Annotated in this window: 45 protein-coding genes, 1 tRNA gene and 1 pseudogene (1 of these 47 running past the window's edge); 36 read left to right on the forward strand and 11 right to left on the reverse strand. The window is 72.9% G+C overall.

The features are described 5' to 3' along the window. Together AC07AL_RS07405 and AC07AL_RS07410 are read left to right on the forward strand one after the other, a co-directional pair. Positions 1-752 (forward strand): annotated as a pseudogene (locus AC07AL_RS07405) (hypothetical protein); the annotation flags it as partial. Between the two features lie 234 nt (positions 753-986). Continuing rightward, positions 987-1,898 (forward strand): tetratricopeptide repeat protein, encoded by a 912-nt coding sequence (locus tag AC07AL_RS07410; protein WP_478317198.1) that lies wholly within the window; start codon positions 987-989, stop codon positions 1,896-1,898. Between the two features lie 89 nt (positions 1,899-1,987). Here AC07AL_RS07410 and AC07AL_RS07415 read toward each other — a convergent pair whose 3' ends face one another. Further along, positions 1,988-3,358, reverse strand: coding sequence for a DUF1015 domain-containing protein (locus AC07AL_RS07415; RefSeq protein WP_363633569.1), 1,371 nt, complete (start codon positions 3,356-3,358; stop codon positions 1,988-1,990). 92 nt (positions 3,359-3,450) lie between these two features. Here AC07AL_RS07415 and AC07AL_RS07420 point away from each other — a divergent pair, with 92 nt between their 5' ends. Beyond that, entirely contained in the window at positions 3,451-4,050 is a 600-nt protein-coding gene (locus AC07AL_RS07420; RefSeq protein ID WP_363589375.1) for a tetratricopeptide repeat protein, read from the forward strand. Positions 4,051-4,151: 101 nt separating this feature from the next. Then, a complete protein-coding gene (locus AC07AL_RS07425) occupies positions 4,152-5,189 on the forward strand; it encodes an HAD-IIA family hydrolase (RefSeq protein WP_363589373.1) in 1,038 nt (345 codons plus the stop codon). Positions 5,190-5,284: 95 nt separating this feature from the next. On the opposite strand, the gene AC07AL_RS07430 is transcribed toward AC07AL_RS07425, so the two are convergent. Next, positions 5,285-5,632 carry a sterol-binding protein gene (locus tag AC07AL_RS07430; RefSeq protein WP_478317149.1) on the reverse strand — a complete coding sequence of 116 codons (348 nt, stop codon included), beginning with the start codon at positions 5,630-5,632 and terminating at the stop codon, positions 5,285-5,287. A 177-nt stretch (positions 5,633-5,809) separates the two neighbouring features. Between AC07AL_RS07430 and AC07AL_RS07435 the strand changes: the two genes are divergently transcribed. The 4 genes from AC07AL_RS07435 to AC07AL_RS07450 all read left to right on the forward strand — a co-directional run bounded on the left by AC07AL_RS07435 (position 5,810) and on the right by AC07AL_RS07450 (position 8,635). Further along, the gene (locus AC07AL_RS07435) at positions 5,810-6,607 is read left to right on the forward strand and encodes a histone H1-like repetitive region-containing protein (protein ID WP_478317150.1); all 798 of its coding nucleotides are present in this window, start codon (positions 5,810-5,812) and stop codon (positions 6,605-6,607) included. Next, on the forward strand, positions 6,591-6,779 hold the full coding sequence (locus tag AC07AL_RS07440; protein WP_363589367.1) for a hypothetical protein: 189 nt from the start codon (positions 6,591-6,593) through the stop codon (positions 6,777-6,779). The genes AC07AL_RS07435 and AC07AL_RS07440 overlap by 17 nt, the downstream gene beginning before the upstream one ends. Then, positions 6,776-7,633 carry a TlyA family RNA methyltransferase gene (locus tag AC07AL_RS07445; RefSeq protein ID WP_363589365.1) on the forward strand — a complete coding sequence of 286 codons (858 nt, stop codon included), beginning with the start codon at positions 6,776-6,778 and terminating at the stop codon, positions 7,631-7,633. The genes AC07AL_RS07440 and AC07AL_RS07445 overlap by 4 nt, the downstream gene beginning before the upstream one ends. 93 nt (positions 7,634-7,726) lie before the next feature. After that, entirely contained in the window at positions 7,727-8,635 is a 909-nt protein-coding gene (locus AC07AL_RS07450) for an NAD kinase (protein WP_063349647.1), read from the forward strand. Between the two features lie 19 nt (positions 8,636-8,654). Here the strand turns inward: AC07AL_RS07450 and yczR are convergent, their stop codons facing one another. Beyond that, positions 8,655-10,154 (reverse strand): MocR-like transcription factor YczR, encoded by a 1,500-nt coding sequence (gene yczR / locus AC07AL_RS07455; protein WP_363589363.1) that lies wholly within the window; start codon positions 10,152-10,154, stop codon positions 8,655-8,657. Between the two features lie 132 nt (positions 10,155-10,286). On the opposite strand from yczR, the gene yczE reads away from it, so the two are divergent. The 3 genes from yczE to AC07AL_RS07470 all read left to right on the forward strand — a co-directional run bounded on the left by yczE (position 10,287) and on the right by AC07AL_RS07470 (position 14,254). Next, on the forward strand, positions 10,287-10,982 hold the full coding sequence (gene yczE, locus AC07AL_RS07460; RefSeq protein WP_400812510.1) for a membrane protein YczE: 696 nt from the start codon (positions 10,287-10,289) through the stop codon (positions 10,980-10,982). Positions 10,983-11,070: 88 nt separating this feature from the next. After that, complete coding sequence (gene recN / locus AC07AL_RS07465; protein ID WP_363589379.1) at positions 11,071-12,804, forward strand: DNA repair protein RecN; 1,734 nt, start codon at positions 11,071-11,073, stop codon at positions 12,802-12,804. Between the two features lie 271 nt (positions 12,805-13,075). Next, positions 13,076-14,254, forward strand: coding sequence for a glycosyltransferase family 4 protein (locus AC07AL_RS07470; protein WP_363589361.1), 1,179 nt, complete (start codon positions 13,076-13,078; stop codon positions 14,252-14,254). 27 nt (positions 14,255-14,281) lie between these two features. Here AC07AL_RS07470 and AC07AL_RS07475 read toward each other — a convergent pair whose 3' ends face one another. Next, positions 14,282-16,288 carry a glycoside hydrolase family 15 protein gene (locus AC07AL_RS07475; RefSeq protein ID WP_400844681.1) on the reverse strand — a complete coding sequence of 669 codons (2,007 nt, stop codon included), beginning with the start codon at positions 16,286-16,288 and terminating at the stop codon, positions 14,282-14,284. 720 nt (positions 16,289-17,008) lie between these two features. Between AC07AL_RS07475 and AC07AL_RS07480 the strand changes: the two genes are divergently transcribed. The 10 genes from AC07AL_RS07480 to AC07AL_RS07525 all read left to right on the forward strand — a co-directional run bounded on the left by AC07AL_RS07480 (position 17,009) and on the right by AC07AL_RS07525 (position 30,110). Next, positions 17,009-18,688 carry a CTP synthase gene (locus AC07AL_RS07480; RefSeq protein ID WP_363586993.1) on the forward strand — a complete coding sequence of 560 codons (1,680 nt, stop codon included), beginning with the start codon at positions 17,009-17,011 and terminating at the stop codon, positions 18,686-18,688. A gap of 93 nt (positions 18,689-18,781) precedes the next feature. Further along, a complete protein-coding gene (locus AC07AL_RS07485) occupies positions 18,782-19,429 on the forward strand; it encodes an NUDIX hydrolase (RefSeq protein WP_363586994.1) in 648 nt (215 codons plus the stop codon). 175 nt (positions 19,430-19,604) lie between these two features. Then, positions 19,605-21,803: a tetratricopeptide repeat protein gene (locus tag AC07AL_RS07490; RefSeq protein WP_363586995.1), complete on the forward strand. Its 2,199-nt coding sequence runs from the start codon at positions 19,605-19,607 to the stop codon at positions 21,801-21,803. 261 nt (positions 21,804-22,064) lie between these two features. Beyond that, positions 22,065-23,180, forward strand: coding sequence for an alanine dehydrogenase (ald, locus tag AC07AL_RS07495; RefSeq protein ID WP_363624116.1), 1,116 nt, complete (start codon positions 22,065-22,067; stop codon positions 23,178-23,180). A 513-nt stretch (positions 23,181-23,693) separates the two neighbouring features. Then, positions 23,694-24,761, forward strand: a complete 1,068-nt coding sequence (locus tag AC07AL_RS07500) for a ParA family protein (RefSeq protein ID WP_030245868.1) — start codon at positions 23,694-23,696, stop codon at positions 24,759-24,761. Next, positions 24,758-25,345, forward strand: coding sequence for a hypothetical protein (locus AC07AL_RS07505; RefSeq protein ID WP_363586997.1), 588 nt, complete (start codon positions 24,758-24,760; stop codon positions 25,343-25,345). The genes AC07AL_RS07500 and AC07AL_RS07505 overlap by 4 nt, the downstream gene beginning before the upstream one ends. A 233-nt stretch (positions 25,346-25,578) precedes the next feature. After that, positions 25,579-26,445: a segregation and condensation protein A gene (locus AC07AL_RS07510; protein WP_363586998.1), complete on the forward strand. Its 867-nt coding sequence runs from the start codon at positions 25,579-25,581 to the stop codon at positions 26,443-26,445. A gap of 272 nt (positions 26,446-26,717) precedes the next feature. Further along, on the forward strand, positions 26,718-27,389 hold the full coding sequence (scpB, locus tag AC07AL_RS07515) for an SMC-Scp complex subunit ScpB (protein WP_400811587.1): 672 nt from the start codon (positions 26,718-26,720) through the stop codon (positions 27,387-27,389). Positions 27,390-27,452: 63 nt separating this feature from the next. After that, positions 27,453-28,811, forward strand: coding sequence for a pseudouridine synthase (locus AC07AL_RS07520; RefSeq protein ID WP_400984524.1), 1,359 nt, complete (start codon positions 27,453-27,455; stop codon positions 28,809-28,811). 315 nt (positions 28,812-29,126) lie between these two features. Beyond that, positions 29,127-30,110, forward strand: a complete 984-nt coding sequence (locus AC07AL_RS07525) for a helix-turn-helix domain-containing protein (RefSeq protein ID WP_159398525.1) — start codon at positions 29,127-29,129, stop codon at positions 30,108-30,110. Positions 30,111-30,157: 47 nt separating this feature from the next. Here AC07AL_RS07525 and AC07AL_RS07530 read toward each other — a convergent pair whose 3' ends face one another. From AC07AL_RS07530 to AC07AL_RS07540, 3 genes are all read right to left on the reverse strand, one after another. Beyond that, positions 30,158-30,520, reverse strand: a complete 363-nt coding sequence (locus AC07AL_RS07530) for a DUF952 domain-containing protein (protein ID WP_350883713.1) — start codon at positions 30,518-30,520, stop codon at positions 30,158-30,160. A gap of 79 nt (positions 30,521-30,599) precedes the next feature. Continuing rightward, positions 30,600-32,147 (reverse strand): mucoidy inhibitor MuiA family protein, encoded by a 1,548-nt coding sequence (locus tag AC07AL_RS07535; protein ID WP_478317151.1) that lies wholly within the window; start codon positions 32,145-32,147, stop codon positions 30,600-30,602. 3 nt (positions 32,148-32,150) lie between these two features. Next, positions 32,151-34,517, reverse strand: a complete 2,367-nt coding sequence (locus AC07AL_RS07540) for a DUF4139 domain-containing protein (protein WP_478317152.1) — start codon at positions 34,515-34,517, stop codon at positions 32,151-32,153. Between the two features lie 397 nt (positions 34,518-34,914). Between AC07AL_RS07540 and AC07AL_RS07545 the strand changes: the two genes are divergently transcribed. The 4 genes from AC07AL_RS07545 to der all read left to right on the forward strand — a co-directional run bounded on the left by AC07AL_RS07545 (position 34,915) and on the right by der (position 39,781). Further along, positions 34,915-36,000 (forward strand): prephenate dehydrogenase, encoded by a 1,086-nt coding sequence (locus tag AC07AL_RS07545; protein WP_363587002.1) that lies wholly within the window; start codon positions 34,915-34,917, stop codon positions 35,998-36,000. Between the two features lie 79 nt (positions 36,001-36,079). Beyond that, positions 36,080-37,174 carry a DUF4419 domain-containing protein gene (locus AC07AL_RS07550; RefSeq protein WP_478317153.1) on the forward strand — a complete coding sequence of 365 codons (1,095 nt, stop codon included), beginning with the start codon at positions 36,080-36,082 and terminating at the stop codon, positions 37,172-37,174. Between the two features lie 189 nt (positions 37,175-37,363). Beyond that, entirely contained in the window at positions 37,364-38,077 is a 714-nt protein-coding gene (cmk, locus tag AC07AL_RS07555) for a (d)CMP kinase (RefSeq protein ID WP_363629139.1), read from the forward strand. A 249-nt stretch (positions 38,078-38,326) separates the two neighbouring features. Then, entirely contained in the window at positions 38,327-39,781 is a 1,455-nt protein-coding gene (gene der, locus AC07AL_RS07560) for a ribosome biogenesis GTPase Der (RefSeq protein WP_363587005.1), read from the forward strand. Between the two features lie 149 nt (positions 39,782-39,930). Here der and AC07AL_RS07565 read toward each other — a convergent pair whose 3' ends face one another. Together AC07AL_RS07565 and AC07AL_RS07570 are read right to left on the reverse strand one after the other, a co-directional pair. Beyond that, positions 39,931-40,686: a hypothetical protein gene (locus AC07AL_RS07565; protein ID WP_478317154.1), complete on the reverse strand. Its 756-nt coding sequence runs from the start codon at positions 40,684-40,686 to the stop codon at positions 39,931-39,933. Positions 40,687-40,915: 229 nt separating this feature from the next. Beyond that, entirely contained in the window at positions 40,916-41,749 is an 834-nt protein-coding gene (locus tag AC07AL_RS07570; protein ID WP_363587031.1) for a hypothetical protein, read from the reverse strand. 605 nt (positions 41,750-42,354) lie between these two features. Between AC07AL_RS07570 and AC07AL_RS07575 the strand changes: the two genes are divergently transcribed. The 7 genes from AC07AL_RS07575 to AC07AL_RS07605 all read left to right on the forward strand — a co-directional run bounded on the left by AC07AL_RS07575 (position 42,355) and on the right by AC07AL_RS07605 (position 48,641). Then, positions 42,355-43,164, forward strand: coding sequence for a transglycosylase family protein (locus AC07AL_RS07575; protein ID WP_478317155.1), 810 nt, complete (start codon positions 42,355-42,357; stop codon positions 43,162-43,164). Positions 43,165-43,488: 324 nt separating this feature from the next. After that, positions 43,489-43,965, forward strand: a complete 477-nt coding sequence (locus tag AC07AL_RS07580) for a transglycosylase family protein (protein ID WP_478317156.1) — start codon at positions 43,489-43,491, stop codon at positions 43,963-43,965. Positions 43,966-44,071: 106 nt separating this feature from the next. After that, positions 44,072-44,770, forward strand: a complete 699-nt coding sequence (locus AC07AL_RS07585; protein ID WP_363629158.1) for an alpha-ketoglutarate-dependent dioxygenase AlkB family protein — start codon at positions 44,072-44,074, stop codon at positions 44,768-44,770. 235 nt (positions 44,771-45,005) lie between these two features. Beyond that, positions 45,006-45,872: an acyl-CoA thioesterase gene (locus AC07AL_RS07590; RefSeq protein ID WP_363587009.1), complete on the forward strand. Its 867-nt coding sequence runs from the start codon at positions 45,006-45,008 to the stop codon at positions 45,870-45,872. A gap of 275 nt (positions 45,873-46,147) precedes the next feature. Next, positions 46,148-46,939, forward strand: coding sequence for a DUF1684 domain-containing protein (locus AC07AL_RS07595; protein ID WP_478317157.1), 792 nt, complete (start codon positions 46,148-46,150; stop codon positions 46,937-46,939). 62 nt (positions 46,940-47,001) lie between these two features. Beyond that, positions 47,002-48,411 carry an MFS transporter gene (locus AC07AL_RS07600; RefSeq protein WP_478317158.1) on the forward strand — a complete coding sequence of 470 codons (1,410 nt, stop codon included), beginning with the start codon at positions 47,002-47,004 and terminating at the stop codon, positions 48,409-48,411. A gap of 156 nt (positions 48,412-48,567) precedes the next feature. Next, positions 48,568-48,641: transfer RNA gene (locus AC07AL_RS07605), tRNA-Pro, on the forward strand. A 393-nt stretch (positions 48,642-49,034) separates the two neighbouring features. Here AC07AL_RS07605 and AC07AL_RS07610 read toward each other — a convergent pair. Continuing rightward, a complete protein-coding gene (locus AC07AL_RS07610; RefSeq protein WP_478317159.1) occupies positions 49,035-50,306 on the reverse strand; it encodes a tyrosine-type recombinase/integrase in 1,272 nt (423 codons plus the stop codon). A 59-nt stretch (positions 50,307-50,365) separates the two neighbouring features. Here AC07AL_RS07610 and AC07AL_RS07615 point away from each other — a divergent pair, with 59 nt between their 5' ends. Next, on the forward strand, positions 50,366-51,505 hold the full coding sequence (locus tag AC07AL_RS07615; protein WP_478317160.1) for a Fic family protein: 1,140 nt from the start codon (positions 50,366-50,368) through the stop codon (positions 51,503-51,505). A gap of 309 nt (positions 51,506-51,814) precedes the next feature. Here AC07AL_RS07615 and AC07AL_RS07620 read toward each other — a convergent pair whose 3' ends face one another. After that, positions 51,815-52,237: a hypothetical protein gene (locus AC07AL_RS07620; protein ID WP_478317161.1), complete on the reverse strand. Its 423-nt coding sequence runs from the start codon at positions 52,235-52,237 to the stop codon at positions 51,815-51,817. A 153-nt stretch (positions 52,238-52,390) separates the two neighbouring features. Here AC07AL_RS07620 and AC07AL_RS07625 point away from each other — a divergent pair, with 153 nt between their 5' ends. The 3 genes from AC07AL_RS07625 to mads5 all read left to right on the forward strand — a co-directional run. Further along, positions 52,391-54,511, forward strand: a complete 2,121-nt coding sequence (locus AC07AL_RS07625) for an AIPR family protein (protein ID WP_478317162.1) — start codon at positions 52,391-52,393, stop codon at positions 54,509-54,511. A gap of 158 nt (positions 54,512-54,669) precedes the next feature. Further along, positions 54,670-56,895: a methylation-associated defense system DNA methyltransferase MAD2 gene (mads2, locus tag AC07AL_RS07630; RefSeq protein ID WP_478317163.1), complete on the forward strand. Its 2,226-nt coding sequence runs from the start codon at positions 54,670-54,672 to the stop codon at positions 56,893-56,895. Beyond that, positions 56,892-57,671, forward strand: partial view of a methylation-associated defense system restriction endonuclease subunit S MAD5 gene (mads5, locus tag AC07AL_RS07635; RefSeq protein ID WP_478317164.1) — the 5' portion only. The gene runs 645 nt beyond the window's last position; 780 of the gene's 1,425 nt are visible here — the first part of the coding sequence; its start codon is at positions 56,892-56,894; the stop codon falls past the right edge of the window. The genes mads2 and mads5 overlap by 4 nt, the downstream gene beginning before the upstream one ends.

The following is a 57,671-nucleotide window of genomic DNA, read 5'->3' on the forward strand; positions in this document are numbered from 1 at the left end:
TCCGTCGTGACGACCGCCCCTCCGGCGGTGGCTTCAACCGTGACCGTGGGGACCGCCCGTCGGGTGGTTTCAACCGCGATGACCGTGGTGGCGACCGTGGTGGCTTCCGTCGTGACGACCGCCCCTCGGGCGGTGGCGGCTTCAACCGTGACCGTGGCGATCGCCCGTCGGGTGGTTTCAACCGCGATGACCGTGGTGGCGACCGTGGCGGCTTCCGTCGCGACGACCGCCCCTCCGGTGGCGGCTTCAACCGTGACGACCGTCCGCGTCGTGACGACCGTCCGTCCGGTGGTGGCTTCAACCGTGACCGCGACGACCGTGGTGGCTTCCGTCGTGACGACCGCCCCTCGGGCGGTGGTTTCAACCGTGACCGTGGCGATCGCCCGTCGGGTGGTTTCAACCGCGATGACCGTGGTGGCGACCGTGGTGGCTTCCGTCGTGACGACCGCCCCTCCGGTGGCGGCTTCAACCGTGACCGTGGGGACCGCCCGTCGGGTGGTTTCAACCGCGATGACCGTGGTGGCGACCGTGGTGGCTTCCGTCGCGACGACCGCCCCTCCGGTGGCGGCTTCAACCGCGACCGCGGCGACCGCCCGTCCGGTGGTGGCGGTTTCCGTCGCGATGACCGTCCGGGCGGTTTCAACCGTGACCGTGACGACCGTCCGCGTCGTGACGACCGTCCGTCCGGTGGTGGCTTCAACCGTGACCGCGACGACCGCGGTGGCTTCCGTCGTGACGACCGCCCCTCCGGCGGTGGCTTCAACCGTGACCGTGGGGACCGCCCGTCGGGTGGTTTCAACCGCGATGACCGTGGTGGCGACCGTGGCGGCTTCCGCCGTGACGACCGCCCGTCCGGTGGCGGTTTCAACCGCGACCGCGGCGACCGTCGGGACGACCGCGGCGGCTACCGCGGCAACCGCGACGACCGCCGTGACGACCGGGGCGGCTACGACGACCGTCGTGGCAACTACGAGCCCGTCAAGCGCCTGCCGATCCCGGAGGACGTCACCGGCTTCGAGCTGGACGGGGACGTGCGCCAGGAGCTCAAGAGCCTTCCCAAGACGCTCGCGGACGATGTCGCCCGCAACCTGGTGATGGTGGCCCGCCTGCTCGACACCGAGCCGGAGGAGGCCTACCAGTTCTCCCGCGTCGCGCTCCGTCTGGCCTCCCGCGTGGCCGCCGTCCGTGAGGCGGCCGGTTTCGCCTCGTACATGACGCAGCGGTACTCCGAGGCGCTGACCGAGTTCCGTGCCGCCCGTCGGATGACCGGCCGCGCGGACCTGTGGCCCGTGATGGCCGACTGCGAGCGCGGTCTGGGCCGTCCGGAGCGGGCACTGGCGATGGCCGGTGAGCCCGAGGTGAAGCAGCTGGACAAGGCCGGCCAGGTCGAGATGCGCCTGGTGTCCGCCGGCGCCCGCTCCGACATGGAGCAGTTCGACGCGGCCGTGGTGACCCTGCAGAGCCCGGAGCTGGCCTCCAGCGCCGTGCACCCGTGGACCGCGCGTCTTCGGTACGCCTACGGCGAGGCGCTGATCGCGGCCGGCCGTGGCGACGAGGCCCGTGACTGGTTCGCGAAGGCGGCCGAGGCCGACACCGACGGCACGACCAACGCGGCGGAGCGCCTGGCCGAGATCGACGGCGTGGAGTTCGTGGACGCGCTCGACCCGGAGATGGCCGAGGAGGAGTCCGAGCAGGCCGACGCCCCGGCGAAGAAGCGCGGCGGCGAGGCCTCCGACGACCGCGTCATCTTCGAGGACGAGGAGGACGTCGAGGAGTACTACGACGAGGACGACCTCGAGATCGACGAGGAGTTCGACGGCGTGGTGCCCGCGCGCGCCGCCGAGGCCAAGGACGAGGCCAAGGCTGACGCCGAGGCCAAGGGCGACGCCCGCAGCTGAGCGGCTCCGACCGACGAGTGAGGCCCTGCCTGCTTCCCCTGGAATTCCAGGGGAAGCAGGCAGGGCCTCTTCGCGTTTCGGCGGGGAACCTAGCCCAGTTCGAGGTTGCGCAGCACCAGTCCGGTGGCCGGCTTCGGCCCGAAGGAGGTGGACTTGCGCGGCATGGTGACGCCCTGTTCGGCGAGCCTGCGGACCACGCTCTCCCGGACCGGGTGCAGCAGGACGGCGGTGCCGCCGGTGCGCGCGGCCTCCTGCTCGGCGGCTGCGGCGGTGTGCAGGTAGCCGATGTCGTCCGGGCCGTCGGGGACGTGCCAGGTGCGGTCGAGCAGGGTGGCGTGCAGGACCGTGGCGTCCAGGTGGCGCCACTCCTCGGGCCGGTCGTGCGGCACGGTGGCGTCGAGCAGTGCCTCCTCGGGCTCGCCGAGCAGCCAGTACACGCCGTCCCCGCCGGTCAGTATGAAGCCGTTGCCGCCGTGCCGTTTCTGTTCGGCGAGCGCCTGGAGGGCGGCGGTCAGCGGGCCGGGGACCTCCTTGACCTTCCACTGGTCGCCGAGCCTCTCCAGTGCCTCGGCCACGGGCAGCCGGTACAGCACCCGGTGGATGGCCCGGACCCGCAGCGGGTAGCGGGCGGTGTCCACCAGGAGCACCAGGCCGCGGTCCCACGGGCTGCGCGGCAGGTGGCGGTGCTCGCGCTGGAGGCGGAGGTACATCTCCCAGCGGTGGTGGCCGTCGGCGATCAGGGCCCGGCAGGTGGCGAGGTCGCGGCTGATCTCGGCGATCTCGGCGGGGTCGGCGACGGCCCAGAGGCGGTGGTGGGTGCCGTCGCTGGTGGCCGTGGAGAGCAGCGGCTCGCCCTGGACGGTCCGTTCGATGACGCCGGAGGCGCCGCCGCCGCCGCGGTAGGTGAGCAGCAGCGGTTCGAGGTTGGCCCGGGTGGTGCGCATCAGGCCGACCCGGTCGGCGACCGGCCGCGGCATCACGTCCTCGTGGGGGAGGACCACGCCGGCCTCGCGACCGCTCACCGCGAGGGCCCCGATCAGCCCGCGCTGGAGCAGTTCGGGGGAGTCGCCGGTGGCGGGCACGCGCTGCTCGTAGACGTAGAGCGCGGGCGCCGCGTCGGCGGCGAGGATCCCCTCGCGCTGCCAGGCGGCCAGGAGCCGGGCGGCGTGCCGGTACTTGGTGTCGCGGTCGGGCCGATCGCCGGCGTCCTCGGGCTCGGGCCTGGGCAGGATCAGCCGGACCACGTTGTGCGGGTCGGCGGTCTCCAGGTCGAGCCGGCGGCCGGGGTCGACGACGTCGTACGGCGGTGACATGACCGCGGCCAGGGCACCGACCCGATCGGGGACGTAGCGCAGGCCTCGGAAGGGTGACAGGGACAGGCCTGCGGTGGCGACGTGCCCGGGATTGCCGGGGCTGCCCTCGGGAGTCTCGACTCCGTCTTCTGCACTGGGTGTGCTCATTCTGGGCATCGTAACCGGGTACGCGTTGTTGAGAGATCGGAATACCCGTGCTGACCTGTGGGACGGGTGTGCGACCGAGGGCGAGGTACCGCATGGACGACGGGCAGGAACGGCTGGACGGCAGCGGCCCGGCCGAGCAGGGCGGGCCGGCCGGCGTCGGCGGCGGGGGCGCTCCGGCGCACGGCGGCGTGCCGGCGCAGGGGCGTTCCGGCGAGCCGACCGGGGACGTGTACGACTGGTTCCGGCGCGGCGGCAGGCTGCTGGCCCAGGGCAACCCGGCGGCCGCCGAGCAGCTGCTGGTCCGGGCGGCGGCGGCCGAGCCGCAGTCGCGCAGCATCCGGGAGACGCTGGCGCGAGCCCAGTTCGACACCGGTTCGTACGCGGCGGCGCTGGAGAACTTCCGGGCCGTCGCGCTGGCCGATCCGTCGGACGACTACGCTCAGTTCGGGTGGGGCGTCGCGGCGGCCCGGCTGGGCGACTTCGAGACGTCCGCCGAGCACCTGGCGCTGGCCGTGGCCATGCGGCCGGGCACCGAGCACTACCAGGCGGCGCTGCGGCAGACCAGGGCGACCCTGGCGGCCCGCGCCGGGGCGTTCGGCCCGCTGCTGCCCGGGGCACCCGGGTACCTGGCGCCCCCGCCGGGCCCGGACGGGGCGCCGACGGGCGACGCCGGTGCGGACGACGAGGTCTGACCGGCTCGGGGCCCACCCGCTCAAGGGCCCACCGGCTCAAGGGCCACCCGCTCGGGGGCACCCGAGGAAGTGAACGACGCAGTGAATGAGGTAGCGCAGCCATGACCGAGACGGCCACCACCGTGCGACGGACCGCCCCCGGCGGCAGCGAGCAGCCGCTGACCGAGGCGTACGACACGGCGCTGCTGGACCTGGACGGCGTGGTCTACGCGGGCCCGCACGCGATCGAGCACGCCGTGGACGCGCTGGCCGCCGCCCGGACGGCCGGGATGCGGCTCGCGTACGTGACCAACAACGCCTCCCGCCCGCCGCGGGTGGTGGCCGAGCACCTGACCGGGCTGGGCGTGCCGGCCGAGCCGGCCGACGTGATCAACTCGGCGCAGGCGGCCGCCCGGGTGGTCGCCGAGAAGGTGCCGGCCGGGGCGAAGGTGCTGGTCGTGGGTGGCCCGGGGCTGGAGGAGGCTCTGGCCGAGCGCGGGCTGGTCGCCGTCCGCTCGCTGGCCGAGGAGCCGCTCGCGGTGGTCCAGGGCTACGACCCGTCGGTCGGCTGGGCGCAGCTGGCGGAGGCCGCGTACGCGGTGCAGCAGGGGCTGCCGTGGGTGGCCTCCAACACCGACCTGACCATCCCGACCGCGCGCGGCATCGCGCCCGGCAACGGGACGCTGGTGGCGGCGGTGCGGGCGGCCGCCGGGGTGGACCCGGTGGTGGCGGGCAAGCCGCAGCCGCCGATGCACCGGGAGACCGTGCTGCGGACCGGTGCGCGGCGGCCACTGGTGGTCGGCGACCGGCTGGACACCGACATCGAGGGCGCGTTCAACGGCGGGGTGGACAGCCTGCTGGTCTTCACCGGGGTGACCACCCCGGCGCAGCTGCTGGCGGCCCCGGCCGAGCACCGGCCGACCTACCTGTCGGCGGACCTGCGCGGGCTGCTGGAGCCGCACCCGGCGGTCACGACCGGGGCGGACGGCTTCGGTTGCGGCGGCTGGGTCGCGTCGGCCGCCGGCGGCGTGCTGCGGCTGGACGGCGGCGGGGACCGCTGGGACGGTCTGCGGGCGCTGTGCGCGGCGGCGTGGACGGCGCTGGACGCGGACGGCGCACCGGCCGACGGGCGCAAGGCCCTGGCCGAGCTGGGGTTCTGAGCCGCCGCGCGGCGCTCAACGCGAGGGCGGTCGGGCCCGGAGCACTCGGGTCCGGAGCGCTCGGGTCCAAGAGGGAAGGACCACGGCGGCCGGGTTCAGAGCAGGGTGCGCAGCCGCAGCAGATCGCGGAAGCTCGCCTCCAGCCGGATCCGGCCGCCCGCCCAGGCGGACGCGAAGTTGAGCCCGCCGAAGACCACGGCGACCAGGTCGTCGCTGTTCATGGTGAGCCGGATCGCCGCCTTCTCGGCCGGGGCGCCGGGGGCCGAGGCGAGGTCGTGGATCCGGCCGTCGCGCAGTTGGCCGGTGAAGGTCAGGTCGAGGTCGGTGATCCGGCAGCTGAGCGAGCGGTCGAGAGCGGCCGCCCTGCGGACGTCACCGGTGGACTTCGCCATGTTCCGGCTGAGCTGTTCCAGCGCCTCGCGGCACTCCTCGGCGTTGGCCATGGCGGTGGTTCCCCTCCCTGGGTTCCCTGGTGGTTGCGGCAGGTGACGGCGATGGTCCCTGCCGGGCCACGGTACCGCAGGCGGGTTTTGGCGGTAGCGTCGTCCGTGGGGTGCCCGGATCGGCCCGGGCACCGACGGCGACGGAGCGATGCGCGCAGGCGCTAAGGAGGCACCCGGATGCTGCCGAGGACGGTGCGGGGAGTGGTGGAGGTCGCCGCCGGGCTGGCGGAGGAGGTCGGCAAGCGGGTCGTCGGGACGGCGGCCGTGATCCTGGAGCGGACCGGGGTCGACGTCACCGAGGTCGAGCGCCGGCTCGGCGGGCAGTTCCCGCCGTCGGCGAAGACGCTGCAGACGCTGGCGGAGGAGGCGGTCACCGCCGGGCGGGCCGGGGTGGACCTGGCCGTCGGGGTGGCGCGCGGCGAGGTGGAGAAGGCCTTCGAGAAGGTCGGCGACCAGGTGATGAAGGTCGGCGTGGTGCTCGCCTATCTGGAGAGCAAGCTGCGCGAGGTCGAGGAGGAGGCCGAGCCCGCGGTGCGGTCGGCCGGGTTCGACGAGGCGGCGGAGCCGGCGCCGGCGCCCCGGGCGGACGACCTGTTCGGGCGCGGCTGGGAGCGGGCGGACGAGCAGCCGGCGGCCCCGGCGGCGGGGGAGCCGGTAGTGGCCGAACGGGTGGAGGTGGACGAGCCGGTCGAGGTCGACCCGCCCGTCCCGCCGGTACGGCCGTCGCTACCGGGGAAGGCCGCCGCGAAGCGGACCCCGGCGAAGAAGGCGGCGGCCAAGAAGCCGGTGGCCAAGAAGACGGCCGCCAAGAAGACGACCGTGCGCAAGACGGCCGTCAAGAAGACCGCCACCGCGCAGCAGACCGCCGCCGAGCCGCCCGCGCAGCCCAAGGCGCCCGCGAAGCGTACGGCGACGAAGAAGACCACCGTCCGCAAGGCCACCAGCACGAAGAAGCCCGATGACCGGACCAGCTGAAGCCGTCGAACCGCTCGGCGTGGAACCGACCCCGACCGGCCACCCCGTCGTGGACGCCGGGCTGGCCCGGCTGGAGGCCCTGGACGGGGTCCCGGCCGAGGCACACGTCGAGGTGTACGAAGATGTTCACCAGCGGCTGGCCGACACGCTGGCCGCGCTCGACCAGGAATGACCCTGGAACGACCCGCAGGACCCGTAGGAGCTGAAACACCAGTGGCAGTGGCACGACGCCGACTCGACGCGGAGCTGGTCCGCCGCAAGCTGGCCCGGTCGCGTGAGCACGCGTCCGAGCTGATCGCGGCCGGCCGGGTGACCGTCGGAGGCACCACCGCGACCAAGCCGGCCACCCAGGTGGAGACCTCGGCCGCGGTCGTGGTGGCCGAGGACGACAACGACCCCGACTACGTCTCGCGCGGCGGGCACAAGCTGGCCGGGGCGTTCGCCGCCTTCGTCCCGCAGGGCCTGGTGGTCGAGGGCCGCCGGGCGCTGGACGCGGGCGCCTCCACCGGCGGCTTCACCGACGTCCTGCTGCGGGCCGGCGCGGCCGGCGTGCTGGCGGTGGACGTTGGCTACGGGCAGCTCGCGTGGTCGCTGCAGAGCGACGAGCGGGTGACGGTGATGGACCGCACCAACGTCCGGGAGCTGACCCTGGGGCTGATCGGCGGCACCCCGGTCGACCTGGTGGTCGGCGACCTGTCGTTCATCTCGCTGGGCCTGGTGCTGCCCGCGCTGGCCGCCTGCGCGGCCGGGGACGCGGACCTGGTGCTGATGGTCAAGCCGCAGTTCGAGATCGGCAAGGAGCGCCTGGGCAGCGGCGGGGTGGTGCGCAGCCCCCAGCTGCGCGCCGAGATGGTGCGCCAGGTCGCCGGGCAGGCGTGGGAGCTCGGGCTGGGCGTGCGCGCCGTCACCGCGAGCCCGCTGCCGGGCCCGTCCGGGAACGTGGAGTACTTCCTGTGGCTGCGCCGGGACGCCCCGCAGCTGGATCCCGCCGAGGCGGACCGGGCCGTCGCGGAGGGGCCCCGATAGGGTGCTGTGGGGGCGTCCGGTCCGTCATGCTGTGTGACGCGGCCGTACCGGGGCCGAAGGCGACCCGGCAGGCGTGAGGGAGAGGGCAGCGGCATGAGCGATGAAGAACGTACGGTCTTCCTGATCGCGCACACCGGCCGGGCGGCGGCGCTGCGCAGCGTCGAGGCCTTGGTGCACGGGCTGCTGAAGGCGGGCATCCGGATCAGACTGCTCGCCTCCGAGGCGCTGGACCTGGACCTGCCGGACGGGGTCGAGAAGGTGGCCGGGGGGCCGGGTGCGGCGGACGGCTGCGAGCTGATCCTGGTCGCCGGCGGGGACGGGACGCTGCTGCGCGGGGCGGAGCTGGCCCGCGAGCACGGGCTGCCGATGCTCGGGATCAACCTGGGCCGGGTCGGGTTCCTCGCCGAGGCCGAGCGGGACGATCTGGCCGTGGTGGTCGAGCGGGTGGTCGACGCCGACTACGAGGTCGAGGAGCGGATGACGATCGACGTCATCGTCCGCACCAACGGCGATGTGGTGCACCAGGACTGGGCGTTGAACGAGGCGTCGATAGAGAAGGCGTCCCGGGAGCGGATGCTGGAGGTGGTGACCGAGGTGGACGGCCGCCCGGTCTCCAACTTCGGCTGCGACGGCGTGGTGTGCGCGACGCCGACCGGTTCCACCGCGTACGCGTTCTCCGGCGGCGGGCCGGTGGTGTGGCCGGAGGTGGAGGCGCTGCTGATGGTGCCGATCTCCGCGCACGCGCTGTTCGCCCGCCCGCTGGTGACCTCGCCGGACTCGGTGCTGGCCGTCGAGGTGCAGCCCAAGACCCCGCACGGCGTGCTCTGGTGCGACGGGCGGCGCACGGTCGAACTGCCCGCCGGCGCACGGGTGGAGGTCCGCCGGGGGCAGACCCCGGTGCGCCTGGCCAGACTGCACCGGGCGCCGTTCACCGACCGGCTGGTGGCCAAGTTCGCGCTGCCGGTGACGGGTTGGCGCGGGCGGGCGAACACCCACTGCTGACCGCCCGTCGGTTCGCCGGTCAGATCGCCAGCGGCGGGGTGTCGCCGGGCGGCCCGTACCGGCCGCCCGCCGTCGCCCGGGCGGCGGTCTCGGCGAGCCGCTGCACGGCGGCGGGGACGGCCGGGGCCGGCACGGTGAGCGGGATCCGGATGTGGTGCTCGAACGCGCCGTCCGAGCCGAACCGGTTGCCCGAGGCGATCCGCACCCCGGCGCGTTCCCCGGCCCGGGCCAGCGCCGCGCCGGACAGCCCGCCGGTGGACACCCAGAGCGAGAGGCCGCCGGGCGGTGGCGTGAACGACCAGCCCGGCAGGTGCTCGGGCAGTGCGGCGGCGAAGGCGTGCGCCGTCGCCCGCAGCCGGTCCAGCTGGTGCGCCCGGACGGCGGGCAGCGGCTCGCCCAGCAGTTCGGCGGCGATCAGCTGTTCCAGGACCGGCGTGCCGACGTCGCTGTAGACCCGGTCGGCGGCCAGCCGGCGCACCAGCGCGGGCGCGGCCCGGACCCAGCCGATCCGCAGGCCGCCCCAGAGCAGCTTGCTGGCCGAGCCGACGGTGACCACCTGGGTGGACCGGTCCAGCGCCGCCATCGGGCGCGGCAGCGGGACGGACTCCGGTACGCCCCAGCCGAGTTCGGCGGTGGTCTCGTCGACCAGGACGATGCTGCCGGCGGCTCGGGCGGCGGCCAGCAGCTCGCGGCGCTGCTCCTCGCCGATCAGCGCACCGGTCGGATTGTGGAAGTCGGGGATCACGTAGGCGACCTTGGGCGCGGCCCCGCGCAGCACCCCGCGCCACTCGGCGAGGTCCCACTCGGGCTGGGGGCGGTAGCCGTACGGCACCGGCACCAGGCGGGCGCCGGTGATCCGGAGCGCCTGAAGGGTGTGGGCGTAGCTGGGCGCCTCGACGGCGACCCGGTCGCCGCGACCGATCAGCGCCCGCTGGACCAGGTGCAGCCCGCCCATCGCGCCGGTGGTGACGAGGATCTGGTCGGGGGTGGTGGGCAGGCCGCGCTGGGTGTAGCGGCGGGCGAGGGCCTCGCGCAGCACCGGGACGCCGGTGGGGTAGTGGCCGTGCCCGGCGGCGTAGCAGGGCAGCTGCTCGACGGCCCGGACGGTGGCCTCGCCGAGGAACGGTTGCGGGGCCGGCAGGGCGGCGACCCCGAGGTCCAGGGTGCGGCCCTGCTCGTCCGGGGGGACGGGGTGCAGCGCGTCGCTGGGCGGCGGGGCGCCCTCGGGCAGGGCGGTCCAGCTGCCGGCGCCGCGGCGGCTGAGCAGGTAGCCGTCGGCGCGCAGGGTCTCGTAGGCGGTGGCGACGGTGGTGCGGCTCAGCTCCAGGGCGCCGGCGAGTTCGCGTTCGGCGGGCAGCCGGGCGCCGACCGGCAGGCGGCCCTCGGTGACCAGCAGCCGGATCTGCCCGGCGAGGGTCCGGTAGGCGGGGCGGCGGGCGGTGGCCGGTTCGGGCAGCCGGGCGGCGGCGAGCAGCCGGGCGAGCGCGGGCGGGGTGATGGTGGTGTGCCAGTCGGCCAAGGCTGATCAGTCCACTTGCTCGAAATTGGCCCTGGAGCGGGCTCTATTGGCCTGACCATCATGGCAGTGCGGCCGTCGAGTCCGCCACCGCCGGGGCCGCCCGGGGTGCAGCACCACCCGCAGGAGCGCCCGATGGCCACCACGACCACGCCCACGACCACGTCCGAACCCGCCCCGGAGGCCGCCCGGCCCCCGCTCGCCGCCCGGGTGCTCGGCGACACCCACGCCCTGGGCCGCCGGATCCCGCAGCTCGCCGTCGGCCTCTACCTGTACGGCGCGAGCATGGCGCTGATGCTGCGCTCCGGCCTCGGCCTCGACCCGTGGGACGTCTTCCACCAGGGCCTGCAACGCGTCGCCGGCCTCTCGGTGGGCACCTGGGTGACCATCTGCGGCGCCCTGGTCCTGCTGCTGTGGATCCCGATCCGCCAGCGCCCGGGCGTCGGCACCGTCGCCAACGTGCTGGTGCTGGGCGCCTCGATGGACCTCACGCTGCGGATGGTCGACGGCCCGCACGGGCTGCCCGCCCGGATCGCGCTGATGGCCGCCGCGATCCTGCTCAACGGCCTGGCCACCGGCCTCTACATCGGTGCCCGCCTGGGCCCCGGCCCGCGCGACGGCCTGATGACCGGCCTGCACCGGCGCACCGGGCGTTCGCTGCGGCTGATCCGCACCGGCATCGAGGTGACGGTGCTGGTCGCCGGTGTCCTGCTGGGCGGCACCGCCGGGGTCGGCACGGTCGCGTACGCACTGGCGATCGGCCCGCTGGTGCAGATCTTCCTGCCGTGGTGCACGGTACCGGGACCCGGGCAAACGCCCCGGAAGGGGTGAACTTCCGGGCACGGAGTTGCCGCGCGGCGTTGCCGCTCGTCGCGCGCCGGGGGTGGAACCTCGTAAGGTCGTCTCCGTGTTGGACGAGATGCGGATACGGGATCTTGGGGTCATCGACGACGCGGTGGTCGAACTCGCCCCCGGCTTCACCGCCGTGACCGGTGAGACCGGCGCCGGAAAGACCATGGTCGTGACCAGCCTCGGCCTGCTGCTCGGCGGTCGCGCCGACCCGGGCCTGGTGCGCAACGGGACCGGACGCGCCGTCGTCGAGGGCCGGCTGGAGCTGCCCGCCGGTTCCCCGGCGGCGATCCGCGCGGCCGAGGCCGGGGCCGAACTGGACGAGGGCGCCCTGCTGATCAGCCGGACCGTCTCCGCCGAGGGCCGCTCCCGGGCGTACGTCGGCGGGCGGGCGGTCCCGGTCGGGCTGCTCACCGAACTCGGCGAGGAACTGATCGCCGTGCACGGCCAGACCGACCAGCAGCGGCTGCTGCGCCCGGCCCGCCAGCGCGGCGCGCTGGACCGGTACGCGGGCGAGGCGGTGGCCGAACCGCTGGCCCGCTACCGGGAGACCTACCGGAGCCTGCGCGAGGTCTCGGCCACCCTGGAGGAGCTGACCACCCGGGCCCGTGAACGCGCGCAGGAGGCCGATCTGCTGCGCTTCGGCCTGGAGGAGATCGCCGCCGCCGAGCCGGTGGCCGGCGAGGACACGGAGCTGGCCGCCGAGGCCGAGCGGCTGGGCCACGCCGACGCGCTGTCCTCCGCCGCGACCCTCGCCCACGCCGCCCTGGCCGGGGACCCGGCCGACCCGGAGGCACTGGACGCGGGCACCCTGCTCGCGCAGTCCCGCCGCGCGCTGGACGCTGTGCGCCACCACGACGAGCGCCTCGCCGGCCTCGCCGACCGCCTCAACGAGGTCGGCTACCTGCTCGCCGACGTGGCCGGCGACCTGGCCGGCTACGCGGACGACCTGGACGCCGACCCCGTCCGGCTCGCCGTCGTCGAGGACCGCCGGGCCGTCCTGGCCCAGCTGCTGCGCAAGTACGGCGGCCCGGAGAACTCCCTCGCCGAGGTGCTCGCCTGGGCCGAGGCCGGCTCCGCCCGGCTCGCCGAACTCGACGGCGACGACGACCGGATCGACCGGCTCGGCGCCCAGGAGACCGCGCTGCGGGCCGAGTTGGCCGAGCTGGCGGCCGAGGTGTCGGGCGCCCGGCAGGCCGCGGCCGGGCGTTTCGCCGAGGCCGTCTCCGCCGAACTCGCCGAACTGGCGATGCCGCACGCCCGGGTGACCTTCTCGATCGCCCAGGTCGACGACCTGTCGGGGATCGAGGTCGACGGCCGCACCGTCGCCTACGGCCCGCACGGCGTGGACGAGGTCGAGGTGCTGCTCGCCCCGCACCCCGGCGCCCAGCCCCGCCCGATCGCCAAGGGCGCCTCGGGAGGTGAGCTGTCCCGCGTGATGCTCGCCGTCGAGGTGGTCTTCGCGGGCGCCGACCCCGTCCCCACCTACCTGTTCGACGAGGTGGACGCGGGCGTCGGCGGCAAGGCCGCGGTCGAGATCGGCCGCCGGCTGGCCAAACTGGCCGAATCCGCCCAGGTCGTGGTGGTCACCCACCTGCCGCAGGTCGCCGCCTTCGCGGACCGGCACCTGGTGGTGGAGAAGACCAACGACGGCACCGTGACCCGCAGCGGCGTCAAGGTGCTGAACGACGAGGAGCGGGTGCGCGAACTCTCCAGGATGCTGGCCGGACTGGAGGACTCCGAGCTCGGCCGGGCCCACGCCGAGGAACTGCTGGCCGCCGCCCGGGCCCCGCGCCACCGCTAGGGCGTGTCCGGCCGATCTTGCCGGACAGGGCCTGGGGCACTTCGCGTCGAGCGCCCGGCCGGACCTGCTGCGACAGGTCCTGGCCGGGGTGCCCGACCCGCCGACAGGGTCGGGTGGCCCTTGCGGACGGAAGGCGACGCGCCCCTGGTGGCGCCGACTGTCCAAGAGGGCCGCCGACCTGGCATGGTGGCGGCTGGACATTGGCTTTCCAGTCCCGAGCGCCGCCGACGGGCAACCCTCGCGAAGCGGCGCGCGAACCTGATCGAGTCGGATGCGAGAGAACGTGGACCATTCCGCCGCCCGGGCCGCCGCTGCCACCCCAGAACCGGGACAACTGCACGTGGTACTCGTCCTGGCCGCCAGCACCGGCGGCATCGGTGCCCACGTGCGCTCCCTGGCGCAGGGCCTCGTCGCGCACGGCGTGATCGTCACGGTGTGCGCCCCGGCCGGCACGGACGCGCTGTTCGGCTTCTCCCGCACCGGCGCCAGGTTCCACACCGTCGACATCACCCCCACCGCCGGCGCCCGCAGTGACGCCACCGCGATCGGTGAGCTGCGCCGGGCCTTCACCGGCGCCGACGTGGTGCACGCGCACGGGCTGCGCGCCGGACTGCTCGCCGACCTCGCCCTGCGCACGGCAGGCCGCTTCCCGGGCCTGCGCCCGGAGACCCCGCTGGTGGTCACCTCCCACCACGCGCTGCTGGCCACCGGCCTGGAACGCCGCCTGCAGCGGCTGATGGAGCGCCGGGTCGCGCGCGCCGCCGACCTCGTCCTCGGCGCCTCCTCCGACCTGGTCGCCCGGGCCCGCGAGCTGGGCGCCACCGACGCCCGGCTCGGCCCGGTGGCCGCCCCGCCGATGCCCGAGGGCCGGCTCGACCGGGCCGCGGCGCGCGCCGCGCTGCTCGGCGACGGCCCGGACCGGCCGCTGGTGCTGGCGGTCGGCCGGCTCGTCCCGCAGAAGGCCTTCGGGCTGCTGCTGGACGCCACCCGCGAGCTGTCCGTGCTGGACCCGGAGCCGCTGCTGCTGGTCGCCGGGGACGGCCCGGAGGCGGCCGGGCTGCGCGAGCGGGTCGCCGCCGAGAAGCTGCCGGTGCGGCTGCTCGGCTTCCGCACCGACGTGCCCGACCTGCTGGCGGCCGCCGACGTGGTGGTGGTCGCCAGTCGCTGGGAGGCCCGCTCGCTGGTGGTGCAGGAGTCGATGCGGGCCGGCGTGCCGGTGGTCGCCACCGCCGTCGGCGGGATCCCCGAGCTGGTCGGCGACGCGGCCGTGCTGGTGCCGGCCGGCGACCCGGTCGCGATCGGCCGGGCGGTGCGCGGGCTGCTGGCCGACCCGGCGGGCCGCGAGCGGCTGGTGGCGGCCGGCCGGCAGCAGGCCGAGACCTGGCCGGACGAGGCCGCCACCGTCGCCCAGGTGCTCAGCACCTATGACGAGCTGGTCCAGCGGCCCTAGGCCGCCGGACCGCCGGCCGCCGGGCTGCTAGACCGTCGCCTGCTCGACCCGCTCGGCCGCCAGGCCGTCCGGCTGGGCGGACAGGTAGGCGCCGCCGCAGGCGGTCAGCCGCAGTGCGGTGTCGATCAGCGGGACGTGGCTGAAGGCCTGCGGGAAGTTGCCGACCTGGCGCTTGAGCCGCGGGTCCCACTCCTCGGCGAGCAGTCCGAGGTCGTTGCGCAGCGCGAGCAGCCGGTCGAACAGCTCGCGCGCCTCCTGCACCCGGCCGATCATGGCGAGGTCGTCGGCCAGCCAGAACGAGCAGGCCAGGAAGGCGCCCTCGTGGCCGGAGAGGCCGTCGACGTTGTTGCCGCTCTCGTCGTGGGTCGGGTAGCGCAGCACGAAGCCGTCCTCGGTGGACAGCTCGCGCTGGATCGCCTCGATGGTGCCGATGACGCGCTTGTCGTCCGGCGGCAGGAAGCCGACCTGGGGGATGAGCAGCAGCGAGGCGTCCAGCTCCTTGCCGCCGTAGTACTGGGTGAAGGTGTTGCGCTCCGGGTCGTAGCCCTTCTCGCAGACGTCCCGGTGGATGGTCTCGCGCAGCTCGCGCCAGCGCTCCAGGTGGCCGTCGGAGGGGGCGTCCTCGGGGGTCTGCTCCAGCAGCTTGATCGTCCGGTCGACGGCGACCCAGGCCATCACCTTGGAGTGGACGAAGTGCCGGCGCGGGCCGCGGACCTCCCAGATGCCCTCGTCCGGCTCCTGCCAGTGGTCCTCCAGGTACTCGATCAGGCGCAGCTGGAGGTGGTGGGCGTGGTCGTTGCGGACCAGGCCGGTCATGTGGGCCAGGTGCAGGGCCTCGACGACCTCGCCGTAGACGTCCAGCTGGAGCTGGCCGGCCGCGCCGTTGCCGACCCGGACGGGCTGTGAGCCCTCGTAGCCGGGCAGCCAGTCCAGCGAGGACTCGGTGAGCTCGCGCTCGCCGGCGATGCCGTACATGATCTGGAGGTTCTCCGGGTCGCCGGCGACGGCGCGCAGCAGCCACTCGCGCCAGGCCTTGGCCTCGTCGCGGTAGCCGGTGCGCAGCAGCGAGGAGAGGGTGATCGCGGCGTCGCGCAGCCAGGTGTAGCGGTAGTCCCAGTTGCGCTCACCGCCGATGTCCTCGGGCAGCGAGGTGGTGGGGGCGGCGACGATGCCGCCGGTGGGGGCGTAGGTGAGGCCCTTGAGGGTGATCAGGGAGCGGATCACGGCCTCGCGGTAGGGGCCCTGGTAGGTGCACTGGGCGGCCCACTCGTGCCAGAAGTCGGTGGTGGCGTCGAGCATCTCCTCGGCGTCCGGGGCCTTCGGCGCGTCCAGGTGGGAGGCCTGCCAGGTCAGCGCGAAGGCGATCCGCTCGCCTGCGGTGACGGTGAAGTCGGCGTAGGTGGTCAGGTCGCGGCCGTAGGTCTCGGACTCGCCGTCCAGCCACACCGAGTCGGGCCCGGCCACGGCGACGGTCCGGTGGCCGCCGCCGGCCTGCTCGACCCGGTGCACCCAGGGCACGATGCGCCCGTACGAGAAGCGCATCCGCACCGCCGAGCGCATCCGGACGGTGCCGGACACGCCCTCGACGATCCGGATCACCTGGGGGACGGCGTCGCGGCCGGCCAGCGGGCGCGGCGGCATGAAGTCGATCACCCGGACGGTGCCACCCTGGGTGTCCCACTCCTGTTCCAGAACCAGCGAGTCGCCCCGGTAGCGGCGGCGGTCGGCGGGCACCGCGGGGGCGGCCGCGGTGGGCGGCGGGACCCTCAGATCGGCGGTGTCGGTGAAGCGGGGGAGGCCGAGGGCGGGGGCGGCCGGGGTGGGGGGTGCCGCGGGGGTGGGGACTTCGGTCGCGACGGCTTCGGCCGGACCGATCCGCCAGAAGCCGTGTTCATCGGTGCCGAGCAGGCCGGCGAACACGGCCGGAGAGTCGAAGCGGGGCAGGCAGAGCCAGTCCACCGCCCCGTCCCTGCTGACCAGGGCAGCGGTCTGCATGTCCCCGATGAGTGCGTAGTCCTCGATACGGCCGGCCACGTGGATCTCCAGTTCGCAATGTGGTCACGACGCATCGGCGATCTGGGGGAGCGAGCGGTCTGCGGGGCCGGAGCCCACCCCGGGACGTCCGGCTCGCCGAGGGGTGGTGGCGGGCCTTGCTGGAGTGTCCGCGCGGGGCTCGGTCGAGCCCCTGGGGTGGGAGGGGAGGAGCTGGAATACGGGGAGGTCCGGTCGCGCATCGGGGACCGGGAGTGTCCTGACCTCCCACGCCCTCCGCGTGCTCGTGCTGTCGGCGATGCGTCCGTGCAGCTTACGACGGACGAAAGGGGCGAAGCACGCGGGCGCAGCCTCGTGTGGCGCCACAATTCGGCGGAAATGCCGTGCATCGCGAGGACGCCGGGCAGGATGGTCCGGACGGATCAGTTCCGGCTGGTCCCAGTGGAGGGGCTGTCATGGCCCGAACGGAGTGCTCCGAAGTGGCCCGGTCCGGCCGGGGTGCGACCGGTGTGACTGCTGCGCCGGATGATGCGCCGGTGGTGCGCCCCGCGCACGCCCCCGGGGCGCCGCGAGCGGGCCGGAAGGCGTCCCGGTCGCGTCACTGATACCCTGGTATCCCGTGGACCGGTGGGATCAAACGCCCCGGACCAGCCGAATCGACGACCCCCCGAGTGCCGTGCACCGCACCGCCTCCCGTCGTTCGGCGAGTCGAGAGCATCCCGCCCACGTCACCTTCGACACGCGACCCACGGGAGCCCCCTCTTGGCACAGCCCCATTCCGGCAAGGCAGCGAACGGCCGCGCCGTGACGACCAAGCACCTCTTCGTCACCGGGGGTGTCGCCTCTTCGCTCGGCAAGGGCCTCACCGCCTCCAGCCTCGGCGCGCTCCTCAAGGCCCGCGGCCTGCGCGTCACCATGCAGAAGCTCGACCCGTACCTCAACGTGGACCCGGGCACCATGAACCCGTTCCAGCACGGTGAGGTCTTCGTCACGGACGACGGCGCCGAGACCGACCTGGACATCGGCCACTACGAGCGGTTCCTGGACACCAACCTGCACGGTTCGGCGAACGTCACCACCGGCCAGGTCTACTCCACCGTCATCGCCAAGGAGCGACGCGGCGAGTACCTGGGCGACACCGTCCAGGTCATCCCCCACATCACCAACGAGATCAAGTCCCGGATCCGCCGGATGGCGACCGAGGACGTCGACGTGGTGATCACCGAGGTCGGCGGGACCGTCGGCGACATCGAGTCGCTGCCGTTCCTGGAGGCCGTCCGCCAGGTCCGCCACGAGGTCGGCCGGGACAACGTGTTCTTCGTGCACGTCTCCCTGCTGCCGTACATCGGCCCCTCGGGCGAGCTGAAGACCAAGCCCACCCAGCACTCCGTCGCCGCGCTGCGCAACATCGGCATCCAGCCCGACGCCATCGTGCTGCGCGCCGACCGCGAGGTCCCGCAGGCCATCAAGCGCAAGATCTCGCTGATGTGCGACGTGGACGAGGAGGCCGTGGTCGCGGCCATCGACGCCAAGTCGATCTACGACATCCCCAAGGTCCTGCACGGCGAGGGCTTGGACGCCTACGTGGTGCGCCGGCTCGACCTGCCGTTCCGCGACGTGGACTGGACGACCTGGGACGACCTGCTGCGCCGCGTCCACGAGCCGCAGCACATCGTCAAGGTCGCCCTGGTCGGCAAGTACATCGACCTGCCGGACGCCTACCTGTCGGTGACCGAGGCGCTGCGCGCCGGCGGCTTCGCCAACAACGCCCGGGTCGAGATCAAGTGGGTGACCTCGGACGACTGCGAGACGCCTGAGGGCGCCCGGGCGCAGCTCGGCGACGTGGACGCGATCTGCATCCCCGGCGGCTTCGGCGACCGCGGCGTCAACGGCAAGGTCGGCGCCATCACCTTCGCCCGCGAGAACCGCGTCCCGCTGCTCGGCCTGTGCCTGGGTCTGCAGTGCGTGGTCATCGAGGCGGCCCGCAACCTGGCCGGCCTGCCCGAGGCCAACTCCACCGAGTTCGACGCCGCCGCCAAGCACCCGGTCGTCTCCACGATGGCCGAGCAGCTGGCCATCGTCGACGGCAAGGGCGACCTGGGCGGCACCATGCGTCTGGGCCTGTACCCGGCCAAGCTCGCCGAGGGCTCGATCGTCCGTGAGGTCTACGGCGGCGAGCAGTACGTCGAGGAGCGCCACCGCCACCGCTACGAGGTCAACAACGCCTACCGCGCGGACCTCGAGAAGACCGGCCTGCAGTTCTCCGGCCTCTCCCCCAAGGGCGACCTGGTCGAGTACGTCGAGTACCCGCGCGAGGTGCACCCGTACCTGGTGGCCACCCAGGCCCACCCGGAGCTGAAGTCCCGCCCGACCCGCCCGCACCCGCTGTTCGCGGGTCTGGTCAAGGCCGCCATCGAGATCAAGAGCACCGCGGCCGAGTAAGTCGCCGGTCGTTCACCGGACGGCGGCCCCGCGATTCCCGCGGGGCCGCCGTCCGGCGTTAGATTGTGTCGTACTGACGAAAAGGGGAGAGCGATGGACGAGCAGCGCGACCAGGGGATCGCCGACGTGGCCGAGGAGTGGGAGGTCCGGGAGAGCCGGACGCCGTTCCAGGGCAAGGTCACCGGTGTGCGCAGCGAAGAGGTCCGGATGCCCGACGGCAGCTGGGCCCGCCGCGACTACCAGACCCACCCCGGCTCGGTCTCCGTGCTCGCCCTGGACGACAAGCAGCGGGTGCTGATCCTGCGGCAGTACCGGCACCCCGTCCGCCAGCGCCTGTGGGAGCTGCCCGCCGGCCTGCTCGACGTGCCCGGCGAGAACCCGTGGCACGCCGCGCAGCGCGAGCTGTACGAGGAGGCGCACTGCAAGGCCGGCACCTGGCGCATCCTCGCCGACTACTACACCTCCCCGGGCGGCACCGACGAGGCGCTGCGGATGTTCCTCGCCACCGACCTCGCGGAGGCCGAGGGCGAGCGCTACGCGGCGGAGGGCGAGGAACAGGAGATCGAGGTCGCCTGGGTGCCGGTGTCCGACCTGATCCGGCTGATCCACGCCGGGCGGCTGCACAACCCGACCCTGGTCACCGGCACGCTCGCCGTGCACGCCGCGCTCACCGGACCGGACGGGCTGGACGGACTGCGCCCGGCGGACTCGCCCTGGCCGGCCCGGCCCTTCGAGGGGTGAGCGAACGGCCCGTACGCCTCCTGAGCACCCTGCTGTTGATCCGCAAGGGTGATTTACCGGTTCGTACGACCGGATGTCACCTCGGCTGAGCCGGACGGTCGAACTACGCTTCGCAGACAGGGCGCCCGTCCCGGGCCGCCTCCGCTGAGGCCGGATGACGTCGGGAGTGGCACGGGTGGCGAGGAAGACGGCGACGATGGACCCCGGCCCCGACGCGCCCGTCGGGGCCGTTCCGGGCCTCGACCGGCTGCCGGCCGGGCCCGCGCTGTTCGTCGGGCGGCGCACCGAACTGGCCGCGCTGCGGGCGGCCGCCGCGCGCCCGGCCACCGGCCGCAGCCCGGTGCTGGTCCTGGCCGGTCGCCCCGGCTCCGGCCGCACCACGCTGGCGGTCCGCTTCGCCCGCACCGCCGCCGCGGACCACCCCGACGGTGTGCTCTTCGCACGTCTGTCCGCCCCCGACGGCGGCCGGGTGGCGCCCGCCCGGGCCGCCCGCCTGCTGCTGGAGCAGCTCGATCCCGAGGCCCCCGTGCCGCTGCCCGGCGCCACCGGGGACGGGCGGGACGAGCCCGCCTGCGTCGCGCTGCGCGAGGCGCTCGTGGGCCGCCGGGTCCTGCTGGTGCTGGACGACGTCCGGGACGCCGGGCAGCTGTGGCCGCTGCTCGCGGACGAACCCGGCTGCCTGGTGCTCGCCACCACCGCCGGGCCGCTCACCGGCATCGAGGACATCGACCCGGTGATCCTCGGCGGGCTCGACCGGCAGGCCTCCGGCGAACTGCTCGCCGACCTGGTCGGCGGCACCCGGATCTCCTGCGACCCGGTCGGCGGCGCCGACCTGGCGGAGGCCTGCGCGGCCCGGCCGGCCGCCCTGCGGCTGATGGCCGGATGGCTGCGCGGCGACCCGAAGGCGGCCGTCACCGAGGCGGCGCGCGAGCTCACCCGGGTGGTGGGCGAGGAGTCGGCACGGTCGGCGGTGCCGAAGGGGGAGGGGGAGAAGGCGGAGAAGCCCGTACAGGGGCCGAAGACCGCCCAGGCGCCGACGCCCGGGAAGGCCGCGACGCCGGTACAGGGGGCGGCCCCGGGGAAGGCTGCGAAGCCCGTACAGGGCGCGGCGTCGGGGAAGGCCGCGAAGTCCGTACAGGGGCCGAAGGCTGCCCAGGTGTCGACGCCCGGGAAGGCCGCGACGCCCCCACCGCTGGGGGAGAAGCCGGCCGAGGGCCCGCCGCCGGAGCCCGCCGCCGGCGAGACGGCCGGGGAGCAGGCGGCCTGGGTGAAGCCCGGCCCGGAGCCGGCCGAGCCGGTGCCCGTCCCCGACAGCGACCCGCTGATCGGCGCGTTCACCCTGCTGTACGGCACCCTCCCGGCCGCCCAGGCGCGGATGCTGCGCACCCTCACCCTGGCCCCGGCGCAGACCGCCGACCCGCGCACCGCCTCCGCCCTGGTCGGCTGCCCGGCACCGGAGGCGGCCGTGACGCTCGCCGCACTGGCCGAACGGGAGCTGCTCGGCCAGGAGGCGCCGGCCGCCGACGGCAGCCCGCGCTACCGGGTGCCCGGGCGCCTCTACCCGAGGCTGGTCCGGCTGCGCGAGCAGGAGGACCGGCCCGCCGAGACCGAGCTCGCCCGGGCCAGGCTGCTGGAGCGGCTGGTCCGGCTCACCGAGTCGGCCCGCGCCCTGCTGGACCCGGCGGGCAGCGGCCCCGGGCCGGACCCGCTGCCCGCCGCCCTGCGGCTGGGCTCGGCGGAGCACGCCCGGGAGTGGCTGCTCGGCGAGCGGGACCTGCTGCTCGGGGCGGTGGCCGACGCGATCGGCCAGGGCGACCTGGACGGCTCGGCGGGCCGGCTGGTCACCGCGCTGCTGCGGGCGCTGCCGCTGACCGGCGCCGCCGCCCCCGCCGACCTCTACCGGCTGCACGAACTGGTGCTGACCGTCGCCGAGCGGCACGGCAGACCCCGCCGGGCCTCGGCCGCGCTGCTCAACCTGGGCGACCTACAGGCCGCCGCGGGCCGCTGGGAGCAGGCCGTCACGCACTACCGGGCCGCCCTGGAGCACGCCCGCACGGCCGGGGACGAACCGCTCTGCGCCCGGGCCCTGGAGGGTGCGGCCGGCTGCCACCGGGCGCTCGGCGACGCGGTGCGCGCCGCCGACTGGTACGGGCGGGCACTCGGCCTGCGGCAGTCGATGGGGGAGCCCGCCGCCGAGGCCCGGCTGCTCGCCCGGGTGGCCGAGGCGCACGCCGCGCAGCGCCGTTTCGACGAGGCGGACCGCGAGTACCGGGCCGCGCTGGCGGTGCTGCGCAGGCTCGGCGACGAGCGCGGCCGGGAGGCCGTCGGGGCCGCCCTCGCGGACCTGCGGGAACGGGTCGACGCCGGGTGGTGAGGGGTCTTTCGGAGGTATTGTCGAAGATGCCCGGTTAACACATCTTTGGTGGGAAGATCGCAAGGGAAGCCTACGAACCTGCCAATGTGTTCGGCAGATTTATTCACTTTGGAAGGCTGACACGCCGACTGGGCTTCATTACACTCGAACTCAGTCGCGCAGCGATCCCCGCCCCGGGCTGCCCCGGAGGCTTCCCCACGTGCGCGTCGCCCGCCGGTCTTCTCCGGTAGGGACCCCCATGGCAAGAGGACGTGTTTAGCCGTGAAGGTCGGCATCCCCCGCGAGGTCAAGAACCACGAGTACCGCGTGGCCATCACGCCCGCCGGCGTGCATGAGCTGGTCCGCAACGGACACGAGGTCTACATCGAGGACAACGCCGGTGTCGGCTCCTCGATCCCCAACGAGGAGTACGTGGCCGCCGGCGCCACCATCCTCCCCACCGCCGACGAGGTGTGGGCCACCGCCGACCTGCTGCTGAAGGTCAAGGAGCCCATCGCCTCCGAGTACCACCGGCTGCGCAAGGGCCAGACCCTCTTCACGTACCTGCACCTGGCGGCCGACCGCGCCGGCACCGACGCGCTGATCGCCTCGGGCACCACCGCCATCGCGTACGAGACCGTGCAGCTCGGCAACGGCGCGCTGCCGCTGCTCGCCCCGATGTCCGAGGTCGCGGGCCGTCTCGCCCCGCAGGTCGGCTCGTACCACCTGATGCGCCCGGCCGGCGGCCGCGGCGTGCTGCCCGGCGGCGTGCCCGGCACCCACCCGGCCAAGGCCGTCGTCATCGGCGGTGGCGTCTCCGGCTGGCACGCGGCCACCATCGCCATCGGCATGGGCTACGAGGTGACCCTGCTCGACCGCGACATCAACAAGCTGCGCGAGGCCGACCGCATCTTCGGCACGAAGATCAAGGCCATCGTCTCCAACACCTTCGAGCTGGAGAAGGCCGTCATCGAGGCCGACCTGGTCATCGGCGCGGTGCTGATCCCGGGCGCCAAGGCCCCGAAGCTCGTCACCAACGAGCTGGTCTCCCGCATGAAGCCGGGCTCCGTGCTCGTCGACATCGCCATCGACCAGGGCGGCTGCTTCGAGGACTCGCACGCCACCACGCACGCCGAGCCGACCTTCCAGGTCCACAACTCGGTCTTCTACTGCGTGGCCAACATGCCGGGCGCCGTCCCGAACACCTCCACCTACGCGCTGACCAACGCGACGATGCCGTACGTCGTCGAGCTGGCCAACCGCGGCTGGAAGGAGGCGCTGCGCCGTGACCCGGCGCTCGCCAAGGGCCTGAACGTGCACGAGGGCCAGATCACCTTCCCGGCCGTGGCCGAGGCCTTCGGCCTGGAGTCGGTCTCGCTGGAGAGCGTGCTCGCCTGATCCGGTGATCCTGCGATTCGGTGATCCAGAGATCCGCTGATCCAGAGATCCGCTGATCCTGCGATCCGGTGATCCAGAGATCCTGCGATCCGGTAGACCGCCCGGCGGTCGTTCGCCCCCGACCCGATCCCCTCGGGCCGGGGGCTTCGCCGTGCCCGTGAACGGGTGGTGGAGCGGACGGGTCGCTCTGTCGTCAATTTCTGTCGGTCGTGTCACCCCACCGCAGAAACGTTAGGGTCAACGGCCTACTCATCCCTTGACATCGGCCCGCCCGATAGTCGACACATCCGGCCCACTACCGTGGATTGTGTTGCTGCGAACGCCTTGAACGGCCTAGAGTCGCAAACCGTCGGCATGCTGCCACGCTGACGAATCGACATAGAGTCCTGGATGCCCAAGGAGGTAAGACGACTTGTGAATGAGTCGACATTTGCTCCCGGGGGTGGTCAGCCAGGACTGGCGGAGCGCACCGCCGGCCAGCCGAGTGAGGAGCCAGGGGCCCGGCAGCCCTCCGTGGGCTCGGCCGAGGTCGGCTCGGTCGCACTCCGCACCTTCGAAGCACGCCAGAACACAGCGCAGGTGACCACGGTGACCGATCACGACGCCGACTTGGCGGCCTACGGCCTGGCCTACGGCGAGTTCGCCTACGGCGCCTACGACGACCCGGACGCCGAGTACGAGCCGGACCCGGAGTACGCCGCCACGCTGGCCCCCGACGCCGCGCGCCAGCGCCGCGAGCGGGTCGGCCCGACCGGCCGCCCGCTGCCGTACTTCCCGATCCCCGCCCCGGTGGCCGAGCACGGCCCCGCGCAGATCATCGCCATGTGCAACCAGAAGGGCGGCGTCGGCAAGACCACGTCGACCATCAACCTGGGCGCCGCGCTGGCCGAGTACGGCCGCCGGGTGCTGCTCGTCGACTTCGACCCGCAGGGCGCGCTCTCGGTCGGCCTCGGCGTCAACCCGATGGAGCTCGACGTCACCGTCTACAACCTGCTCATGGAGCGGGGCCTGACGGCCGATGAAGTGCTGCTCAAGACGGCCGTGCCGGGCATGGACCTGCTGCCGTCCAACATCGACCTCTCCGCCGCCGAGGTGCAGCTGGTCAGCGAGGTGGCCCGGGAGTCCGCGCTGGCCCGCGCGCTGAAGCCGCTGCTGCCCGACTACGACTACGTCATCATCGACTGCCAGCCCTCGCTGGGCCTGCTGACGGTCAATGCGCTGACCGCCGCTCACAGCGTCATCGTCCCGCTGGAGTGCGAGTTCTTCGCGCTGCGCGGCGTCGCGCTGCTGACCGAGACCATCGAGAAGGTGTGCGAGCGGCTCAACCCCGAGCTGCGCCTGGACGGCATCCTCGCGACCATGTACGACTCGCGCACCGTGCACAGCCGCGAGGTGCTGGCGCGCGTCGTCGAGGCGTTCGGCGAGCACGTCTTCCACACCGTCATCGGGCGGACCGTGCGCTTCCCGGAGACCACCGTCGCCGGCGAGCCCATCACCACGTACGCGACCAACTCGGTCGGTGCCGCCGCCTACCGCCAGCTCGCCAGGGAGGTGCTCGACCGGTGCCGCCCCGCCGAGTGAGTCTCCCGGGGGCCGACGAGCTGTTCCGGACCACCGGCGGGATGGCGCTGTCGCCGTCCCTCGCGCCGCGTCCGGCCGCCGAGGCAGCCAGAGCGGAGACCGCGCGGACCGTCCACGGCACGGACGGCGCCGAAGGCGCCGAGGACGCTCAGGACACCCAGCGCACCGGCGAGGCCGGGCGGCAGCCGTCCCAGGACCAGCAGCCGGCCGCCGGCGCCCCGGCGGGCGCCCAGCCGCCGGCCCAGCGCTCCGCCTCGTCCGCCGGGCCCCAGGGCACCGTGCCGGCCGGCCGCCAGCACCCCGGCGCCGCCGAGGAGCAGGCCGGCGGCACCGGGCGCGCCCGGCCGCGCGGCCGCGCGCCGCGCCGCCCCAGCGGGCGCGAGCGGCACGACGAGAAGATCACCGTGTACGTGTCCGCCGAGGAGCTCATGGACCTGGAGCACGCCCGGCTGGTGCTGCGCGGTGAGCACGGCCTGGCCGTGGACCGCGGGCGGATCGTCCGGGAGGCCATCGCGGTCGTCCTGGCGGACCTGGAGCAGCGCGGCGAGGCCTCCATCCTGGTCCGGCGGTTGCGCGGCCGCTAGGCCCCTTCCTGGCCGTCAGTGGTGCCTCTGGTGCTGCTGGTGCGGTGCCTCCGGTGCGGCGGTCCCGGTGTGGCATCCCTGGTGTGGCGTGTCGACGTCCTGTGGTGACGTCCTGCGGTGGCGTCGATGTCGATGCCGAGGGCCGACGCCGGGAGGCGTCGACCGCGTGACGACGGCGTGTCGACGGCCCCGGGGGCGGGGCGGGCGGCCGGGCCGGGTGAAGATGGACCGTCATGCCGAGCACCGCCGAACCACCCACCACCGCCGTGAACGCGACCGAGGAACAGCCGCGGGGCGGCTTCCGGGTGCGGCTGGACAACTTCGAAGGCCCCTTCGACCTGCTGCTCAGTCTGATCGCCAAGCACAAACTCGACGTCACCGAAGTGGCGCTGGCCACCGTCACCGACGAGTTCATGGCACACATCCGGGCGATGGGCCCGGACTGGGACCTGGACGCGGCGACCGAGTTCCTGGTCGTCGCCGCGACCCTGCTCGACCTCAAGGCCGCCCGGCTGCTGCCCGTCGCCGACGTCGAGGACGAGGAGGACCTGGCGCTGCTGGAGGCCCGTGACCTGCTGTTCGCCCGGTTGCTGCAGTACCGGGCGTACAAGCGGGCGGCGGCCCTCTTCGGCGAGCGCTGGGCCGCCGAGCTGGCCCGACGCCCACGCACCGTCGGGCTGGAGCCCCGGCATGCCGGGCTGCTGCCCGAGGTGGTCATCACCATCGGCCCGGAGCGGCTCGCGCAGCTGGCGGCCAGGGCCATGGAACCCAAGCCGAAGCCCGTCGTGTACGTCGACCACATCCACAGCCCGCCCGTCAGCGTGCGCGAGCAGGCCGGGCTGGTGGTCGGGCTGCTCACCGAGCTCGGCGAGGCGTCGTTCCAGCGGTTGGTCGAGGACGCGTCGGACGAGCTGGTGGTCGTCGCCCGTTTCCTGGCGCTGCTGGAGCTGTACCGGGAGCGGGTGCTGGCCTTCGAGCAGCCGGAGGCGCTGGGCGAACTGCTGGTGCGCTGGGTGGCGGAGGAGGACCGGGGCGCGGTCGAGGTGACGGACGAGTTCGACCGGCCGGTGGGTGAGCGGGAGCGGGAGGAGAGTCGATGAGTGGTGGGAGCGGGAGCCCGAGCCCGAGCGGGAGCGGGGTCGGCGGGCGGCCGGTGCGGCGCCCGCTCGGGCTGCCGGGGCGGCCTCGGGCCGGGGAGTGGCTGGAGCCGGCCTTCGAGCTGCTGGCGGAGCCGGTGGCGGGGCCCGTGACGGATCCGGTGGCGGCGGGGTCGGTGGTGGAGCCGGTAGCGGCGTCCGTGGGTGCGTCGGCGGAGGGCGAGGCCCGGGTCGTGCACCAGAAGTCGGCCCCGTCGACCTCCGGCGTCACTGATGTGGTCGGCGTCGCTGATCCGGCCGGGGGCGAGGAGACGCCCGGGGCCGGGTTGAAGGCCGAGCTGGAGGCGATCCTGATGGTCGTCGACGAGCCTGCCGGGGAGGAGCGGCTGGCCGGCGTGCTGGAGCGGCCCCGGGCGCAGGTGGCCGCTGCGCTGCGCGAACTGGCCGCCGAATACACCGCCCAGGGCCGCGGATTCGACCTGCGGCTGGTCGCCGGCGGGTGGCGGTTCTACAGCCGGGACACCTGCGCTCCGGCCGTCGACCGCTTCCTGCTGGACGGCCAGCAGGCCCGGCTCACGCAGGCCGCATTGGAGACCCTGGCGGTCGTCGCCTACCGGCAGCCGGTGTCCAGATCGAGGGTTTCCGCCGTCCGCGGTGTGAACTGTGACGGCGTGATGCGTACCCTGGTACAGCGAGGACTGGTGGAAGAGGCCGGATCCGAGCCCGAAACAGGTGCGATCCTGTATCGGACGACGAACTACTTCCTGGAACGGATGGGGCTCCGCGGCCTGGACGAGCTGCCGGAGCTTGCTCCCTTCCTGCCCGAGGTCGACGACGTGGAAGCGGAGTCCCTGGAGGGCACGATGATCGCGGAGGCGGTCGCCGCCGCTGCCGTGCAGGCCGTGGGCGGCAGTGGCGAGGCCGGTCGGGCTGCGCCTGATCGGTAGGGGGCGGTGAGGTCGGCCGAAACGACCGCACATCCCAGACGGTAACGACGTACGGACACTTTGATGCGTAGCAGTGGCAACGGCAGGAACGGCAGCGGCGGCGGCAGCGGTCGCAGCGGACAGGGCGGGGGCCGGGGCGGCGGCTCCTACGGCGGCAGCGGCAGCGGCCGCAGCGGCTCGGGCTCGGGCTCGGGCTCGGGCTCGCGTGGGGGTTCGTACGGCGGTGGGTCCGGCTCGGGCTCGGGCTCGCGTGGGGGTTCGTACGGCGGTGGGTCCGGCTCGGGCTCCGGCTCGCGCGGCGGCTCGTACGGCGGTGGGTCCGGCTCCGGCTCGCGCGGCGGTTCGTACGGCGGCGGCAGCGGTGCCGGTTCGCGCGGCGGCTCCGGCTCGTACGGGCGTGACAGTCGCCGGGACGACCGGCGCGACGACAACCGGTACCCGGACCGCCCGCTGCGGCCCGAGGAGCGGCGCTACGACCGCCCCGAGTTCGGCGGTGGCCCCAACGCCACCCCCGCCCGCGGCGGCTACTCCGGTCGGCGCCCCAGCCCGGCCCCGCGCCCGCGCCGTGAGGGCCAGGGCGCCCCGGGCGACCCGCGCCGCCAGCCGCAGCGCTCGCGCGAGCTGCAGGCCAAGATCGAGGACGCCGTCCTCGCCCGGCACGACAAGCCGGCCGTCAAGCTGCCCAAGACCTTCGGCGAGCCCGAGGGCGAGCGCCTGCAGAAGGTGCTGGCCCGGGCGGGCATCGGCAGCCGCCGCGCCTGCGAGGAGCTGATCGAGCAGGGCCGGGTCCAGGTCAACGGCAAGCTCGTCACCGAGCAGGGCAAGCGGGTCGACCCGCAGAACGACGAGATCAAGGTGGACGGCCTGACCGTCGCCACCCAGTCGTACCTGTTCTTCGCGCTCAACAAGCCGGCCGGCGTGGTCTCCACCATGGAGGACCCGGACGGGCGCCAGTGCCTCGGCGACTACGTGACCAACCGGGAGACCCGGCTGTTCCACGTCGGCCGTCTGGACACCGAGACCGAGGGCATCATCCTGCTCACCAACCACGGCGAGCTGGCCCACCGTCTCACCCACCCCCGGTACGGCGTGACCAAGACCTACCTGGCCGCCATCCAGGGCCCGATCCCGCGCGACCTGGGCAAGCAGCTGGCGCAGGGCATCGAGCTGGAGGACGGCTTCGCGCGCGCCGACAGCTTCAAGGTGATCTCCAACGTCGGCAAGAACTACCTGGTCGAGGTGACCCTGCACGAGGGTCGCAAGCACATCGTCCGCCGGATGCTGGCCGAGGCCGGCTTCCCGGTCGAGAAGCTGGTGCGCACGCACTTCGGCCCGATCGCGCTGGGCGACCAGAAGTCGGGCTGGCTGCGCCGTCTGACCAACCCCGAGGTCGGTCAGCTGATGCGCGAGGTCGGTCTGTAGACCGGTCGGTATATTTCTATAGACCGGTCGGTATATTCCGATTGGGCTATGTAGACCGGTCGGTATATTCTCCCCCGGAGTCTGTAGACCGGTCGGTATATTCGGGCTTCTGCTGAGGGCCTCCCCGTCGAAAGGCGGGGAGGCCCTCGGTCGTTCGGTGGGGGTGGGCGGGGTGCGAGGCGGGGCGCAACCCCTGGTCACGGCCTTGTCAGCGCCATGATCCGTGGCAGAGGATTGCCACCGGACCACCATCCGCCCAGTGGCGGGACTGCGCCAGGGCCGGCGCCGGTGGGGGGCGAACGGGGAGACGGCGTCGTGTCGGATGCACCACTCAGCGCACTGGGACTGGCCGAGCCGGACGGACAGGTCTACGCGGCGCTGGTGGCCAATCCGCAGTCCACCGCGGAGGAACTGGCCGAGGGCTGCGGCCTGACGCTCCAGCAGAGCGTGCGCGCCCTGGACCGCCTGGCGCAGCAGGGCATGGCGACCCGGGCGCCGGTGGACCGGCAGCGCTACCTGCCGGTCGCCCCCGACGTCGCGATCGGCACCCTGATCGGCCACCGCGAGTCCGAACTGCGGCACGCCCGGGCCGAGATGCACCGTCTGATGGACGCCTTCCGGGAGGCCTCGCGGTACACCGATCCGGCGCACTCGGTGGAGGTGCTGACCGGTGGCGAGGCGATCGCGCAGCGGCTGGAGCACATCACCGAGACCAGCCAGTACCAGGTCCGCGGCTTCGACCGCCCGCCGTACATCCAGGATCCGGTGACCCCGATCCCGTTGCAGCGGCGGCGGTTGCGGGAGGGCCTGCGGCTGCGGACCGTCTACGACCGGGACGCGGTGGCCTGGCCGGGCCGACTGGAGCGGAACATCCTGGCCGGGGTCGCGGACGGCGAGGAGGCCCGGGTCCGGCCGTCGCTGCCGATGAAGATGATCATTTCGGACGACCGGATGGCGATCATCCCGATCAGCGTGGGCGACAGCGTCCTCGACGCCGCGTACGTCATCCACCCCTCCGCGCTGCTCCAGGCGCTGGACACGCTGTTCGAGGCGGAGTGGGAGCGCGCCGTCCAGTTGCAGGCCGCGATCGGCACCGGGGACGCGACGCTGGAGCCGGAGGCCGACCACCGCAAGCTGCTGGGCCTGCTGGCGGCCGGCCTCACCGACGAGTCGATCGCCCGGTCGCTCGGCTGGAGCGCCCGCACCACCCAGCGCCGGTTGCAGAGCCTGATGCGCTCGCTGGGCGCCACCACCCGCTTCCAGGCCGGTATGGCGGCCCGGGAGCGGGGTTGGTTGTGACAGGAGTTGGCTGTGCACCGGGCCGGGCGGACGTCGGGGGTCGGGCGTCAGCTCCAGGGGGTGAGGGCGGCCCAGCGGCCGTCCGGGCCGCGCTCGACCTTCAGCAGGCCCTTGACGGCGGAGCGGTTGAGCCGTCCGTAGACGTGCGGGAACAGCAGGCCGGGGGTGGCCCCGGGCGGCGGTGCGCCGTGCGGGGCCTCCCACTTGACCATCGGTTCCACCTGTGACTCCTCGATCAGCAGTGCCATCAGCGGGTCGGGAGTGTCGGCGAAGAAGGCGTTGGCCACCGCGAGCGCCGTCTGTTCGTCCGCCGAGCAGTGGATGAACCCGTCGGTGAGCAACGACGCGGTGGTGTACGGCCGACCGGGGTCGGACAGCCAGTCGTCCAGGGGTGCGAGGTGGAGGATCATGTTCCTGTTCTACCCGGTTTGGTCCTGAGCGGTCGTCACGAGCGGACCGGTGTTCAGACGGCGGCGGAGGCCGGGCTCCTCAGAGCCCGGCGACCTTGGCGGTGGCGGAGACCTCGTAGACCAGCGTGACCGTCCGACGGGCGCCGGGCCCGAGCGGGACGTCCCAGCGGAGGATGCCCTCGGCGTCGAAGGCGTCCGGCGACGGGGAGCACTCCTCCTTGCGCAGCCGCACCTCCACCGCCGACACCTCGGAGACCGGCACCCGCTCGCGGACCGCGACGACCTGTTCGTCCCGCTCCTCCGGGCCGGAGAAGCGGGAGAGGTGCAGCCGCACCGTCCGGGTGGTCGTCTGGCGGCCGGTGAGCCCGGCGGTGACCTGGCGTTCCTCGGCCTCGCGGACCACCCGGTAGCCGTCCGAACTGCCGAACGCCAGCTCGGCGTCGGCCCCGGCGGCGGTGAAGCCCAGCTCGCCTCGGCCGGTGAAGCCGCTGCCGCGGACCAGTTCGACCGGACCCGCCAGCAGCGGGTGCCCGGCCGTGTTGCGGAACCGGACCACCTGGGTCACCAGCGGGGACAGCTCCGGCGCGCACGCGTACTCGCTGCTCGCCTGCCCGGTGAAGGCGCCGAGCGGCACCCGGTGTGCCCGGCCGTCGGAGGGCACGGTGGCCGGAGCGGGCGCGGGCAGCACCCGGACCTCCCCGCCGTCGTCCACCCCCGGTACCCCGGCGGCCGGGCCGAGCGCGCTGATCGCCTCCTCGCGCAGCTCCACCTCGACCGTGCGGCGCTCCTCCGCGGTGCGCTCGCGCAGCATCAGGACGTCCTCGGCGACGGCGGGCGGGTCGGTGGCGAGGGCCGAGCGGGCGGTGGAGAAGGTGAGCCGGACACCGGTCCAGTCCTCGCCGGTGCGCTGCCAGACCACCGCCTCCGACTCCAGCCGCAGGCTTCCGCCGTCCAGGGTGGCCCGGTACGAGGGGCGCCAGAGGGCGCACGGCACCAGATGGGTGACGGCCAGCCCGCTCGGGCCGGGCTGCGCCGCCTCGACGGTGAGCTCCAGGTGGGCGACCAGTTCGGCCGGTTCCTCCTCGGCCTGGTCGAGGGTGAGCAGGGCCTGCGAGCGCTCCTGGTCCAGGCGGCGCAGCCGGGAGTGGGTGGTCCGCAGCTCCTCGCCGTGGCGCTCGCGTTCGGCGTCCACCCGGTCCAGTTCGCGGGACCAGCGGGTGCGTTCGAGCTCGCCGATCCCGGCGCCCTCGCCGATCTCGCGCAGCAGGTCGGCGGAGAGCTGGGCGAGCAGCGCCAGCCGGGCCTCCAGGCGGGCGCGGGTCTGGTCGGCGAGGCGGCTCGCGGTCTCCAGCTCGTGCAGCCGGTGGCGCAGCCGGGAGTCCTCCGGGCCGGGCGGCAGCGGGGCGCGTGGGATCCAGTCGCGGACGATCCGGGCGTCCAGCACGCGGGTGCCGGGGGCGATGGTCTCGGCGCGCAGGGTGCGGTCGACGGCGAGCGCGGTGAGCGGGCCCAGTCGCAGCCGCTGGACGCCTGCGGCGAGGTTGACGGTGGTGGTGCGTTCGACCTGGCTGCGGTCCTCCAGGCAGGTGACGGCGGTGACGGGGAGGGGGATGGTCGTTCCGGTCATCGTTCAGTTCCTCCGGTTTCCACCGACGATGGCCTTTCCGGCCGGGATCTTGATCTGGTAGCCGCCGTCCAGCTCGGTGCGGCCGCCGGGCGGCAGCTCGACCCGCCAGAGCCGGGTGCTGGGCGGGCAGTCCGGCGTGGAGACCGCCGGGGCCTGCCAGTCGGCCCGCTCCTCGATCCGGATCTCGGCGTCGGAGGTGACCGGCACGCGCTCGCGGACCTCCACGGTGACGGTGCGGCCGAGCCGGTTCGCCAGCTGGACGCGCACCCGGTGGTCGAGCACGGTACTGCTGCTCAGCATGCCCGCGGTGGACTCGTGCAGCTCGGTGCGGCGCGCCACCTCGATGCTCTCGGTGACCCCGATGCCCAGGCTCCGCAGCCCGCCCGGGGCGAGGGTGGGCAGGGCGGCGGTGAGCAGGAACTCGTCGTCGACGGTGACCTCGACCGGGCCGGCCAGCACGGCGCGGTCGGTCCGGTTGGCGAGCACCAGGGTGGCGTACACCTTCTCCTCGACGGCGGGGACGGTGACGTACTCCGGGCGGACGGACACCGGGATCTCGTCGATCGTGACGGTGTGCCAGGTGCCGTCGGACGGGATGTCGGCGGGGGCGGCGGAGTCGAAGCGGTGGTCGAAGGAGCCCGCCGACTCGCGGGGCGGGACAGCGTGCCGGGGGAGTGCCAGATGGCGGACCCGCTCGCCGCCGGTGTCACCCGGGGGCATCGCCGCCGGCCCGTAGTGGTCGGCCTGCTCGGCCTGGGGGCGCAGGGTGCCGCGGTGGGCGGCGGGTGCGTCGGGGCCGGCCAGGACGAGGCCGGGGTAGTCGAGCAGGGAGGCGTCCGGGGCGAAGCCGGTGCCGGGGGCCTCGGTGCCGCCGCCGCTTCGGCGGGAGCGGCGGGCGAGCGGGTGCAGGTCCGGCGGGGGCGCGCCGCCCGGTGCCACGGGGGCGGGTGGCGGCGCGGGGGCCTGGGGCATCGAAACCTGGGGCATCGAGGCTTGGTACATCGAGGCTTGCGGCAGGGGGGCTTGGGGCATCGGGGCGGCGGCGGGTGCACCGCCGTATCCGGCGAAGCCGCTCGGGGCGGGCGGGGGCTCCGGTACGGGTTCGTCGATGTCCAGGGTGCCGCCGCGCCCGGTGGGGGCGGCCAGCCGGGCGGCGTCGGCCACGAGGCCGGCGTCGGCGGGCCGGGCGCCCCCGAGGCGGTTGAGCCGGGCGGCGGATCCGTACGGGCCGGGGGCCGAGACGGCGAGCGGGGCCTTGCGGCGCGGGGCCGGGCGGGCTCCGGCTCCGGCGTCGTCGTAGCCGGTGAAGAGGTCGGCCAGGCCGGCCGGGGGCTCGCGCCAGCCGGACGGCGGCGGGGCGGGCTGGCTGCGGCCGATCCGCAGCGAGCGGAGCCGGGGCAGGTCGGTGCGGCGGTCGAGGTCGGCGGTGGAGAGGGCGAGCCGGACGCCGGTCCAGTCCTCTCCGGTCTGCTGGGCGACGGAGGCGCGCAGGACGAGTCGGCCGGTGTCGGCGCCCTGGCGGTAGGAGAGGCGGTAGGCGGGCGCCCAGCGGGCGGCCGGGACGCCGTACTCCAGCTCGATGTCGAGCCGGGCGGGGGGCTTCTCGGGGGCTGGGGCGACGGGTTCCCCGGCGGATTCCGGGGCGGATTCCATGATGGGTTCCGGGGCGGGCTGTGCGGAGAGCGCCGAGGCCTGCGCGGTGGTGAGGGTGAGCAGGACGGTGGCGGCGGTCCCGACCGGGTGGGCGGGGCCGGCCGTGGATGCGCGGTCCAGCCGGTCGGCGGCCAATTCGCGCTCGTGGTCCGCGAGTTCGACTTCCTTGGTGAGCTCCTCGGCGCGTCGCTGGAGCCGGGTCAGGCGCTCGTCGACGAAGTCGGCCAGCTCCAGCCAGGCGTCGGCGGGCGTCCGCCGCAGCGGTTCCTCGGGCCGCCGCTGCGGTGGTACGGCGCGCAGGGCGGAGGTCTCGGCGATCGCGGTCAGGACCAGTCGGCGGCGCTCGGTGAGTGCGCCCTGGCGCTCCATGGCCTCGTCCAACTCGCGGCGGAGCCGGGGGAGTTCGGTCGGCTCGTGGAACTCGGCGAGCAGCTCCAGCCGGGCCTCGGTGACCGCCGTCCCGCTCGGGCCGTCGAGCACCCGGGCGCGCAGCGAGCGGCCGTCCAGGGAGGAGGGCAGACCGGTCAGCCGCAGCCGGCCGTCGGCCGGGAGCGGGACGCTGGCCCGGCGGCGGCACACCGCGCCCTCGGCGTAGACCACGACGGAGTCCAGGACCGACGGGTGGGCGGGGACGGCGGGGGGTTTCGGGGGCCCGGCCTCGCCGACGTGTCGGGCCTCGCCGTTCTGCTGATCGTCGCCGCTGTGCTGATCGTCCATGCGCAATCCCTTCGTTCGCGTGCCGTGTTCCGCGTGTCGCCCGCGCCGTGCCCGGGCGGCCAGTCTGCCCCGCTTCGGTGCGGGCGTCGCCGGATTTCGCGGGGTGCGGCGTGTGTGCCCGTTGGCGGGTCTGGCGGTCTGGCGGTCTGGCGGCCTGGCGCGTTCGCGGTCCTGTGGTGCCCGCCGTGTCCGGCGTGCCTCCGCATGGTGTGGGACGGGGGCGGGGCCGCCGTGGTTGCCCAGCGGGTGGGCGGTGGGGGCGTGGGTGGGGCGGATGCGAGAGGATGGGGCGCGGGTGTTCCCGGCCGGTGCCGGGGCGCCGACCGGACCGAGAACCGGCGAGGTCGGGCAGCCCGGAACGCGAAGCCCGAGAATTCGAGAAGGAGCGCGACCCGCCATGCGCACTGCCGTCGTCGTCGGTACCGGACTGATCGGCACCTCCGCCGCGCTCGCCCTGGCCGGCCGCGGGCTGACCGTCCATCTGGAGGACGCCGACCCGGACGCCGCCCGGACCGCCGCCTCGCTCGGCGCCGGCATCACCGAGCCGGCCGACGGCCCGGTCGACTTGGCGATCATCGCCGTGCCGCCCGCCCTGGTCGGCAAGGTGCTCGCCGACTGCCAGCGCCGCAACCTGGCCCGCTGGTACACCGACGTCGCCAGCGTCAAGGCCGGCCCGCGCATCGAGGTCGCCGCGCTCGGCTGCGACACCGTCCACTACATCGGCAGCCACCCGATGGCCGGCCGCGAGCGCTCCGGCCCGCTGGCCGCCCGCGCCGACCTGTTCGAGGGCCGCCCCTGGGTGCTCACCCCCACCGACGACACCGACACCGAGACGCTCAACGCCGCCCTGGAACTGGTCGCGCTCTGCGGTGCGATGCCGATCGTGATGGACGCGACCGCGCACGACCGGGCCGTCGCCCTGGTCTCGCACGCCCCGCAGCTGGTGTCCTCGCTGGTCGCCGCCCGGCTGGAGCACGCCGACGAGACCGCCATAAGGCTCTCCGGGCAGGGTGTCCGGGACGTCACCAGGATCGCCGCCTCCAACCCCGGCATGTGGGTCGACATCCTCTCCGCCAACGCCGGCGCGGTCGCCGACATCCTGGAGGAGGTCGCCTCCGACCTCGGGGAGACCGTCGCCGCGCTGCGCGCCCTGGACGCCCCCGAGGAGGGCGAGCGCCGGGCGGGCGCGGCCGGGATCGAGGCGGTCATGCGGCGCGGCAACACCGGCCAGGCCCGCATCCCCGGCAAGCACGGCGCGCCGCCCACCCGGTACGAGACGGTGGCCGTGGTGCTCGGTGACCAGCCCGGCGAGCTGGGCCGGCTGTTCGGCGAGGTCGGCGCGGCCGGGGTCAACATCGAGGACGTCGTCATCGAGCACTCGACCGGCCAGCAGGTGGGCTTCGTCCAGCTGTCGGTGGCGCCCGGGGCGGTCAAGCCGCTCACGGTGGCGCTGCGGGCGAGCGGGTGGAGCGTCCGGGACTGATCGGGCTGCGGGGGCCGGTCGGCTTCTGGGACTTCGGTTGAGCGGTTCGGTCGAGCGGTTCGGTTGAGGGGGAGCAGGGATGATCATCGAGTTGCCGCTGGGCGAGACCCGGTACGGGTCCTACGGCCGGCCGGTGGACCTGGGGAACGAACGGTTCCTGCGGGCGGTGGTGGGTGGGGACTTCCGGATCCACCACCGCAGCGTCGAAGCGCTGGTCGAACTGCCCCGGCCGACGCCGCCGGACCCGGAGTCCACCGAGCCGGAGCCGACCTGCAGCCTGCTGGTGCGGGCGGTCCACGCCGCCTTCGCGGAGCACCTGCCGCTCAGCCTGTCGCCGGACGTGCTCTGGTATGCGGTGGTGCACGAGGTGGCCGTGCACGCGCGGATGTACGCGCCGAGGTACCGGGCGCTGTTCGGCGGTGCCGAGGGACGCCGGGAAGCGATCGTGGTCCGCGACGACGCCCTGGCGGCGCCCGGCCCGGACTGGTCGCGGTCGGTCCGGCTGGTGCGGGAGCCGCTGGCGGCGGCGGTCGGGGCCGAACTGGTGGAGCTGTTCCAGCCGGCGTTCTCGACGACCACGCCCGACGACGCCTCCTCCGCGCTGGTGGCGCTGATGGACGTGGTCAGTCCCTACTACGCCTTCCGCTGGGAGACCCGCTGTGGCATCCCGCGGATCCGGCTGGAGGGCACGGTCGAGGACTGGGCGCTGCTGGTGGCGCGGGTCGCCGGGCTGGCGGAGCGCTTCGACTGGCTGGCGCCGTGGTTCGCCGAACTGCGCCCGGTGCTCGACGAGATCGCGGCGACCGCGGCGGGCGGGACGGTCGACGACGAGTTCTGGCGCTCGCTCTTCAAGTGGCGGTCGATGTCCGGCGGCCCACGGGTGACCGGCTGGCTCACCGCCTTCCTCGCGCACACCCAGACCCCCGACGGGCCCCGGCTGCGCCAGTCCTTCGGCTGGCGGGAGGCGGACGCCAACCCGTACCACCGGGACTCCTTCGCGGTGAACGACTTCCCCTCGCACGTCTCCAAGGTGCCGTTCGTCTGGGACCACCTCGGCCGCGAGATCCCGATGGCCTTCACCGCCGGCATCCTCGGCATCGAGTGGGACGGGGAGTACCTGCGGCCCCGGCTGGGCAACGCCGTCCTGCGGATCCTGGGCCCCGACCAGGGCTGATACCGGGGCCGATATCGGCGCTGATACCGGGGCTGTACCGGAGCCAAGGGGGGCCGGCAGGGGGCTGGCACTGGGCTGATCGGGTGGCGGAGTGGGTAGGGCGGCGGTCCATTAACCTTGAGGGAGACAACCCCCTGCCGTCTGCCTCCCCAGGCCCCGGCTTTCACGCCCAGAGAGAGGTTCGGCCCCGTGGACACTGCCGACCGAGCGCACGCCCCGGTCGTCGTCGCGATCGACGGACCCTCCGGTTCGGGCAAGTCGACCGTCTCGCGGGCGGTGGCGGCCCAGCTGGGCCTGAGCTTCCTGGATACCGGAGCCATGTACCGGGCGATGACCTGGTGGATGCTGGCCAACGACGTCGCCGTGGCCGACCCGGAGGCGGTGGCCGTCGCGTGCGGCAAGCCGGTGATCGTGTCGGGCACGGACGCGGACGGTCCCACCATCACGGTGGACGGCCAGGACGTCTCCGGACCGATCCGCGGCCCCGAGGTGACGGCGCAGGTCAGCGCCGTCTCCGCGGTGCCGGCGGTGCGCTCCCGGCTGGTGGAGCTGCAGCGCGGCTGCGCCGAGGTCGCCGAGCGCGGCATCGTCGCCGAGGGCCGGGACATGGGGACGGTGGTGTTCCCGAACGCCACCGTCAAGGTGTTCCTGACCGCCTCCGAGCAGGCCCGGGCCGAGCGCCGGGCGGCCGAGCTGCGCGCCAAGGGCGTCGACGAGGCGACCATCACCGCGATGGCCGCCGACCTCGCCCGCCGGGACGCCGCGGACTCCTCCCGGAAGACGGCCCCGCTGGCCCAGGCCGCGGACGCCGTCCTGGTGGACACCAGCGAGCTCACCCTGGAGCAGGTGATCGACCGGATCGCCGCGCTGGTGGAGGAGCGGGCCGGGATGTCGTCGGTCTGAGAGGACGGACAGGCCTGAAGGGACGGACCGGTCTGAAGGACGGACCGGTCTGGACGGCCACAATGGTCTGAACGGCAGGAACGGCAGGAACGGCAGGAACGGCCTGAACAACCGGAATGGCCGGAACGGCCGAATGAGCTGCGGTGCCGCCGAGGTGCCGCGGAGAAAACCATCGCGCTGCCCCGAGCGGGGCAGGTACGCACGGCGCGCCCCTGGGAAGGGCCGCGCCGGGAAACGGAACAGACGAACATGACCGCAGAGCACTCCGACACCGGCCACGGTGGACTGGACGCCGCCGACTACGCCGAGTTCATGGCCATCGCCGCCGAGGAAGGCTTCGACGTCGACGGCGTGGACGGCTTCGACGGCGCCGAGCACGTACCGCTGCCGGTACTGGCCGTTGTCGGCCGCCCGAACGTCGGCAAGTCGACCCTGGTGAACCGCATCATCGGCCGCCGTGAGGCCGTCGTCGAGGACAAGCCGGGCGTCACCCGCGACCGGGTCACCTACGAGGCCAGCTGGAACGGCCGCCGCTTCAAGGTCGTCGACACCGGCGGCTGGGAGATCGACGTCCTCGGCATCGACGCGATGGTGGCCGCGCAGGCCGAGCTCGGCATCGAGCAGGCCGACGCGGTGCTGTTCGTGGTCGACGCCACCGTCGGCGCCACCGACACCGACGAAGCCCTGATCAAGCTCATCCGCCGGGCCGGCAAGCCGACCGTGCTGTGCGCCAACAAGGTCGACGGCCCGTCCACCGAGGCCGAGGCCGCCTACCTGTGGTCGCTGGGCCTGGGCGAGCCGTACCCCGTCTCCGCGCTGCACGGCCGAGGCTCGGGCGACCTGCTCGACGCCGTCATGGACGCGCTGCCCGAGGCCCCGCCGCAGACCTTCGGCGACGCCGCCCCCGGAGGCCCGCGCCGCATCGCGCTGATCGGCCGCCCGAACGTGGGCAAGTCCAGCCTGCTGAACAAGGTCGCCGGCGAGGAGCGGGTGGTCGTCAACGAGCTGGCCGGCACCACCCGTGACCCGGTCGACGAGATGATCGAACTCGCCGGCAAGACCTGGAAGTTCGTCGACACCGCCGGCATCCGCCGTCGCGTCCACCTGACCGCCGGCGCCGACTTCTACGCCTCGCTGCGGACCTCCGCCGCGCTGGAGAAGGCCGAGGTCGCGGTCGTCCTGGTCGACGCCAGCGAGACCCTCGCCGAGCAGGACACCCGGATCATCTCGATGGCCGTCGAGGCCGGGCGCGCCGTCGTCATCGCCTACAACAAGTGGGACCAGATGGACGAGGAGCGCCGCTTCTACCTGGAGCGCGAGATCGAGCGCGACCTCGTCCAGGTGCAGTGGGCCCCCCGGGTCAACGTCTCGGCCAAGACCGGCCGGCACATGGAGAAGCTCGTCCCGGCGATCGAGACCGCGCTGGAGGGCTGGGAGACCCGCATCCCGACCGCGCGGCTGAACGCCTTCCTCGGCGAGCTGGTGGCCGCCCACCCGCACCCGATCCGCGGTGGCAAGCAGCCGCGCGTCCTGTTCGGCACCCAGGCGGGCATCCGTCCGCCGCGGTTCGTGCTGTTCGCCTCGGGCTTCCTGGAGGCCGGCTACCGGCGCTTCATCGAGCGCCGGCTGCGTGAGGAGTTCGGCTTCGTCGGGACGCCGATCTCGATCTCGGTGCGGGTCCGGGAGAAGCGCAAGAGGAAGTAGGACGTCGTGATCCACCGGCAGTAGTCGGTGGGTGCCGGCAGCAGGTGTGGGCGAGGGCCCCGTCACGGTGGTGGCGGGGCCCTCGTCGCGTGTACGGGGTCGTGCGGGCGCTGTGCGGGCGCCGTGGGGGTGGTGCGCAGGCGGGCGGTTCAGTGGTGGTCGCTGTTGCGGCCCGGGGGGAGGGAGAGCATCTGGCGGTGGCGGCCGCCGGTGGGCGCGGCGGTGGCGACGCCGGTGGCGGTGCCCATGGCCGGGGCGGGGGCCGGGGGCGGCGCGGGCATCGCGTGCGGGATCGGGCCGAGGTAGCCGGCGGCCACCCAGCCCTGGCCGTTGGTGAACTGGGGCGGCGGGGGCGGGGTGTGCTGAGGGGCGGTGGCCGCCGGGGCGGCCTGGCCGAAGCCGTCGCTGGTCGGGGCGGCGGGCTCGGCGTGGGGGTGCGGCTGAGGGGCGCTGTGGCCGGTGTGGCCCATCGCGCCGTGATGGGTGTGGCCGGTGGCGTTGTGGTGGGTGTGGCTCGTGGCGCCGTGGCCGGAGTGCCCGGTGACGCCGTGGTTGGCGGCGTGCCCTGCGGAGTGGCCGTGCTGCTGGCTCGGCATGTACTGCGGCAGGCCGGGCGCCTGTCCCCCGTAGCTGTGGAAGGCCTGGTGCTGGGGCGGGTACGGGCGCGGTTCGCCGAGCACCGGGTAACCGTCGCGGACCGCGAAGCCGGTGAACTTCAGGTCCTCCTCGCCCGAGCGGTCGCCCGGGAGCGCGCGGAACAGCCGCCGGTACTCGGAGTACAGCTCGTCGTAGATCGGCGTCGTCGAGTGCGGGTGCTCCGCGTCGTACGACGGGCGCATGCCGGGGATCGAGCGGGGGGCGGTGGTGGACCGGCCGGGGGACGCGGAGACGTCGTAGCTGTACACACAGGGGCCAACGAGTGAGGGGGCACAGGGATGCGGGGTTGCCGGGGCCCGGCCGGAAGGCGGCTTGTGCCGAGGGGGAGGCCGCCTTCCGGCGGGTGCGGAGCCCGGGCGTGGAGCCCGGGTGCCGGCGGGTTGGGGCGCGGCTGGGGCTGGGGCTGGGGCTGGGTGCTGCTGGGGCGGGGGCGCGGCTGGGTCGGGCGCGCGCTGCTGGGGCTGGGTGCCGAGGGGCTCAGGTGCCGGCGAGGGGGAGGGAGGCGGCGACCACCTGGCCCAGTGCCACCGCCCGCTCCAGCGCCTGGCGGAGCAGGTCCTCGCGCGGCTGACGGCCCACCATCCCGGCCGGGACGGCGTACATGGTGACCTCGGAGAGCTGGCTCGCGGCCATCCGCCAGGCGTCGGTGACCTGGAGCGGCTGGTGCGCCTGCCACCAGCCGGTGCTGCCGCCGGCGGCAGCGGGCTGCAGGATCGCGTGCAGCTTGCCCATCGCCACCAGGACCGACCAGCCGCCCAGTTGGTCCGGGGTCTCGTCGAGGTCGGTGATGGCCTGGAAGCCGGCGTCCTGGAGCAGGTCGAGGAACTCGTCCTCGCCCGAGGTGCTGCCGGGGCGCCCGACCGGGCCGGTCGGCTCGACGACCAGCGAGGCGTGCCCGACCTTGCCGTGCAGCACCAGCCCGCAGGTGATGCCGAGGATGGCGGCCTGGCCCGGCGCGCTGGGCTGGGGGGTGGGGGCGGTCGCCGGGGTCGGCGCGGGAATGGGCACCAGCGGGTGCGCGGGTGCGGCCGGGGCGCCGGTCTGGGCCTGGCTGATGCTGCGGACAGCGCCGACCAGTTGCTCCTCGGCCACCGGCACCACCTGGGACGGGATGCAGCGGGCGTGGGCGAAGGCGAGTACGGCGGTCTCCTCGCCGACGAACAGGACGGTGCTGGTGGGCTCCGCGTGGGTGTCGCCGGAGGTGCGGCAGGAGGTGCATTCGTAGCTGTCGGGTGCGCGGTCGCCGCCGAGGAGGCGGTCCGCCTCGTCGTCGCCGATCTCGGACCGGACCTCGTCGCTGACGTCGAGCATGCGCGGCACGGGTTCTCCTCTTGGTGGGTGCGGTTGGCGGTCGGGGGCGGATACGGGGAGGTCGCCATGACCAACGGGCCCTTGTGTCAGGCGTCACGGGTGGTCGACGAGGCTGACGGGAATTGCCTCTGATCCGACCGCGCCGCGTGTTCTCGTGGTCGCAATGTGTCGATGTCGGTGGCAGGACTGCCGGAATGAAACCGTGAGGTGAGTCACGCCGCCGTGATGTTTGATCTACGAATCGACGGCTAAAACGGGCATTTCGGGCAAGATTGTGCGGTCATTACCGCCGGTAACCCTTGGCTGAGCTGGGCAGACCGGTGGAGTTTTGGTTTCCCCGCCGACCGGCTCGTAGCTTCATTGGCGGCGCAACGAGCGCCACCCGGGTTCACCCCCGACGCACCGCCCCTCCGGCTTCCCGCCGGATGCGGCAGGTGCCCGCCGACGCGATCGCTCGAACAGGTCGCCGGTGAGCGGCTGGGTGGCCGGGGCGGCAAGCGGCACGTCCGACACGTGCACGGTCGCCCGATGGACGCGGCAAGTGAACGCGGCCCTCTCCAGGGCCTGGTTCCGCATGCCCGCCCGGGGCTTTCGAGAGGAACCCCATGACCTTCCGTCACGAGACCGCCGCTGCCACCACCTCCACGGTCACCAAGCGCAACCGCGTCCGGATGGCTGTCGTGGCGGGCGCCGCTGTCGCGGCCCTGCCGGTGGCCGGCCTCGTCACGGCCACCTCGGCCTCCGCCGCCTCCGTCTCCACCTGGGACTCCGTCGCCCAGTGTGAGAGCGGCGGCAACTGGGCCATCAACACCGGCAACGGTTTCTACGGCGGACTGCAGTTCACCTCCAGCACCTGGGCCGCCTTCGGCGGCACCGCCTACGCCTCGCAGGCCAACCAGGCCACCAAGGCGCAGCAGATCGCCGTCGCCGAGAAGGTCCTCGCCTCGCAGGGCCCGGGCGCCTGGCCCGTGTGCTCCGTCAAGGCCGGCCTGACCAAGGGCGGCGCCCCGGCGGCCGTCGACACCTCGGCCGGTTCGACCGCCGGTTCGACCGCCGCCAAGCCGGCTGCCCCGGCCGCCAAGCCGGCGCAGACCCAGGCCCCGAAGGCCGCCGCTGCCCCGAAGGCCGATGTCGCGCCGAAGGCCGCCGCCCCGAAGGCCGCCGCTGCGCCGAAGGCTGACGTCGCGCCGAAGGCCGCGCCGAAGAACGACGCCGCCAAGGGCGCCAAGGGCTGGACCGGCTCGAACGACGCCAAGCCGGCCAAGGGCGACAGCTACACCGTCAAGTCCGGTGACACCCTGAGCTCGATCGCCGCCGCGCAGGGCCTGGACTGGCACGACCTGTACAAGAACAACGCCAAGGTCATCGGTGGCAACCCCGACCTGATCCTCCCGGGCCAGACCCTGAGCGTCTGATCAGTTGAGCCTCTGAGCCTCTGAGTGTTTGAGCAGCTGAGCGTTTGACACCGGCTCTCCGGGGTCTGCCGCCTGATGTCGGCTGTCCGACGTCCCCGGCCTGAGCTCGGTTCAGCGGGCCTCCCGGCCCCGGCGCTGTGCTGACACCACGGCCGCTTCTCCGCTGTGCGGGGGAGCGGCCGTTGGCGTTTCCGGTGCTTCTGGCGTCTCTGGTGTTTCTGGCGCGTTCGGCGCGTTCGGAGTGTCGTTGGGGAGGGTCGTGCGGCGACCAGCCTAGGGTCGGCTGCTGTGCTGCCTCCGTGTGACGAGCGTATGTGCCGGGTCGTGCTTCGGCTGGGCGTCGCCGTGGTGCTGCTGGCGGGGTCGGCGGCGATCCCCTGGGAGCGGGCCGGTGCGGCGGTCCGGGTCGCGGACGTCGTGTGGGACGGCCTCGCCGAGTGCGAGAGCGGCGGCGACTGGCAGGCCGACACCGGCAACGGCTACTACGGCGGCCTGCAGATCTGGCCGCCCACCTGGGAGGTCGCCGGAGGCTTGCGCTTCGCCGACCGGCCGGACCACGCGAGCCGCCGGGAGCAGACGACGGTCGGCGAGGAGATCCTCCGACGGCAGGGCTGGGAGGCGTGGCCGGACTGCGCGCGGGAGCTGGGGCTGATCGGTGGATCGCCGGCCCCCGGCGGCAGCCCGACCTCCGGCGGCAGCCCGACTCCCGGCGGCAGCCCGACTCCCGGTGGCGGTCCGGCCCCCGGCGGCAGCCCGCCCCCCGGTGGCGGTCCGGGCTCCCGAGACCGGCCGGGTTTCTGAGGCCGGCCGGGTTTGTGAGGCCGACAGGGTTTCTGAGGCCGGCCGGGCTTCGGCCGTGGCGGTGCGGGAGGATGGTGGGGTGATCCAGGGCGAACTGTTCGGTGACCTGCCCGGTGCCGTCCCGGGCGGCCGGTCGGGGTCCGCTGCCGCGCGCGGGCGCGCCGAGCCCGCCCCCGGTGCCGTCCTCCTCCCCGGCTGGCTGGACGCCGATGCCCAGCTGCGCCTGGTCGCCGCCTGCCGGGAGTGGGCCCGCCCACCGGCCGGCCTGCACGCCGTGCGGATGCCCACCGGCGGAATGATGTCCGTACGGATGGTCAGCCTCGGATGGCACTGGTATCCGTACGGTTATCGGAGGGACGCGGAGGACGGCACGCCCGTCAAGCCGTTCCCGCCCGAACTCGACCGCCTCGCCCGCCGGGCCGTCGCCGACGCCTACGGGACGGACGCCCGGCAGATCGCCGGTGCCGCGTCGTACGAACCCGACATCGCGATCGTCAACCACTACCCGCACGGCGCGAAGATGGGCCTCCACCAGGACCGCGACGAGCGGACCGACGCGCCCGTGGTCTCGCTCTCACTCGGCGACGCCTGCGTGTTCCGGCTCGGGAACACCGAGACCCGGACCCGCCCGTGGACCGACCTGGAGCTGCGCAGCGGGGACCTGCTGGTGTTCGGCGGCCCGGCCCGGTTCGCTTACCACGGCGTGGTGCGCACGCTGCCCGGCACGGCGGATCCGGCGCTGGGTCTGGTCGGCCGACTCAACATCACCGTGCGGCAGTCGGGGCTGGCGGCGGGGGAGGCCTGAGTCCGGGTGGGCGTTCGTTCGTCCGTCCGCCTGGCGTCCGCTCGTCCGCTCTCCCCCTACTGCTCGCTCGCCGCTCGCTTACTCGTTCGAGTGAATCGGCTCCTTCGGCCCGGTGGGCGGGAATGACCCCGGTCGCCGGAGAATTCGAGTGGGTTGGAGAATTCGATCAGGACGGGCACCGGAGCCGGGCGGAAGACCTCCGCCGGGGCCGTGGGCCTGGAGAGGAAGCGCACGCATGGGTACCCCCGTCGACGACCTTGTCGACCTGCTCGACCTGGAGCAGATCGAACTGAACATCTTCCGCGGGCGCAGCCCCGAGGAGGCGCTGCAGCGGACGTTCGGCGGCCAGGTCGCCGGGCAGGCGCTGGTCGCGGCCGGGCGCACGGTGGACGGCGACCGTCCGGTCCACTCGCTGCACGCCTACTTCCTGCGCCCCGGGGTGCCCGGCGTGCCGATCGTCTACCAGGTCGACCGGATCCGCGACGGCCGCTCCTTCACCACGCGCCGGGTGCTCGCCATCCAGGGCGGTCGGTCGATCTTCGCCCTCACCGCCGACTTCCACCGCCCCGAAGAGGGCGGCATCGAGCACCAGCACCCCATACCGGACGTCCCCGCGCCCGAGGACCTGCCCAGCGCTCTGGAGGAGGTCGGCTCCCGACTCGGCGAACTCCCCCCGTTCATCAGCCGCCGCCAGCCCTTCGACATCCGCTACGTCGACCGGCTGCGCTGGACGAAGGAGGAGCTGGCCGGGGTCGAGGCGCGCAGCGGCGTCTGGCTGCGGACGGACGGCCCGCTGCCGGACGACCCGCTGATCCACGTCTGTGCCCTCACCTACGCCAGCGACATGACGCTGCTCGACGCCGTCCGCGCCCCCGTCGAGCCGCTCTGGGGCACCCGGCATTTCGACATGGCCTCGCTGGACCACGCGATGTGGTTCCACCGCCCGTTCCGTACGGACGACTGGCTGCTGTACCAGCAGGAGTCCCCGATCGCCCACGGCGCGCGCGGCCTCGCGCGCGGGCAGATCTTCGACCGGAGCGGGCGGCTGGTGGTGTCGGTGGTGCAGGAGGGGCTGTTCCGGCCGCTGGGCGCCGGCAGCTGACGGGGCGGGCGCGTGGATGCGTCGGCGGCCGGGTGCCGGGTGCCGGGTGCCGGGCGTCGGGCGTCGGGCGTCGGCCGAGCGGGCCGGTCTTCGTCCTGGCGGGCGTCGTGTCCGGGGTGTTGCCGTCGTGACGCCGTGTTGCCGTCCGGTGGCCGCCCTGTGGCGGTTCCGGCAGGCGGGAATGATCCGTCCGGGTGCGCGGCGTTGTGGTGGGTGACCGAGTTGGACGGCCCGAACGGCGGGCCGTCCGAGGACCGCAGTGGGAGGGTGTACCGATGACGGCGACGGCCGCGGAGGACTGGAAGCACTGGAGTGACGGCCGGGCGGCATCGGTGAGCGCGCCACACGGCCAGCTCGCACTCACCGGCACGCACTGGTTGGAGCCCGAACCCGCCGAGATCGTCGGCCTGCCCGGGCGCTGGTGGGCCGACGCCGAGGGCGTCCGGGTCCGGGCGGCGGCCGCGGACGACATCACCGTCGGCGGCGCCGACGGCCCGGTCGACGGCGAGGCGCTGCTCCGCCCCGACACCGATCCGGCCGCCGACACCGCCACCCTCGGCGACGTCCTGCTCGTCCCGATCGAGCGCGAGGGCGAGCTCGCCCTGCGGGTCTTCGACCCGGCCGCGCCGCGCCGGACGGCCTTCGCGGGCATCTCCGCCTACCCGTACTCGCCGGAGTGGGCCGTCCCCGCCGTCTTCACCCCGTTCGAGCAGGACGGCGCCCAGTCCGTGCTCGTCCCCAACGCGGACGGCAAGGAGCGCCCGCTCGCCGTCACCGGACAGATCGCCTTCACCGTCGCCGGCGAGCACCGCGAGCTGACCGTCAGCCGCTCCGGCGACCGCCTCACCGGCGTCATCGCGGACGCGACCAGCGGCATCGACACCTACCGGTTCCGCTTCATCACCCTCCCCGCCCCGGACACGGACGGCCGCACCGTCCTCGACCTCAACCGGGCCTACCTGCCGCCGTGCGCCTTCGCGGACCACTTCATCTGCCCGTTCCCGCCGCCGGGCAACCGGCTCGACTTCGCGGTGGAGGCAGGGGAGAAGCAGGTCCTGACCAGGTAGGACGGGCCGCTGCCCGGCCCCGGTGCGGGGAGCGGGGAGGCCGGGGCGGACCATGGAGGGTTGTGTCGACCAATCATCCTGCCAATCCCGCCCCGGCGTCCGATCCCGCCCCGACGCCTGCCCCTGCCCCGGCGCCCACCCCTGCCCCGGCGTCCGATGCCGCCCCGGCCACCGCCGCTGTTCCGGCGGAGGAGCCACCCTCCGACGCCTCCTCTCCGCCGGCCGGAACCGAGGCCCTCCCCTGGTACCGGCGGGCCTTCGCCGACCTCAGCCCACTGCGCGACCACCCCGACTACCGCCGGGTCTGGTTCGGGCAGGCGGTCTCCTCCATAGGCCAGCAGATGACGGCCGTCGCCGTCTCCGTCCAGGTCTACGACGAGACCGGCTCCGCCTTCGCGACCGGCCTGGTCGGCCTCTTCTCCTTCTTCCCGCTCGTCGCCTTCGGCCTCTACGGCGGCGCGATCGCCGACACCGTCGACCGGCGCAAGCTCGGCCTGATCGGTTCGGCCGGGCTCGCCGCCGTCTCCGCCGTCCTCGCCGTGCAGGCACTGGCGGGCCTCGGCCAGGTCGCCGTCCTCTACGCCGCCGTCGCCGCCCAGGCCGGCTTCTTCGCCCTCAGCTCGCCCGCCCGCTCCGCGATGATCCCCCGGCTGGTCCCCAGCCACCAGCTCCCCGCGGCGAACGCGCTGAACACCGTCAGCATGAACCTCGGCCTCACCGTCGGACCCATGATCGGCGGCGTCCTCATCGGCGCCTACGGAACCCAGGCCGCCTACCTGGTCGACACCGTCGCCTTCGCCGGCACCCTCTACGCGATGTGGCGCCTGCCCGCCATGCGCCCGCTCGGCGACCGCAAGGGCCGCGCCTCCGTCCTCGACGGCCTCCGCTTCCTGCGCGAGCAGCCCAACCTGCGCACCAGCTTCCTCGCCGACCTGGCCGCGATGATCTTCGGCATGCCGCGCGCCCTCTTCCCCGCCATCGCGGTCACCTTCTACGGCGGCGACGCCCGCACCGTCGGCCTCCTGGTCGCCGCCCCCGCCGTCGGTGCCCTCACCGGCGCCCTCTTCTCCGGCTGGGTCGGCCGCATCCACCGCCAGGGCGCCGCCGTCCTCGTCGCCGTCGCCGCCTGGGGCCTCGCCATCGCGGCCTTCGGCGCCCTCCACAACCTCTGGCTCGGCCTCCTCCTGCTCGCGGTCGCCGGCTGCGCCGACACCGTCAGCATGATCTTCCGCAACACGATGATGCAGGTCGCCGCCCCCGACGAGATGCGCGGCCGCCTCCAGGGCATCTTCATCGTCGTCGTCGCCGGCGGCCCCCGCCTCGGCGACTTCGAGTCCGGCGCCGTCGCCGCCCTCACCAACCCCGCCACCTCCGTGATCACCGGCGGCCTCGCCTGCGTCGCCGCCGTCGTCCTCCTCGCCGCCCGCCGCCCCGCCTTCCTCACCTACGACGCCCGCCACCCCACCCCCTGACCCACCCCGACCCGCCCCTGACCCACCCACCCCCAACCCGGCAGCGAGCACCCCTCCACGTGCTGTATTGTTTTCCACGTCGCCGGGACAACCGGAGACAAGGTCGAGAAGCCCACAGCAGAGCCCCCCAGGCCCCGCTGCCGGGCGCCGAGACCACGGGACGTGGCGCAGCTTGGTAGCGCACTTGACTGGGGGTCAAGGGGTCGCAGGTTCAAATCCTGTCGTCCCGACAGTGAAGTCGGTTGTGAGAGTGGGTACTTGGGAAACCAGGTGCCCGCTCTTGCTGGTTTTCGGAGCCTGTTTTTGGTCCCGGGTGGTCCCAGAATGGTCCCCAGGTTTGGCCACGGGTGCGTCGCCACCCGTTGCCCCAGTGGCTGGTATGCGGATTGTTCTTCGATCTCAAGGTGAAGTGCGAGACCTCCTTGCTGTTTTGCTGGAGCGAGGCGTGGTGGCGCACTTGACCTTCGGTCAAGTGCGCCGGGCGTCGGTCAAGTGGGTCAAACTGGTTCATATCGGGGTATTTCTAAGGCCTTTCTGGCGCCTACTGCTTGCCGTGGTGTGACTCGGGCAGCATCGGAGCGGCTTGTCAGCGGCCATTTCGAGGCGATGGTGGTCGCGGTGTGTTACCAGCGGCGGGTGATCTGACCGGCGCACTGGAGCTTCTCGAGGTGATGAGTGAGGGCTTGGCCGGCTTCCAGAATCCGGAGCACGTCGGGGTGGAAGTAGCGCTGGGTAGTGGTGATGAGCCGGTGGCCTGCGATTTCCATGAGGATGTGCGGAAGGATGCCAGCGTCGGCCATCCAAGTGAGCCCGGTGTGGCGCAGATCGTGGCGTCGCAGGTGCTCGTAGCCGAGGTCGCTGGTGACCTCGTCCCAGTGAGTGGCGTCGCGCAGGACGGCGGTGCTGATGCGACCGCCGCGCGGGCCGGTGTAGAGGCGGGCGTCGGGGTCGCCGCGGGTGGCCTGCAGTCGGCGGGCGATGAGCGGGCGCAGCGGCTCGATGATCGGGATGAAGCGGGCGATCCGGCCTTTGGTGTGCTTGTCGACCAGACCGCCGGGTGCGGGGGTGGTCTGCCGGCGGCAGGTCAGGAGCCACTTGTCAGTGTCGACGTCGCGGGCCCGAACTCCAGAGACTTCTCCGATGCGGGTGGCGGTACAGGCACTGTGGACGACGACGTCGCCCCAGCCGCGATAGTGGTTGTACGAGGCTTCGACCAGAGCGTCGGCGAGTTCGGTGAGGGCGTCCCAGTCGCGCAGTGCGAGGGTGCGGGGGTCTCGCAGTTCATCCTCGGCCTGCTGGAACTGGTGCTGCCAGCCGGTGATGTGGGCGGGATTGCGGTCGAGGATGCCGTCCACGATGGCCTGCTCGAAAGTGCGGGAGAGCATGGCGAGGGTGTTCTTGATGGTGGAGCGGCTGCAGCCGTCGGCGATCCAGCCGAGGACTGCGGCGGTGATGAGGCTGGTGGTGATCAGGCGCAGGGGGAGGTGCCCGAGCTCGGGCTCGATCCGCAGCTGCCAGCCGGCGAGGTAGGGAACGTGCGTGGTGGTTTCCAAGCCGGTCAGGATGGCCGGGAGGCGGAGGTTGACGTAGTCGGCCAGCGGCATGGAAGCCAGGGAAGGGAGCACGGGGCTGCCGGTGGCATCGGCCAGGACGGCCAGCCACTGGGTAACCAGCGTCGGGTCGAGCCCGTTGCGGACAGCTTCGGCCAGGAAATTAGCCCAGGCCTGCGTTTGAGCAGGGGCAACCCGGGTGGACTGCTGGTAGTGGTTGACGGGCGTGTGGGTGGCCCGGTTCCGAGGGAAGCGGCCACTCGACGGAGTCAGATGGTCGGTGGTGGTGATCTCGCTGAACGGATCCGGGGCCGGTGGCTTCCAGGAAGGTGTTGAAGTACTCATGAGCCATCCTTGCGCCGACCTGCCTTGACTTGATGATGCCGTCATGGTGTCATCGCCTTATGCTTTACGGTGTGCCCACGCTGCACGACATCGACCAGGCCGTTCTCGCGGAGATCGAAGAGATGCGGGACCGTCTGCGTCTCCATCTGCGTACCCCACGCCGCTGGGAAGGGCAGCTGCGCCGTAACCTCACGGCCCGGGCGATCGCTGGCTCGAACACCATCGAGGGCTACGCGGCGAGCGTCTCGGACGTCGAGGACATCATGGTCGGCGAGGCGCCGATCGACGCGAACGACACCGTCGCGGCCGAGATCGAGGGCTACCGGCAGGCGATGACCTACATCCAGCGCCTGGCCGAAGCCGGCGGCGACTTCGCCTACAGCAAGGGCCTGCTCAACTCGCTGCACTTCATGATGCAGGGCCACCACCTACTCAAGCGGCCCGGCTGGTGGCGCTCGGGGCCTGTGTACGTGACCTCCGCTGAGGACCCGACGATCGCTGCCTACACCGCCCCCGATACCCAGCAACTGCCGGAACTGACCGGTGAGCTGGTGGAGTGGCTGAACGAGGGCGACCTGGACGCACCCGGGCTGGTGCGGGCATCGATGGCGCACCTGAATCTGGTGGCGATCCACCCGTGGTCGGACGGCAACGGCCGGATGTCCCGCGCCCTTCACACGCTAGTCCTCGCCCGCGAAGGGATCATGGCGCCGGAGTTCTCCAGCATCGAGGAGTGGCTAGGCCGGGCCCGCAACACCTACCGCTACTACGACATCCTCGCCGAGGTTGGTGGCCCCGTCTGGACCCCCGACCGTGACACCCTCCCCTGGGTCCGCTTCTGCCTGCGCGCCCACCACCAGCAGGCGCAGACCGTCGAACGCCAGGTGAACACCACCCGCGAGGTCTGGAGTGCCCTCGACGAAGCGATCGAGCAGCGCGGCTGGCCCGACCGCATGCTCTACGCCCTCTACCCGGCCGCCATGAGCAACCGCGTCCGCCGCGCCACCTACCAAGCCGACGCCGAGCTCAGTGAGCAGCAGGCCCAACGCGACATCCGCGAACTCGTCCGCGCTGGCTGGCTCACTGCCCAAGGCGAGGCCCAGGGCCGCTACTACACCGCTGGCCCGGACCTACCGGGCGAAATTACGCGAGGGGTGCGCGAACCCCGGCCGTTGCGCGACCCGTACGCACGGAACTGACGCGGGTGTGTCGAGGCGGCACCAACTGCTATGACTGGCAGGGCTGTCAGAGTAACCAACTCCAGGACAGGCACCATGACCGACTGGAACAAACCCGGGCATGGCGACAGCAGCAGGCTCGACCGACGGTAACTGGATCTATCTTCTCCCGGTGGCGAAGGACGAGCCTTCCCTGGACTTCGCCAAGGAGCGCCAGACCTCGCGACCTCGGTCTGACACGAAGATTCGTCGCTTGCCCAAAGTGCGGCAGCGCAGACCCGGGGTGCCGGGCCTCGGCAACCCGGCAGCTTTCTGCGGACGGACCGCAGCTCAGCGAGACGGGGGAGGCTTCGGCCACGGGGCTCCGTGAGAGGCGGCGTCGAGGACCTCGCCGAGGCGGAGCCAGGCGGTGGGGCTGATCGGGCTGTCTGCGAAGCGCTGCCAAGCCTGGGGGTCGTCGCCGAGCGCGGTGGTGACCAGGGCGAGGGCGGCGGGATGGGTGCTGCCCCGGTAGCGGGGGCCGCCGATGGTGAGTGCTGTCCAGGCGGGGAGGGCGAGGATGGTCTCGTGGTCGTGGTCCGGCAGGGCGAGGACGTGCCGGGCCCAGTTCTCGCGGTTGGAGGGGTTCCGCCGGGCGGCGGCGCAGGTCGCGGGTGAGGGTGCGCAGGGCCTGCTGCGGGTCGGAGTGCCGGGTGAGGAGGTCGGGGAAGGTTGGTCCGCCCCGGCACCTGCCGCCGGGCCGGCGTACCTCAACAGAAATCGGCTGGCTCACCGGAGCGACCGTGCCGCCCATCACAGGTAGCGAGCCTTCACGGACGGTCAACTACAACGAGTGACGTTCAGTCAGCATCAAGGCCATTGCCTCGATAAGGTGTTGACGATCTGGTGCACTGACAGGGGTGGAACATGAGCAAGCTGCACGTCAGGTATGTCCGCAAGGCGATCGAGGACCGGTTCACCGACCTCATCGACATGAAGGACAAGGCGAAGGTCGCGGAGAAGGACTACGTCCAGGCGTTCCTCAGCCGCGGGCTGGCCGCACTCGCCGTGCAGATCGAGCACCCCTGCAGTGACCGTGCCGCAGCGATCAGGATCTTCGATGGCGACGACGACCGCGGCCTCGATGCCATCGCCGTCGAGGTGAGGGCTCCGCAGCCGAGGATCTGCCTGGTACAGGCCAAGTGGAGCGACAACCTGAAGGGTGGTTTCGGAGAGACCGAGGTCGACCGGATGTTCCGCGGCCTGAACAGGATGCTCGACCTTCAGTACTCCAAGTTCAACAGCCGTTTCCAGCAGTTCGTCCCCGAGATCGAGCAGGCCTTCGAGATCGGCACACCGAAGATCACACTGGTTCTCGCACTGATGCGTACCGCTCCACTCGACGAGGGCACCCGGGAGCTCATCAAGGAGAAGCTCGCCGAGCTGAACCAGGTCGAGGAGATGGTCGACTACAAGGTCCTGGACCTGCGCGATTTCCACCGTGCCATCCTCGGGGACGCGGCCGCCCCGAGGATCGACGCTCGGGTTCGGCTGGACGGCTTCGTACAGGAATCGACTCCGTACAAGGCCCTGTACGGGACCATGACCGCCGCAGATCTCGCTGACCTCTACAGCGAGCACCGGCGCGGCCTCTTCGCACGCAACATCCGCGACAACCTCGATCTGACCGACGTCAACATCAAGATCAGGAACACCTTGCTGGAGGAGCCGGAGCACTTCTGGTACTTCAGCAACGGCATCACCATGCTCTGCGAGATGATCAAGCCGGTTGGCAAGGCGGTCCCTGGCAAGGTCGGGGACTTCCAACTCATCGGCGCTAGCGTGGTCAACGGCGCACAGACGGTGAGCGCCATTCACCGAGCGTACACTGCGGATCCGGACACCGCCCAGTACGGCAGGGTCATGGTGCGCCTGATCTCCCTGGAGGACTGCCCGCCCGGCTTCGGCGATCACGTCACCACGAACACGAACACGCAGAACCCGATCGAGGAGCGCGACTTCAAGTCCCTCGACAAGGTGCAGGTCCAGCTCCGTGACGACTTCGCCCTGATGCTGCACCTCAGCTATGTGATCAAGCGGGGCGAGGCTCTGCCGCCGCCCGAGCACGGCTGCTCGATGGCGGAGGCCGCCGAGGCGCTGGCTGCCACAAACCCGAATGCACAGCTCGCCGCATTGGCCAAGCGTGATCAGAATCTCGCCGGCCTCTGGGAGGACAAGACCTACCAGGAGATCTTCGGGTCGGCCCCAAACGCCTTCCGGGTGTGGCGCTCGGTAGAGCTCCTCCGCGAGGTGCGGGCTCAGCTCCAGAACCTCCGGGACGGGCTGCTGTGGAGGGCTGACGCGGCGGCCTTCTACGGAGACCTCCTGGTCACCCACATCGTCTTCCGCCGACTGGACACCCGATTCATCGAGGACCCGTCCTATCACTGGCCACGGGAACTCGTAAAGGTTCCCGAACTGGTGCGGGACTCCCTTGCCTGGTCGCTCTCCGCAATCGATGAGGAGTACGGAAAGTCCAGCCACATCATCGCCGCGGTGCGGAACACGGAGCGGATTGAGCGGGTTGTCCGGGCTGCTTTGCGCGGGCTCGACTCCGACCGTGGCGCTCCAGCCCTGGGAGAGGACTACCAGGTCACCGAGGTCGAGACGCGCGGCCGGCAGGTCAACGCCGTCACCACCCTGATCGCGAACGGCCGCATCGCGGACGGCACGATCCTGGAGTTCCGGCCGTACAGCAAGCCCGAGCGTCGTGACATGGCGGAGTGGCTGGCAGAGGACCCCAGGCGGTCATTGGCCACGTGGAGCAACGCCAACGGTCGTCAGCCCCTGCAGTGGCATGCGGACGAGGGGTGGTACTCGCCCAGTGGTCTCGCCAAGGAGATGCGCCGCCTGGCGTCCGGAGTGGCGTCGTCCGTGCAAGGCACGCTTCGCTGGTTCGTCCCGGGTGAGGGGTCTCTCGATGAGCTGGCACTGGCGGTCCGGCTGGATGAAGGGCTGGACGTGGGAGACGAGCCGGTGGGTAGCTGACTTTCACGGCCTGTGCGGTGGCAGCGGTGACGACGCTACAAACGGTTCCTCGGCATTGTCAGTGCCTCGAAGTAAGTTCGCGCCGTGCCACCGCCCAGATTGATCGTGGCCCGGCCGGAAGCGCCGTCGGGCATGCCGCCCCGGCCGTAGGATCACAGGTGGCGGTTCTGGTCGTGCACCCCCAGACCTGCCTGATCGGGCCGCCGGCACCAACGAGTACAAGGAAGAAGAGCAGCACGTCGATGGAGGAACTGACCTTGGACCTGGACATCCCGCAGCAGCCCGAGGACGGTGCGGAGCCTGCGGCGGCGGATACCCAGCCCCAGGTCACGGCCCTGGAAGAGGGCCAGGTCGTCGACTACATCAGCGGTAGCGCGATCAAGGAGACGGCGAAGGAGAAGGTGCGCCAGCGCATCGCCCGGGCTCTCGTCCACGAACACGGTATCGACCCTCACGACATGGCCCGCGACTTCTCCGTCACGGTGAGCGAAGAAGGTGCCCCGCGCAAGCGGACGAAGAAGGCCGACATCGCGATCTTCGAGTCCGGGATGCCGCACACCACGGCTAACCTGCGCCGAGTCGTCGTCTGTAAGCAGGAGCCCAATCGCGGCAAGAACGTCGTGAAGATCCGCGAGCCCGAGCAGGCGAAGAAGGACCTTGCTGAGCTCCAGGAGTTGATGGGCAACGAGGACCGGCCCAACTGCGTGGACGGCATGTGGACCGACGGCGTCGACTTCTTCTTTCTCAAGAAGGTGGTCGGCGACTTTGGGGTGACCTTCGAGGACCGCAGCGACTGGGAGGTCGCCGACGGCACCATCGGTAGCCGGACCGTCGCCTCGCACCAACGGCTGCGCCAGGCCGACCCGGAAATGCTCAAGATCGCCTTCCGGCGCTGCCACAACTACATCCACGGCAACGAGGGCATGCCGAAGGACGCCGCGTTCTGGCAGTTCCTCTACCTGCTGTTCTCCAAGATGTACGACGAGCGGGTCAGCCGCGGCACCGGGCGGGGACGGTTCCGTACCGGCCTGAAGGAGATGTTCGACCAGGACGGGCGCGCCGCCATCAGCACCCGCGTCAAGGAGCTCTTCGAGGACGTCAAGACCGAGTACAAGGACGTCTTCAAGCCGAGCGACGAGATCACCCTGTCCGACCGTGCGCTCGCCTTCATCGTCAGTGAGCTCGCCCCGTACGACCTGACCGGCACCGATGTCGACGCCAAGGGCATCGCGTACCAGGAGCTCGTCGGCACCAACCTGCGCGGCGATCGGGGCCAGTACTTCACCCCGCGCGGTGCGGTCAACCTGATGGTGGAGATGCTCGATCCCCAGGAGGACGAGACCGTTCTCGACCCGACGTGCGGCACCGGTGGCTTCCTCCAGGCCACGCTCAAGCATCTGCGCGACAGCTGGAAGAGGGAGGCCGGCACCTTCGGCTTCCCTGACACCGAGGAGGAGCGCGAGCGCTACGGCGACCGGCTCAAGACGTACGCGGAGAAGCACCTGGTCGGCTCGGACTTCGACCCGTTCCTGGTACGTGCAACGACCATGGCGATCATGACGCTCGCCCAAACCACCGGCAACGTCTTCCACATGGACTCCCTCGCATTTCCGCGCGGGCACCTCGCCGGTGTGGAGCCGGCGAAGAAGAAGGTTCCGCTGGGCAAAACCGTCGACGTGCTGCTGACCAACCCGCCGTTCGGAGCGGACATCCCGGTCAGTGACGAGTCAGTTCTCGGTTCGTTCCGTGACGGCATCGCCAAGTCATGGGGACGGAACAAGGAGACCGGCGAGGTCGAGGCGAGCAGCACCACTACGCCGACGAGCATGGCGCCGGAGCAGCTGTTCATCCAGCGGGCCATCGAGTGGGTCAAGCCCGGCGGCAGGATCGGCATCGTCCTGCCCAACGGCATCCTGTCGAACCCCGGGCCGACCGACGAGGCGATCCGCCGGTACATCCTGGAACACTGCTGGGTGCTCGCGAGCGTCGAGCTGCCGGTGGAAACGTTCGTCGTCGACGCCAACGTCAACATCCTCACTACGCTCCTCTTCCTGAAGCGGAAGACCGAGCAGGAGGTGCGCAATCACCGGATGGGGACGGAGAAGCCGTACCCGGTCTTCATGGCAGTCGCCGAGAAGGTCGGCTTCGACCGGCGCGGAAACGACCTGTACAAGCGTGAGCCCAACGGAGACATCGTCGTGGAAACGGAGGTCGTGATGGAACGGCTTCGTATCCGGGGCAAGGAAGTGACCCGGCCGCTGAGGCGCAGTAAGAAGGTCATCGACAACGACCTGCCGGTGATCGCAGAGAAGTATCGGGAGTTCCGGGCCAAGCATCCCGTGCCGGGTGTGGACGCGCGCAAGGTCGCGGGGACGGGCGCGTGAAGATCGCGAGCCTTTCCAACCCGGTGATGTCCAGCTGGCTCGCGGAGCAGGGGCTGAGGCTGGATGCCTCGCCGTATGTCTCGGGCTCACTGAAGACCAAGAAGCTGCTGGAGCAGTTGCCGAAGACGGAGCCGCTGGCGAGCCTGACGCACGGGCACAACGGGGGAATTTTCAACGGCCCCATGTTCCGCAGGGTCTATCTCACGGACCCTGAGCACAGCGTGCCGTTCCTCGGCACGAAGGACATGATGGCGGCCGACCTCACAAGGCTGCCTCGGCTACGGAAGTCGGATGCGGAGTCGGCGGCCTTGTCGTACCTCCGGCTCAAGCCGGGGATGACACTCATTTCGTGCTCAGGGTTCAATGCTGGCCGAAGGGCGTACGTCCGGCCTGACATGGGTGACTGCTGGTCGTCGCAGGACACTCTCAAGGTCGAGCCAGATCCGGAGAAGATCAAGTCCGGGTATCTGTATGCCTTCCTCCTCAGCCGGTTCGGCGAGTCGCTCGTTCGTGGATCCGTGTACGGATCGGCGGTGAAGCACATCGAGCCGCACCACATCGCGGGGATTCCGGTGCCACGCCTCGGTGCGGACCTCGAAGGGCAAATTCACCGTCTGATCGAGAGCAGTGCGCGGCTACGGGCACAGCACCAGGCGGACCTGGTGGCAGCGACTAAGGACTTCTTCGAGAGTAACGGGCTGCCCGAGCTGAGTGAGCTGCGCTGGCACCAGCAGGAGCGGGATCTCGGGTTCGAGGTTGCAAGCATTGGGTCGGCC

The sequence above is a fragment of the Kitasatospora sp. NPDC043949 genome (assembly GCF_056435365.1).

Excerpts from the sequence above, each read along its gene's own strand:
- AC07AL_RS07615 (WP_478317160.1), top strand. The coding sequence starts at position 50,366 with ATGCTTTACGGTGTGCCCACGCTGCACGACATCGACCAGGCCGTTCTC.
- AC07AL_RS07420 (WP_363589375.1), top strand. The coding sequence starts at position 3,451 with ATGGACGACGGGCAGGAACGGCTGGACGGCAGCGGCCCGGCCGAGCAG.
- AC07AL_RS07510 (WP_363586998.1), top strand. The coding sequence starts at position 25,579 with ATGCCGAGCACCGCCGAACCACCCACCACCGCCGTGAACGCGACCGAG.
- yczE (WP_400812510.1), top strand. The coding sequence starts at position 10,287 with ATGGCCACCACGACCACGCCCACGACCACGTCCGAACCCGCCCCGGAG.
- AC07AL_RS07445 (WP_363589365.1), top strand. The coding sequence starts at position 6,776 with ATGACCCTGGAACGACCCGCAGGACCCGTAGGAGCTGAAACACCAGTG.
- recN (WP_363589379.1), top strand. The coding sequence starts at position 11,071 with ATGCGGATACGGGATCTTGGGGTCATCGACGACGCGGTGGTCGAACTC.
- AC07AL_RS07520 (WP_400984524.1), top strand. The coding sequence starts at position 27,453 with ATGCGTAGCAGTGGCAACGGCAGGAACGGCAGCGGCGGCGGCAGCGGT.
- AC07AL_RS07625 (WP_478317162.1), top strand. The coding sequence starts at position 52,391 with ATGAGCAAGCTGCACGTCAGGTATGTCCGCAAGGCGATCGAGGACCGG.
- AC07AL_RS07610 (WP_478317159.1), bottom strand. The coding sequence starts at position 50,306 with ATGAGTACTTCAACACCTTCCTGGAAGCCACCGGCCCCGGATCCGTTC.
- AC07AL_RS07430 (WP_478317149.1), bottom strand. The coding sequence starts at position 5,632 with ATGGCCAACGCCGAGGAGTGCCGCGAGGCGCTGGAACAGCTCAGCCGG.
- AC07AL_RS07435 (WP_478317150.1), top strand. The coding sequence starts at position 5,810 with ATGCTGCCGAGGACGGTGCGGGGAGTGGTGGAGGTCGCCGCCGGGCTG.
- AC07AL_RS07575 (WP_478317155.1), top strand. The coding sequence starts at position 42,355 with ATGACCTTCCGTCACGAGACCGCCGCTGCCACCACCTCCACGGTCACC.
- AC07AL_RS07470 (WP_363589361.1), top strand. The coding sequence starts at position 13,076 with ATGCGAGAGAACGTGGACCATTCCGCCGCCCGGGCCGCCGCTGCCACC.
- AC07AL_RS07595 (WP_478317157.1), top strand. The coding sequence starts at position 46,148 with ATGACGGCGACGGCCGCGGAGGACTGGAAGCACTGGAGTGACGGCCGG.
- der (WP_363587005.1), top strand. The coding sequence starts at position 38,327 with ATGACCGCAGAGCACTCCGACACCGGCCACGGTGGACTGGACGCCGCC.
- AC07AL_RS07545 (WP_363587002.1), top strand. The coding sequence starts at position 34,915 with ATGCGCACTGCCGTCGTCGTCGGTACCGGACTGATCGGCACCTCCGCC.
- AC07AL_RS07530 (WP_350883713.1), bottom strand. The coding sequence starts at position 30,520 with ATGATCCTCCACCTCGCACCCCTGGACGACTGGCTGTCCGACCCCGGT.
- AC07AL_RS07550 (WP_478317153.1), top strand. The coding sequence starts at position 36,080 with ATGATCATCGAGTTGCCGCTGGGCGAGACCCGGTACGGGTCCTACGGC.
- AC07AL_RS07415 (WP_363633569.1), bottom strand. The coding sequence starts at position 3,358 with ATGAGCACACCCAGTGCAGAAGACGGAGTCGAGACTCCCGAGGGCAGC.
- AC07AL_RS07425 (WP_363589373.1), top strand. The coding sequence starts at position 4,152 with ATGACCGAGACGGCCACCACCGTGCGACGGACCGCCCCCGGCGGCAGC.
- AC07AL_RS07540 (WP_478317152.1), bottom strand. The coding sequence starts at position 34,517 with ATGGACGATCAGCACAGCGGCGACGATCAGCAGAACGGCGAGGCCCGA.
- AC07AL_RS07590 (WP_363587009.1), top strand. The coding sequence starts at position 45,006 with ATGGGTACCCCCGTCGACGACCTTGTCGACCTGCTCGACCTGGAGCAG.
- AC07AL_RS07485 (WP_363586994.1), top strand. The coding sequence starts at position 18,782 with ATGGACGAGCAGCGCGACCAGGGGATCGCCGACGTGGCCGAGGAGTGG.
- AC07AL_RS07440 (WP_363589367.1), top strand. The coding sequence starts at position 6,591 with ATGACCGGACCAGCTGAAGCCGTCGAACCGCTCGGCGTGGAACCGACC.
- AC07AL_RS07570 (WP_363587031.1), bottom strand. The coding sequence starts at position 41,749 with ATGCTCGACGTCAGCGACGAGGTCCGGTCCGAGATCGGCGACGACGAG.
- AC07AL_RS07535 (WP_478317151.1), bottom strand. The coding sequence starts at position 32,147 with ATGACCGGAACGACCATCCCCCTCCCCGTCACCGCCGTCACCTGCCTG.
- AC07AL_RS07450 (WP_063349647.1), top strand. The coding sequence starts at position 7,727 with ATGAGCGATGAAGAACGTACGGTCTTCCTGATCGCGCACACCGGCCGG.